The sequence below is a fragment of the Marinomonas transparens genome (genome assembly GCF_016463975.1).
GTDB classification, from domain to species: Bacteria; Pseudomonadota; Gammaproteobacteria; order Pseudomonadales; family Marinomonadaceae; genus Marinomonas; species Marinomonas transparens.
In genome coordinates this window covers 57,672-115,342 of the sequence record NZ_JAEMNX010000010.1, presented here as the reverse complement: position 1 = coordinate 115,342, position 57,671 = coordinate 57,672, and the positions used below count along the sequence as shown (strand labels likewise).

The following is a 57,671-nucleotide window of genomic DNA, read 5'->3' as shown; positions in this document are numbered from 1 at the left end:
TTCAGTTGGTGAGAGCTCACTTCGACCAACTGCCATGATGTATCGTAATATGGCAGCGATGGATGTAGAAGAAGCACTACGAGCCAATCCGCTTGATGGTGTGGTTTTACTGGCGGGTTGTGATAAAACCACTCCGGCTTTGATGATGGGCGCATGCAGTGTGGATATTCCCGCCATTGTGGTCTCAGGCGGCCCTATGTTGAATGGGCAGTTCCGTGGTGAGCGGGTGGGTTCTGGGACGGCGTTATGGCAAATGTCGGAAGACATAAAAGCCGGAAAAATGACCAAAGAAGATTTCCTTGAGGCTGAACAATCTATGTCTCGCTCGGCGGGCAGTTGTAACACCATGGGAACCGCAAGCACCATGGCGTCCATGGCGGAAGCCTTGGGTATGGCTTTGTCAGGGAATGCAGCGATTCCAGCGGTAGACAGCCGTCGTCGAGTGATGGCGCACCTTACTGGTCGTCGTATTGTGGACATGGTCAAAGACGATTTAAAACCGTCCGATATTCTGACCCGTCAAGCGTTTGAAAACGCGATCCGTGTGAACGGAGCCATTGGTGGTTCTACCAATGCGGTGATTCATTTACTCGCGATTGCGGGTCGAGTCGGCGTGGATTTGGATTTGGATGATTGGGATAAACTTGGCCAAAACATTGCGACCATAGTGAACCTGATGCCATCAGGTAAATATTTGATGGAAGAATTTTTCTATGCGGGTGGTTTGCCCGTTGTTATTAAGCATCTAGCCGAAGCGGGAAGGTTACATAAGAGTGCCATTACAGTATCGGGTCAATCTATTTGGGACGAAGTGAAAGACGTTCAAAATTGGAATGACGATGTTATTTTACCGGTTGAAAAAGCATTGACACAAAAAGGTGGTATTGTCGTTCTAAAAGGGAATATCGCTCCGAAAGGCGCGGTGCTGAAACCTTCTGCGGCGTCGCCTCATTTATTACAGCACCGAGGCCGTGCGGTGGTATTTGAAGACATTGATGACTACAAAGCCAAGATCAATGACGAAGCGTTAGATATCGATGAAAACTGCGTCATGGTGCTGAAAAACTGTGGACCAAAAGGCTATCCGGGGATGGCGGAGGTGGGCAACATGGGCTTGCCGCCAAAAGTACTACGCAAGGGCATTAAAGACATGGTACGGATTTCCGATGCACGAATGTCGGGTACAGCTTATGGTACTGTTGTGTTACATACCACGCCAGAAGCCGCAGCAGGTGGTCCGCTGGCGGTGATTCAAAATGGCGACATGATAGAACTTGATGTCGAAAATCGTCGCTTACATGTGGACATTTCCGACGAAGAAATGGCCTCACGTTTAGCCGCGTGGGAAAGCCATTTGCAACCGCCTAAGAGCGGTTACATAAAATTATTCCATGATCATGTGGAAGGGGCGGATACAGGAGCCGATTTTGATTTCTTAAAAGGCTGCCGTGGATCTGATGTACCAAAAGACAGTCATTAAATGGCTGTCAAACATTCATAATGCAAAGACGATGAGGAGAGATACACATGTTAACGGGACAGCACTTTATTGCAGGTAAATGGGTCTCAGGCGATAAGACATTTTCTTCAGAGCCGTCCACAGGGCCTTCCCATGAATTCGCAGTAGGGCGAGTGTCGGATGTAGAAGCCGCAGCTCAAGCAGCTGAAGCGGCATTTGACGTTTACGGTTATTCTTCTCGTGAAGATCGTGCGGCATTTTTGAATGCCATTGCCGATGAAATTGACGCAAGAGGCGATGCTATAACTGAAATTGGCGTGCAAGAAAGTGGTCTACCTGCGGCGCGTTTACAAGGTGAGCGTGGTCGTACCGTTGGTCAGCTTCGTTTGTTCGCGACGCATATTCTATCGGGTGAGTATTTAGATCGCCGTTTTGATGAAGCCTTGCCAGAGCGTGCGCCTTTACCTCGTCCAGAAATGCACATGGTGCAACGTCCTATTGGCCCTGTTGCTGTGTTTGGTGCCTCTAACTTCCCACTGGCGTTTTCTACAGCGGGTGGCGATACCGCAGCGGCATTAGCGGCAGGCTGCCCTGTCGTCGTTAAAGGACACTCTGCTCATCCTGGAACAGGTGAAATCGTTGCTCAAGCGATTGCTGCCGCAATCAAAACCTGCAACATGCCAGACGGTGTTTTTTCCCTTATTCAAGGTGGCAATCGCCAAGTGGGTCAAGCGATCGTGCAGCATCCTTTTATTAAAGCGGTAGGCTTTACTGGTAGCTTAGCGGGTGGTCGTGCTTTGTTTGACTTGTGTGCAGCGCGCCCGGAACCGATTCCTTTCTTTGGGGAATTAGGTTCAGTAAACCCCATGTTTGTGATGCCTGAAGCGCTGAAAAATCGTGGTGAGGAATTGGGCAAAGGCTGGGCGGCTTCTTTAACGATGGGTGCAGGTCAGTTCTGTACTAATCCGGGTATTGCCATCGTATTAGATAACGAAGACGCAAAGACCATGATGGCAGCAGCGAGTTCTGCGTTGGAAAATACACCAGCGCAAACCATGTTGACGGATGGCATTGCCGATGCTTATCGCTCTGGTATCGCCGCGTTTGCAGAATCACCAGCAACCAGCCTTGTTCATACCAAGAGTGAAGGCCGTACTGCATTAGCTAATTTGTTTACGGTGAGTGGTCAAGCTTGGCTTGATAACCCGTCATTGCATCAGGAAGTATTCGGTCCGATGGGGTTAGTTGTCTTAGCCCAGAGCACTGAGCAAATGGTTGAATTGGCTCGCCATTTGGAAGGTCAATTGACTTGTACTATTCAGCTAGATGATGGCGATCACGAGGCTTGTCAGAAATTATTGCCAGTGTTGGAACGTAAAGCGGGTCGCTTGTTGGCAAATGGTTTCCCAACAGGCGTAGAGGTAAACGACACCATGGTTCACGGTGGGCCTTACCCTGCTTCGACGAACTTTGGTGCCACTTCCGTTGGTACTTTGTCGATTCGTCGCTTCTTGAGACCAGTGTGTTATCAAAACATTCCAACGGCCTTGTTACCGAAAGACCTCGTTGGTTAGTTGATTATCCTCCTGGGCTTAGTGTCACCATGAGCCGTTGAGCGAGCTCTGCTTTAAAAAGTAGGGCTCGCTTTTTTTATATGTTTGGTCTGATGGGTTTTTGCTCTAACTCCGCCAGCACCAAACGCTTAAGTTGGTTGGCAATGGGGGATAACTGTCGACCACGCATCTGTAATAAATAATAAGGGCTCATGGTAATGGTGCGGTCCAGTTTTAAGGCTTTTAGATTGGCTTGAACTTTATTTCCAATGAGCAATTCGCTGACCTCACTGGCGATAGGGGCAATGGCGTTGGAAGAAACTAAAATAGCCAGCAATGCGAGTAGGGAGGTGCTGTTGGTGATACTGATAGGGAGCTCAGCGCATTCTTCCATGAAAGCCGCTTCTACGGCTTCGCGTATTGGCGCGCGGTGAGATTGCATAACCCATTCGAAGTGCATTAAATCATGAACGCTAACCTTATCAAGACTTGCCAGTGGATGGTCCTGACGCACCATTAGGGTGACAGATTCCGTGCGAGCAGGGCAGATTTCGAATTCATTGGCGTCATATTGTGTTGGGATACGAGCGAGTACAAAGTCGTTATGTCCCGCTATCAAGTCACGTACGAGAATATCACTGGTATCCACATTAATGTCGATTTCAGCTTTTGGCGAAATCGCACGTAATTGTTGTACTGCTGGAATCACGAACCCCACGGCCGCACCTGTTACTGCGCCGATGGCTGTGGTGCCACCACCACCCGCTTTGAGTTCGTCTACTTCGCGGGCAAGATCCCGTAGTTCTACTAAGAGGTTATGGGCTCGGCGTGCTACGGCTTGGCCAACTAAGGTAGGCTCCATGCCTTTGGCATGACGAACAAATAAACGGGTGCCAATGGTTTGTTCAATTTCGCTCAGCATGCGCGATGCAGCGGGTTGTGTCATCGCCATTTCATCGGCGGCAATACTCAGTTGGCCGTGCTCAGCAATCACCGAGATTAAGCGTAACTGATTGAGTTTTAAGTGTTTGGCTAGACCTATATCCATTGCTTTCTCATTTGTTATTCTTGTTAAGGGTTATAGTACCTGAAACGATTTTATACATTATAAGGATGTTGGTTTAGTGTCGATATTTAAAAAAGCCACCAGTGCTACAGACTATTTACCTGAAAAAGAATTTATCGCGCTATTTGCTTTAATGATGTCGTTAACGGCATTGAGTATGGACGCTATATTGCCGGCTTTTTCCCATATAGCTGCTGATCTGAATATTCAGGATTACCAGCAAACCCAGTGGATTATCTCGGCAATGGTGTTCGGCATGGTTTTTGGTGAAATTGTCTTTGGCCCTTTATCCGATACGTTGGGGCGTAAAAAAAGTATTTTTCTGGGTGTTGGGATCTTCATTATCGGTTCGTTTATTGCTTTGTTGGCGTCTTCCCTGACGATGTTATTAGTGGGACGTATGATCCAAGGGCTGGGAGTATCGGGCCCGAAAATCGTCTCTAGGGCGATGATTAGGGATATGTATAAGGGCGCTGCTATGGCGCGCATCATGTCCTATGTGATGATGATCTTTATTCTTGTGCCCTTGTTAGCGCCTTTTTTGGGACAGCTTGTTATGCTGCTGGGCAGTTGGCGTTGGGTTTTTGCTGTGCTGATTGCTCAGGCCCTGATTGCCAGCATTTGGATGTGGTTGCGTCAGCCTGAAACCCTGCCGAAAGAGAAGCGTGTGCCTTTCGTCTTCTCACAGATTGCTCAAAATACCTACCTAATTGTTTCTCGCCGTGATGTGATGGCCTTTACCCTATTGTTAGGTTGTGTTTTTGCTTGTGTGATGTTCTACATCAGTATAGCTCAGTCTATTTTTCAGGACATTTATCAAGTGGGGGAACGCTTTCCGCTGTATTTTGCTCTGTTAGCGATTGGCTCAAGTCTGGTGAATTTTTTTAATGCAAAGATTGTTATGCGTATCGGTATGAAGCGCTGTGTTTATGGCGCCTTGATGATCATGATCAGCCTGTCTTTTTTATTGCTAGTGGTGGTGTGGTCATTTGACGGTGTGCCGCCCTTTCACCTTTTTATGGGTATTTGCATGGTGTTGTTTTCTTGCCTTAGCATGGTGTTTGGTAATGTCAATGCCATGGCCATGGAACCACTGGGGCAGACGGCAGGATTAGGGGCTTCTATCATTTCGTCGCTATCGAGTTTTATTGCCATTATTTTGTCTGTCACTGTGGGCCTGTTTTATCACTTTACCCTGACACCATTAGCGGCTGGCTTCTTGGTTTTTTCTTGTATTGCGATTGCTTGCCTAGTGTTTGCAACGAGATCTTCTTCTGGAAATTTAGACAGATAGCACAAAGTTGTCACCTGATTAGCGTATAATGCTATCAATAATTTGCTGATGGTAGTCCACAACCTTATGTCTTCTTCAAGCCAACCTTCTCTCGCTCGCGACCTATTTAGCATGACCTGGCCCATGTTGTTCGGGATCTTGTCCTTGATGAGTTTTCAACTGGTTGACAGTGCCTTTATCGGTCAATTAGGTATCTTGCCCCTCGCGGCACAAGGTTTTACCCTGCCAGTGCAAATGATACAGATGGGCGTGCAGATTGGCCTAGGCATTGCCGCGACGGCAGTGATTGCCCGTGCACTGGGTGCTCAGAATGTGAATTATGCTAAGAAATTGGGTGGCTTGGTGATTGTGTCTGGCGGTGTTGCAATCGCTTTATTGGGCATGATTATTTGGTTATTGAGACACCCAATCTTAACCATGCTCAGTGCGCCATTAGATGTGTTTCCTGTGATAGACAGCTATTGGCCTTATTGGCTCATAAGCTCTTGGGTGGGGGCCATCCTCTATTTTTATTACAGTATTTGCCGAGCCAATGGCAACACCATGCTGCCCGGCATTCTAATGGTGGTGACGAGCATTCTTAACATGATACTCGACCCTATTTTTATCTTTACGTTAGACCTTGGCATTAGAGGGGCCGCCATCGCCACCATAGTATCCTTTGGTCTCGGTGTGTTGGTGGTCGCGCCAAAAGTGATGCAAAACAAATGGCTAAGCTTGGATTGGAAAGAGTTCAATGTGAAAGCAAGCCTGGCCGAGATAGGCAACATCATGGGGCCGGCCATGGTCAGCCAATTGCTGCCGTCTGTGTCTTCCATGTTGGCGACCAAACTGCTGGCTGGCTTCGGCGCGGCGGTGGTCGGGGCGTGGGCGTTGGGTTCTCGCTTTGAATTTTTTGTCATCGTGCCAGTATTGGCGCTAACCATGTCCATGCCGCCCATGATAGGGCGCATGTTAGGCGCCAAACAGCTACAAGATGTTCGTCAATTGGTACGCATTTCTGTGCTATTCATTATCGCCTCACAAGTTCTGATCGCCTTATTGACCTTTGTCTCATCGGGTTTTATTGCCAACTTAATGAGCAGCGAAAAAGAAGTAACCGACGTGCTGAGTTTACACCTTATGCTGGTGCCGATCAGTTTAGGAGGGTTAGGTGTTTGCATGTTAATGGTGTCCGTCTGCAACGCCTTGGGTAAATCCTACATCGCCTTGTTGATATCCGCCTTGCGCCTGTTTGCCTTCTTCTTGCCATGTTTATGGATAGGATCTGAACTAGCGGGGCTGAAAGGCATCTTCATCGGTGTGCTGGTGGGTAACCTACTGGCGGGTGTCACGGCTTGGTTTATCTACCGTAAAGCACTGGTACAGGTAGAGCAGAACTTAAGCCAAGATTCCTCATAGCCTTTAGAGCGGAATCCCCCTAAAATAATTGCCATTCAAAAGGGCATGGCTTTCCATGTCCTTGCATGCATTAGGAATGGCGCCACAATGACCGAAGACCAAAAAAAGAAACTCGAACAAAAACTCTGGAACATCGCCAACGAACTGCGCGGTAAAATGAACGCAGACGAATTCCGTGATTACTGCTTGGGCTTTATCTTCTACAAATACCTTTCCGAACGTTTAGTGAACGCCTGTAATGACATCCTAAAAGACGAAGACGGCAGTCCCACCTACCAAACTCTAGACGAAAATGACGATGCCACAAAAGACATTATTGAAGCGTTAAAAGATGAAGTTCTTGGCGGCCTCGGCTACTTTTTAAAACCCTCTGAACTGTTTAGTAACCTCGCTAAACGCGGCGCCCACACGGAAGAAACCGACAACAAAGAGCAAGATATCAAGGTGGATGACTTTATCCTTGGTGACCTACAAGAAGTACTGAACAACATAGAACGCTCTACAATGGGCACGGAAAGTGAAGACGACTTCGACCACCTGTTTGAAGAACTGGACCTCACTTCTAGCAAATTAGGTCGCGACCCAGATGCCCGTAATGCCCTGATCGCGAAAATCATGCTGCACCTAGACAGTATCGACTTTGCCATCAGCGACAGCGAAAGTGATGTACTGGGGGACGCTTACGAATACCTGATAGGCCAGTTCGCCGCCGGTGCTGGCAAAAAAGCCGGTGAATTTTATACACCACAAGCCGTGTCCACCGTATTGGCAAAACTGGTGACCCATCGCAAAAGCCGTTTAAAAAGCGTCTATGACCCAACCTGTGGGTCAGGCTCCTTGTTATTGCGGGTGGCCAAAGAAGTGGGCAAAGACAACATTGGTCATTTTTACGGCCAAGAAATGAACCGCACCACCTTTAACCTTGCCCGCATGAACATGATTCTTCACGGCGTGCATTATCGTAATTTTGATCTAAAACAAGAAGACACTTTAGAAAATCCACAGCACATAGACGAACGCTTTGACGCGATTGTCGCCAACCCGCCGTTTTCCGCCCAGTGGAGCGCGAAAAAGATCTTCGAAAGCGACGACCGCTTTGCCCAATACGGCAAACTGGCTCCCAGCTCGAAAGCCGATTTCGCCTTTGTACAACATATGTTGTATCAGCTCGACGACAACGGCACCCTCGCCGTGGTGTTACCCCACGGAGTGTTATTCCGTGGCGCTGCCGAAGGCCATATTCGTCGTTACCTGATCGAAGAACGCAACTGGTTAGATGCCGTGATCGGCTTGCCCGCCAACATCTTCTTTGGCACCAGCATTCCCACCTGCATCTTGGTGTTTAAAAAATGCCGCGAAAACCCAGACAATGTCTTGTTCATTGACGCCAGCCAAGGCTTTGACAAGGCGAAAAACCAAAACCTGCTCAAGCCTGAGCACATTGAAGACATTATCGCCGCCTACGACAACCGCCTAGAGATCGACAAATACGCCCACGTCGCACCGCTTTCAGAAATTGCTGACAACGACTACAACCTCAACATTCCCCGTTATGTGGATACCTTTGAAGAAGAAGCGCCCATCGACCTAGCTGCCGTCACCCAAGAGCTAAAACAGCTAGACAAGGACATGGCGGAACTGGACAAAACCATCCAAGGTTTTTGTGACGAACTGGGCATAGAGGCGCCGTTATGAAAACAGCGCAAAACACCGTGCCAGAACTGAGATTTCCAGAGTTTGGGGGGCGTTTTTGGGAAGGTAAAAGAATATTTTCTCTTGTCGAAAAAGTTAGCGATCCGGTTGCCGTAGATATTGATAGAGTTTATCGAGAGATTGGAATTCGGTCGCATGGAAAGGGGGTGTTCCATAAAGAGCCAATTCTAGGAAAAGCTTTAGGAGACAAAAGAGTATTTTGGGTAAATCCAAAAGCCTTTGTCATAAATATTGTTTTTGCATGGGAACAATCGGTAGCACTAACTTCTGAAGCTGAGCAAGGTTTTATTGCATCACATAGGTTTCTGATGCTTTTGCCTAAGAATGGGCAAACATGTCTAGAATTTATGCTGTATTTCTTTAAGCGAAAGCGAGGTAAATACCTCTTAGGGCTTGCTTCCCCAGGAGGTGCTGGGCGAAATAAAACGTTAGGTCAAAATGAGTTTCTTAATTTGACTGTCTTGTTTCCAGCTGTAGAAGAACAACAAAAAATCGCGTCTTTCCTTACCAGCATCGACGACAAGCTGACCAAGCTGTGCCGTAAACGCGAGTTGCTAAACGACTACAAGCGCGGCTTGATGCAACAACTCTTTTCTCAAACTCTTCGTTTTAAACAGGATGATGGTAGTGAATTTGCTGAGTGGGAGAGTGATGAATTTAGAGTAATAGCGAAGCGTGTGAGCGAATCCTATAATTCGTCTATTGAAACAGTTAAATATCCAGCTATTGAACTTGAGAGCCTAGATCAAGGTTCTGGTAAAATCCTTAATGTTTTTAATTCATTAGACCAAAAAAGCATCAAAACTTTATTTAAACAAGGGGATGTACTTTTTGGAAAACTACGTCCTTATCTAAATAAGTTTGCTAAGCCAAACTTTGATGGTGTGTGTTCATCTGAAATTTGGGTCTTGCGTGGTAAAAAGATCACGAATGATTTTTTATTTTTTGTGGTTCAAACAAGTCGTTTTCAAAAAATCGTTAATATTCAGTCTGGATCAAAGATGCCAAGAGCTGATTGGAATACAGTTGCAGATTCTGTGTTTCTATACCCTTGCCCAACCGAACAACAAAAAATCGCTGACTGCCTGTCGTCCTTTGATGCCAAGATAGACGCGGTGGCGCAGCAGATTAAGCAGCTAGAGACCTTCAAAAAAGGCCTGCTGCAAAAGATGTTTGTTTAACCCCCTCCCAGCCTCCCCCTTGGCAGGGGGAGGAGCAGGTTGGTTTGTTCCCTTCCACATTGGCAGGGGAGGAGCTGTCGGTTTGTTCCCTTCCACATTGGCAGGGAATGAGCAGCAGGTTGGTTTGTTCCCTCCCCTTGTGTCTTTGAAGGGGAGGGCTAGGGAGGGGGGGAATAGTTAATTAAGTAAACAAGAGGTAATGATGGAAAACGATATTCGGTGGATACAAAGATTTAATAACTTCCAGCGTTCCTTTAAGCAGTTGGAGATGGCGTTCACTATTATGGATGAACGTGAGTTGAACGAACTGGAAGAACAAGGCGTGATTCAGGCGTTTGAATACAACTATGAATTGGCTTGGAATGTGATTAAAGACTTTTATCAATACCAAGGTGTTACCGATATTCAAGGTAGCCGTGATGCATTCCGTTTGGCCGCTAAGCAAGGTTTAATAAACAACGGCGAAGTGTGGATGGACATGATCAAAAAACGTCAGTTAACGGTACACACTTACAACCGCGAAACCAGCCAAGAAATATTAGATGCCATTATTGATGATTACTACCACGCTTTCTCTACTTTAAAAGACGTGTTCACGGCTATCTTAAACAAGCAACAAGAAGAGACATAAAACACCATGATTAGGGAAGTATACGGGTTAAAATACGACGACTTTGAACGGATTCTTGCGGTGTTTTCCCGCTTCCCTGATATTGAGTCTGTGGTGCTTTATGGCTCCCGTGCGAAAGGCAATTATCGTGCAGGGTCTGACATAGACTTAACGATTTTTATCCAAGATGGCCGTGATGTGTTGTTTTCGGTTATGGAAGCATTAGATGATTTAGATCTTATCTATGGGTTTGATGTGTCGCTGTACAAACACATTGATAATGACAGCTTAAAAGACCACATCGAACGAGTCGGCATTGAAATCTACAACGCCGCTAAAAATGCGGTCATTGAACAAGAGGTTGAACAACAAACCCGCCAAGCAGAAACAGAAGAAGCCCACGGCCATGCGCCAATCGACAACTACGACCCCGCTCATACGCAATCCGAAGCGCAACTAGAAGAAAGCCTGATTTCTCGTTTAACTCATTTAGGTTATGAGCGAGTCAAGATTGGTAATGGTGATGAGTTACGCGCCAATTTAAAACGCCAGTTAGAAATTCACAACAATTTGGAATTAACCGACGCAGAATTTGCCTTTGTGCTAAATCATCTTGATAAGGGCAATGTGTTCCAGCGGGCAAAAACCTTGCGAGGTCGCTGTCTGGTTACTCGGGAAAATGGTCGTGATGTTTATGTGAAATTTTTAAACACGGATCATTGGTGCCAGAACGAATACCAAGTCACTAGCCAAATTACTCAACAGGGTAAGTATGAGAATCGCTACGATGTGACGTTATTGATTAATGGTTTGCCATTGGTGCAGATCGAATTAAAACGCCGTGGTGTGGAGCTGAAAGAAGCTTTTAATCAGATTAACCGTTACCAGCGTCATTCTTTTTGGTCGGAAAATGGTTTGTTCAATTACGCCCAGTTGTTTGTTATTTCCAATGGCGTGAACACCAAGTATTACGCAAATAACCGCGACCAAGATTTCAAGCAGACTTTCTTTTGGGCGGATAAAGATAATCATTTAGTCACTAAATTGGATGCGTTTGCCGATGCCTTTTTAGAAAAATGTCATGTCTCTAAAATGATCAGCAAATACATCGTTTTGCATGAGTCTGATAAGTTGTTGATGGTGCTGCGTCCTTATCAATATTACGCGGCGGAAGCGATTGTTGAGCGTGTCAAAGCGGGTCGTAAGAATGGCTATATTTGGCATACTACAGGCTCAGGGAAAACCTTAACCAGTTTTAAAGCCGCGCAATTGCTGTGTGATTTGCCTAAGGTCGATAAGGTCATGTTTGTGGTGGATCGGGCGGACTTGGATTATCAAACAACGCGGGAATTTAACCATTTTAGCGAAGGCTGTGTGGATGGAACCGACAATACCCGTGCGTTAGTCAAACAAATGGCAGGCTTGGGTAATAAGAGCAATAAGCTGATCGTTACCACCATTCAAAAACTCAATACTGCGATTACTCGTTCACGCCATGAAGTGGCAATGGAAGCGGTGAAAGATCAGCGAGTGATCTTTATTTTTGATGAGTGTCATCGTTCTCAGTTTGGTGATACCCATAAAAATATTAAGAAATTTTTCACCAAGGCGCAGATGTTTGGTTTTACAGGTACGCCGATTTTTGCAGAAAATGCCACAGCAAATGAAAACGGTAAACGTACCACTAAAGATTTGTTTGGTGAGCGTTTGCATCAATATGTGATTACTAATGCCATTGCCGATGAAAACGTACTTAAGTTTTCGATAGAGTACTGGGGAAAACTGAAGAAAAAAGACGGTTCTCTAGCCGATGAAAGCGTCACCAACATTAATACTAAAGCGTATTGGGAAGACGATAAGCGTGTGAATGATGTCGTGGATTGGGTGATCGCCAATCATGGACGTAAAACCCATAACAAACAGTTTTCTGCCATGATGTGCGTCAGCAGCAAAGAGGTGTTATTTAAGTATTACGATGCTTTTAAGCGTAAACGCCTTGCTGGTGAGCATGATTTGCGCGTGGTGACCATTTTTACCTATGGTGCGAATGAAGAAGATCAAGATGCTAATGGCTTAATTGGTGAGCCCGACTTTGATATTAAAACAGACAGCCCGAAAGCTCAGCACAGCCGTGAAAAGCTGGAATCTTATGTAGAAGATTATAATGCTCAATACCACACGAGCTTTTCGGTGAAAGACGGCCCGAGTTTTTATACCTATTACAAAGACATCGCCAAGCGCATGAAAGAGCGTGATAAGAAAAATTTTAAAGACGCAGATCGTGCCGATATTTTGCTGGTGGTAAACATGTTCCTGACAGGGTTTGACGCGAAAAAGCTTAATACCTTGTACGTGGATAAAAATCTTAAATATCACGGTTTGATTCAGGCGTTTTCTCGTACCAATCGCATTTTGGGGGATGTGAAGTCTCAGGGCAATATTGTTTGTTTCCGCAATTTAAAAGACAACACAGACGAAGCTATCAAATTGTTTTGTGATACCAATGCCAGTGAAGATGTGCTGATGGAGCCTTATGAGTTCTATGTGGAAGAATTTAATAAAGGCTTGGTTGATGTACTTAATTTGGCACAAACGCCAGAGGCTGTGAATGATTTGATTAGTGAAGATGCGCAATTGGCCTTTGTCCGTTCGTTCCGTCATATTGTGCGTCAGCTTAATAAATTGAACTCTTTTACCGATTTTGCATGGCAAGATTTAGCCATAGATAAGCAAACCTTTGAAGATTTTAAAAGTAAGTATTTGGACATTCATGATCGTACTCGTAAAGAAACCGATGAAGGCGCCTCCATTATTAACGAAGTGGATTTCGAGCTGGAACTGATTCAGCGGGACGAAGTGAATGTGGCGTATATCTTGATGCTACTTGGGGACATCCAAAGCAAGTATCAGCAGCAAGGCCGAAGTGTAGACATTGAAACGGCCACTCGAGATGTATTGAACATGCTAGGTAACGAGGTGCAGTTGCGCAGCAAACGGGAATTGATCGAAAAATTTGTCGCTGAATACATGCCCAACCTTGCGCCAGAACAAGATCTAACCGACACCTTTGGTGGGTTCTGGCAACAGCAAAAGCGCCAAGCGATCCATGCTTTGTGTGAAAAAGAGCAGATGGACAAAACGGCGTTTTACGGTCTGATAGACGAATACATTTTTACCGGCAAGCCGCCCTTGCGAGATCAGCTATTTTCCTTACTAGATTACAAACCTAAGCTGGCCGAACGTAAAAAAGTCTATGAGCGCATTATGGGGGAATTCAATGACATTATTGAAACCTATGAAGAAAATACTGGCTTAATCGAAGGGGTGGCGGAGCTGAACACAGACTACGACACGGCAACCTTGGCGAACCTTGCCCATTCCTTAGGCGACCGAGCACTGTTCTTTAGTGATCAGGTAGCGCGTGCTCGTTCTGTAGTGCCTGTTGCTGCTTTTACTCTGTACTTAGACACGCCCTATACCAAAGAATTGGCCACTTTGAACCAGTACCAACTGGGCAGCGATTTATTGGCTCATGGTGTTGTTAATGACGATATTTTAGCCCAATACTTGGGTGTTACTTTTCGTTTTCAATCCCTATTAGCTGAAGAGGGTGTGCCCTTTGTGGATGCGTCTTGTATCGCCGGAAATAATCCTGAATCGTCTGCGTTGTTTTGGTCGCTCAGTGAAGCACGGGAAGGCAGCACGGTTGTAGAATTTGTTCTGCAATATTGGGAAGCGGTAGCAAGCGTTGGTGTTGCCGGAGCAGGCGTATACAAGTTTATTTTAGATTACCCTAAATTGTCGGACGGCCTTAAGCGTATTAAAGCGGATATTAAGACCTTGTTACCGGAAGCCAAAGCGGAAAAGTCCTCGATGATCATCGTCGAGAATGTGGAGCAGGAGTTTAAGAAGTTGCTGGATGACAGAGAGTGATGTTGGCTTTGTCATTAGAATAAAAAAGGCTGCCGATACTACGACAGCCTTTTTTGTTGATCCGATCCACGCTTAGTCTTTATTCACCGCGCCTATTTTATGGATAGATAAGTCGGCACCGTTGAATTCTTCTTCTTGGCTTAGGCGTATTCCACTCATGGTTTTGACTGCGCCATAAACAATAAAGCCACTCCCTAATGCGATGACGATTCCGACAAAGGAGCCGATTAATTGTGATGTTAGGCTAACATTACCCAGCCCACCCAAAGACTCTAAACCAAAGATACCCGCTGCAATGCCACCCCATGTTCCGCAAATGCCATGCAATGGCCAGACGCCCAAAACGTCGTCCACGTTTTTGAACTTCTGTTGAATAAGAGTAAACAACCATGTGAATAAGGCGCCGGCGACTAGGCCTGTAGCTAAGGCGCCGATGGGATGCATGATGTCAGAGCCAGCACAAACCGCAACCAGACCCGCTAAAGGGCCGTTATGAATAAAGCCCGGGTCATTTTTTCCTAGGATCATGGCGGCAATAATACCGCCTACCATTGCCATTAATGAGTTGACGGCCACTAAGCCGCTGATGCCATCTAGCGTTTGTGCTGACATAACATTAAAGCCGAACCAACCAATGCAAAGTATCCATGCGCCTAATGCGAGGAAGGGAATGTTGGATGGCGCAAAAGCGACCAGTTTGCCGTTTCTGAAGCGACCATTACGAGTGCCTAATAAAAGAATAGCGGCAAGGGCAACCCAACCACCAAAACCATGTACCACGATAGAACCTGCGAAATCATGGAAAGGCGCACCATATTCTGCTTCTAGCCAAGCTTGGAAGCCATAGTTACCGTTCCAGATTAGGCCTTCTAGGAAAGGGTAAGCGACACCGACAATAACCGCTGCCGAAATCAGCATAGGGTAGAACTTAGCACGTTCTGCCACACCGCCAGAAATGATAGCAGGGATAGCGGCGGCAAAGGTCATCAGAAAGAAGAACTTAACTAATGAGTAACCGCTTTGCTCTGAAAGAACCGTAGCGCTTTCGAAGAAGTTAATGTCATAAGCAATTTGATAACCGACGAAAAAATACACCAGCGCTGAGATGGCAAAATCCGTCATGATTTTTACGAGGGCGTTAACTTGGTTTTTATTGCGTACGGTCCCCACTTCTAAAAACGCAAATCCCGCATGCATGGCAAATACCATGATGGCACCAAGAAGGATGAAAAAAGTATTTGAGCTGGAAACCAGCATTTCTACTGCACTGTTTGTGGCTGTCACGAAAAGCTCCTAGGTCATATGCACCGTATGGGTGCTCATTATTATTGTATTGCTCTTTTTTAGAACTGGATTAACGACAAATTAGTCGAAATATCTTGATCTTTATAAAAGAAAGCAATTTTTGTTCCATGTCTGCATTGTTTTGGTGCTTTATTTTTTGTTCGGGAATTGTTTCGCACCATGTTGGGGTATTCTTTCTGAGGTGTTGATGATCATTATTAAAGTGGAAGGTGAAAAGTAAGAAGGGGCTAATTAAGCACCTTAAACATTGAAAATGAAGTTGAGAATGAATACCATTGGCTTTAATGTATTTTATAAATTTGGAGCGTATTTTGGAGCATTCAGTGCAACAGCAAATAATTGAGTTTTTGCAGGTTGGTGGTCCCGTTGTTTGGATCCTGATGGTGTTCTCTGTGGTCGCTTTAACGATTGTCTTGTTAAAGTTATGGCAGCTGTCTTCTTTGCGTGCGGAAAGCCGTAAAACAGTAGATGAGGCTTTGTCTGCGTGGCGTTTGAACGATAGTGAAAAGGCGCTAGCCCTATTAGATGAAAAACGTCCTGTTGATTCTCTTGTGGGTTTTTCGATTCGTTCTTTATTATTAGCAAATGTTGCTTTGCCGTTAGTGCGCGAGGAAGTAGAGCGACTTGCGATGAATCGGTTGCATCAGCTTCGTGCCTATTTTCGCCCGCTGGAAATTATTGCTACCTTGAGTCCATTACTGGGCTTGCTCGGTACGGTATTGGGTATGATAACTGCCTTTCAGCAAATGGAAGGGGCCGGTAATCAGGTAGACCCTTCCGTATTATCTGGTGGTATTTGGCAGGCGCTCCTTACAACCGCGGTAGGGTTGGCTGTTGCTATTCCTGTGGTGAGCTTACATAGCTGGTTAGAGCGCAAGGTGGATCGTATTGCTCACAATATTAATGATGCGGTGACACAAGTTTTTACGAATCAACACTCTATTTCTAGATTTGAAACCACAACTAAAGTGTCTGAAGAAGCAAGCGAACAGGTCGAGAAATCGGCGGTGAAGACGCCAAAAACAAAAGAGGCTGTTCATGCCGCTTAATCTCAGTCAGCCAAAGCGTAAGCAGGGGATTAGCCTGACACCGCTGATTGACGTTGTGTTTATTCTGTTGCTTTTCTTTATGCTGACGTCCAGTTTTGTGCCTTGGCGAACGGTTGATACCCCTTTATCCGTTTCTTCTGAACCGATGTTGACGCCAGACGAAAATGATGTGGTGATGCTGACCTTGAAAGCAAATGATGGGCAAGTTTGGGTAACCGGCGAAGCTCATTCTTTATCCGATACGACTTGGTTTCAAGCTTTGATTGTTGATCATGCAAAAGGCACTTTCGCGGTACAAGCCGAAGAGGGTGTGAACCTACAAAGCTTGATGAGTCTGGCGGATCGTTTGAAGGAAAATGGCGCACAAACCGTGTCTATTGCGAATGCTTTCACGACAGAGAAGGCGAAATGAAAATAGATCAAAAGTTCGCTGCAAAAATCAAAAACGATGAAGACAACATGGTGCCACTCATTAATGTTGTTTTTTTAATGTTGGTATTTTTTATGGTGGCAGGCCAGATCCGCAAAGCCGATCCTATTCCTGTTATTCCTCCTACGTCTATTAATGAAAATCGTCCCGTGTCTGACCCTAATGTATTGATCGTTGTGGGCACTGATCGCAGTATTTATGTGGACGATAATCTGATTACTTTGAACGAAGTGAAACCCTATCTAGAGCAAGCCTTTGAAACAGCATTGGATAAAGACGCGTTTTGGGTGCAGATCAAGGGAGATGGCTTGTTACCTGTTGAAGAGCTACGACCGATTTTTAGTGAAATTCGTTTGTCTGGCCTGACGAAAGTCAGCCTTGCGACTCAGTTACAACGAGGGCAAGAATGATATCCAAACGACATTGGATTCTTGCTAGTACTTTAGCGGTTTCTGTTCATGCTGCGGCATTTTATGCTGTTTTTTATAGCCCATCAAAAGGTGGTCAAGCGGCGGGCCAACAAGGCATTGAGTTTGACCTTGGCATGATGGGCGACATGGGCGTTGCAGAGCAAACAACGTCATCTCAAGAAGAAATAAAAGAGGTAGAAGAGCCACTGGAAGAAGTGGTTGAAGAAACACCGCCAGAGCCAATCGTTGAGTCAGAGCCAATTGTTGAGCCTGAACCAATTATTGAACCAGAACCAATTGTTGAGCCTGAGCCAATCGTTGAACTAGAACCTATCGTTGAGCCAGAACCTATCGTTGAGCCAGAACCTATCGTTGAACCAGAGCCGGTCGTGGTGAAGCAAGAGTCTGCGATTGTCGTGCCGAAGAAAAAAGCGCCGAAGCCAATACCTAAAGAAAAGCCGAAGGAAAAACCTAAAAAGGAACCAGAGCCTAAGGTAGAAGAAAAAGCGCCTGAACCAAAGGTGGTCAAAGCGCCGGTTAAAAAAGTAGCTCCTCCTTCGGCTGCCAATCAAAAAGTGACGACGGGTACGGCCAATGCACAAAATAATGGTGGAAATGAAGGCGCCAAAGTCGATTATTTCAGTAAGTTAGCTGCTGTATTAGCGAGTAAAAAGCGTTATCCGAGAGCGTCACGTCGTCGTGGTGAAGAAGGCGTTGTAACGCTCTATTTTGTTGTTTATGCGAATGGCTCGGTTTCTGATGTCGCAATTCGTAAAACGTCAGGGTCAAAGCGTTTGGATCGGGCGGTGCTGGATATGATAAAAAAAGCGACGCCTTTACCTCGATTCTCTAAAGAGATGACGGAAAGTCAGCTGAGCGTTACTTTACCTGTGTCGTTTAAGCTTAGCGATTTATAAACGCAGTTATGAAAAGAGACAACGACGCAACTGGATTATTTGAACGTTGCGCCGTCTTTTATTCAGTTATTGCCTTCTATCGGGTGTTTCTTCCGCAGCCGCTCTTCAGATAACGCTTTTTCAGGTTGCTCTTCGTGAGACGCTTGCTTAGGTAAGAGTAGCCAAACCTTACCAAATTGCTTTAGTTGTCCGGCGTGAAAGCGTGCTTCTTCCCCAATACCTTGATACCAATCTATATGTCCGGGGCCTTTAATGGCGCCCCCCTTATCTTGGGCAAGCAGCAAACGAAACTCGTGGCCTATCAGGTTGCCCGTTTCATCTAGCTTGGGGACTTCCGTTAGCAGTATGGCGCCTAAAGGAATAATGCTGGGGTCGACCGCTGCGGAATACAAGGGGGTTAATGGTACGTTGGCTGCGCCGACGGGGTCGCTGAGCCCTTCACTAAAAAACAAATAACTAGGGTTAGTCGAGAGAATTTCTCGTACGCGGTCAGGGTGATCTTTCAGCCATTGCCGAATGCTTTGGGCGGATATATCAGCGCGGTCAATTTCCTCACGCTCTATCAGTTCTTTGCCGAGGCTGCGATAAGCATGTCCGTTGACCCCGCCCCAAGAGAGTAGCTCGCGCTGACCGTCTTCAAATTCCACCATGCCTGAGCCTTGAACATGTAGAAAGAAGTTGTCCACTAGGCTGGCAGAATAGGCAATCTCTAAACCTTGTCCATCTAATGCGCCTTCAAAGTCAATGGCTTCTCGGCTAGGGTATTGGCCCTTTTCATCGGGTTGTGAGGGTTTGCGGTATAAGGGGTATTTGTAGGTATCATCTGCGTTATGTCGAACGGATAACACAGGCACGTAGTAACCGGTTATCTGTACATTACCTCTGTTATCTTGTCCTGCGAGTTGATGGGCCACCAGCTCAGGTTGTTGAGAGGGATTATTTAGCCAGTCAGTTAGGTTTTCAATGGCAGATTTGAGCTCTGCTACGCTGACCTGAGTTTCTTCCAGCTGGTAACTTCTTTCGGTAGGTAGCCTATTTAAATATTTAATCTGTTCTTCTAACCCCGTTTTGAAACTGTCATCTGGGTAGGGCAGCCAAGGGATTAGGCTTTCTTTGAGATAGAGCGTATCTCGTTTGAAAGCACTGATATCACGGCCATTGTTGGTAAAATCGTTGGAATGATCAACTTCCATTTGGCTACACCCCACCAGTAATACAAAGGTGGTGATACTGAACGGTCGGAGTGCAGAGAGGCAGATATTTTTAGTGGGTAACAAACGGGGTAAGTGGAAAGTCATAAATTCTAATTCTATATAATGAGACAGCGTGGAAGGTTTCGACCACGTTTAATCAAGAGGGTTCATATTGAGTGTTAGGACTTTCTAAATCAACGCCTTAAAAAGATAGCCATACAAATGGTAAGAGAAAACAGTTAGAAAATTAGGTACTCGTAGGCCTGCCGTAATCCAATAAAGGTTTCCTTATCGCCACCCCGATCAGGGTGATGCTGTTGTGCTAGTTTACGATAATGTTGTTTGATTGCTGTTTTACTTGGACTTGGTTCTGCTATTTGTAGGGTTTTAAGGGCGGCTTCCCTGTCACCTTTTAAATCAATGCCTCGATAGAAGCTGTTTAACAGGCGGGAGACTTCCTCTTCATCGGTTTTTTCGTATTCAGTCCAATCTAGGTAGTAGGCGGCGAGTTTTGCGTCTACGCTATCATTGAGTTCTGTGCTCTCAGATAAATGGACCTGTTCTGTTAGGAGCAATTTAATATGCAGAGCACTAATAGAAAGCATGATGCTCTCTTCTTGCCACAGGCTGGCTTGTAGTTGGTAAAGAGCATTCATGATAAAAAAGTGCTGACGGAACAGTTGTAAGTTAGCGTCGTCAGCCAATTCATTTAGCTCAGGTAGTTGAACTTTTAACTTCTTAAGCATATCAAACTCGCTAATCCCACAGGGGTTGTCTTTTAAAATAGCGAGAATGGGGCTAATTAAAGGATTTCGCATGCCTAGCTCATTAGGGTGAAAAGTAAAGTAATTACAGTGTATGTTACGAAATCGAAAAGCGCCAAAATTGAGGTGGGAATCTTGTTGATGATGGATAACGTAAGGGTAAAAACATGTTGTGGGTTGCTTTAATTATTATTGCCCTTGGTCTGATTGTCGGCCCAAGTATGTGGGTGAAGTTTACCCTGAAACGCTATACCACAGAGCGTAAAGACTTACCCGGTTCTGGGGGTGAGCTTGCTAAACACTTGGTTAAGCGTTTTGAACTTGATGCCGTTAAAGTTGAAACTACGCAAGAAGGCCATGATCATTTTGATTTTGTACAGCATGCAGTGCGTTTAAGCCCGAGTGTGTTTAATGGTCGCTCGCTGACGGCGGTTGCTGTGGCGGCTCATGAAATAGGGCACGCGATTGCTCATGAAAAGCAGCAACCTATTTCGAAATTAAGCACGCGCTATTTGCCTTTTGCTCATGTTGCTCGACGTATTACCGCAGGCTTATTAGTAGGATGGCCGCTAATTTCTGTGATATTGCATTTGCCTTATGCAGTGGCATTACACGCGATGGTCGTGGGCTTATCTGGTTTGTTAGCTGTATTTGTTCAACTGGTCATGCTGCCAGAAGAGTGGGACGCCAGTTTCAACAAAGCGCTGCCTATTTTAGCGCAAGGGAATTACATACCTGAGCAGGATCTACCTAAAGTGAAACGCATTTTGACGGCCTGTGCGATGACCTATGTGTCGGCTGCACTGTTACAAGTACTTTTTGTTTGGCGTTGGTTTAAACGCTGACTTTTGAGTTTGGCTGACATTAAGCGGAAGCTAAAACACCCGTATGAATTGACTTCATGCGGGTGTTTTTTTATTGCTCGAGTGTGTCTTAAACTGTGTTTAGCGTTGCTTAGTTTCAAATTCAGGATGAATCCAAACGGGCGCTTCTAGGCTTGGTAATGCTTCTTTACCCAGAATCATGTCCGCTGCTTTTTCGGCGACCATGATGGTCGGTGCATTCAAGTTACCATTGGTGATAGTAGGGAAAATGGATGAATCTACCACTCGAAGGTTTTCTATGCCACGTACTTGGCAGGCTTCGTTCAATACAGCCATAGGGTCCTTGTCGTCGCCCATTTTGCAAGTACAAGACGGGTGGTAAGCGCTTTCTACATTTTCCTTTACCCATTGGTCGATTTCTTCATCGCTCTGAATATTCAGTCCGGGCTGAATTTCATCACCACGGTAAGCGTCCAATGGGGATTGTTGCAGTACTTCACGGGTCAGTCGAATGGTATCCCGCCAGTCTTGTTTATCTTGTTCTGTTGAAATGTAATTGAACAGGATACGAGGCTTGGCTGTTGGGTCAGCGGACTCGATCCATAACTTGCCACGGCTTTCTGGCTTGTTTGGTCCAACATGCACTTGGAAGCCATGTCCGTCTACGGCGGCTTGGCCATCATAACGCATGGCCGCTGGTAGGAAGTGGTATTGAATGTTTGGCCATTTCAAACCCGCACGGGAACGAATAAAGCCGCAGGATTCAAAGTGGTTGGTGGCACCTAAGCCATCTTTGAATAAGATCCAGCGAGTCCCTATTAGGCCCTTACTAATCAAGCCTAGCTTGCCATTAAGAGTGACTGGTTCCTTACAGTGGTACTGGAAATAGACTTCCAAATGATCCTGTAAGTTCTCACCAACACCTGGTAGCTCATGAACCAGTGGGACGCCAGCTTTCTCTAGGACGTCTTTCGGGCCAACCCCTGACAATTGCAATAATTGCGGAGAGCCAACGGAACCAGCGGAAAGAATAACTTCTTTACTGGCATTGGCTTGGCTAATTTGACCATTTTTACTGAATTCTATGCCAACGGCTTTTTTACCTTCTGTTTCTGAGTCCGCAAATATGACCTTATGACTCAGCACCCCGGTTTTTAGCGTCAGGTTAGGGCGTTGCATCGCACGACGTAGATAGGCATTAGACGTGGAAGCGCGCACACCATTTTTAACCGTCATATGCATGGGGCCAAAACCTTCTTGACGAAAGCCATTGTAGTCGTCGGTTTTTCCGTATCCTGCTTTGTTGCCTGCATCAATAAAGGCTTGATACAAGGGGTTATAGGTCATATCGTTGCCGTTATTGGTCGTTAATGGGCCATTTCCGCCACGATAGAGGTCTGCACCGCCTTTCCAAGATTCTGCTTTTTTGAAGTAAGGCAGGCAGCTTTGGTAGTTCCAACCTTTGGCGCCGTTTTCTTCCCATTGATCAAAATCACAGGCGTGGCCACGAACGTATACCATGCCGTTAATAGAAGAAGAGCCACCTAAAACTTTGCCGCGAGGGCAATGCATTTCACGATTATCCAGCGCAGGTTCTTTGTCGGTATGAAATTGCCAAGCGTATTTTTCTGTGTTCATTGGGTAAGACAGGGCGGTCGGCATTTGGATAAAAATACTTTTATCCGAACCGCCCATTTCTAATAGGAGAACGGTATTTTCGCCGCTTTGTGTGAGTCGATCTGCCAGTACACAGCCCGCAGAGCCCGCACCCACGATAATGTAATCGTATATTTGATTTGCCATGCTTGCCTCTTAATAAGGGTTTTGAACGTCGTTTAGATCGACAAAAACGCTCTTGTTTTGAGTGTAGTGGTATAAGGTATCTATGCCATTTTCACGACCAATACCAGACTCTTTATAACCACCCACTGGCATTTCCGCTGGAGAGGAGCCCCATGCGTTGATCCAGCAAATACCAGCCTGCATTTGGTTGATAACTCGGTGAGCACGGGCGAAGTCTTTGGTAAAGACGCCTGCGGCCAAGCCAAACTTGGTATCGTTAGCACGTTTGATGACTTCGTCTTCGTCGGTGAAGCTTAGAACAGACATCACAGGGCCGAAGATTTCTTCTTGTACCTGAGGCATATCGTCGGTGCAATTAGTGAAGACAGTTGGCGCGACGAATGCGCCTTTGTCTAAACCGTTTTCGGTGACTTGGTAACCGCCACAAAGTAAGGTGGCACCGGCGTCTTTTGCCGCTTGGATATAACCGAGTACTTTTTGCATGTGGTCTTTCGAAATGAGTGCGCCAACTTGTGTGTCCATGTCCATTGGATCGCCCACTATCATGGCTTCGGTGCGAGTTTTCAATTCTTTGGTGAAAGCGTCCATCATGTCGGCGTGTACGAAAACTCGTGTCCCGTTAGTGCAAACTTCTCCTTGAGTGTAGAAGTTCGCTAGCATGGCGCCAGAGACGGCTTGATCAACAGGCATGTCCGGGAAGATGATCATGGGTGATTTACCCCCCAACTCCATGGTGACTTCTTTTAAGGATTGTGCAGAAGCTGACATGACTTTTTTACCTGTACCGACTTCACCGGTGAAGGACACTTTATCAATTTCAGGGTGGTTGGTGATCATCTGTCCGGTACGCCCATCCCCTTGGATGACGTTGAACACGCCATCCGGTAAGCCCGCTTGAGTGTAGATTTCGGCCAATTTTAGTGCCGATAAGGGGGTTTCTTCCGATGGTTTAAAAATCATTGCGTTGCCAGCAGCAAGCGCTGGGCCTGATTTCCACATGGCGATTTGAATCGGGTAGTTCCATGCGCCAATACCTGCGCAAATACCGAGTGGCTCGCGGCGAGTGTAGAAAAAATTGCCATTGCCAAGGTCCTGGTATTCGCCTTGAATTTTGTCTGTTAGGCCTGCGTAATATTCGATCACGTCTGCGCCTGTTTCGATATCAACACAAATCGCTTCTTGAATCGGTTTGCCGCAGTCTTGTACTTCTAATTTTGCTAATTCTTCGTTGTGCTCACGAAGTAACTCAGCCGCTTTTTTTAGAATACGACCACGTTCAACAGGGCTCATTGCAGCCCACATTTTTTGGCCTTGTTTCGCTGATTCAACGGCGGCATCGAGTTCTGCTTGGCCTGCGTGTTCAACTGTGGCAATCACTTCCCCAGTGGCAGGATTAATGCTTTCAAAGTGTTCTCCGCTGGTAGATGCATGGTAGCGGCCGTGGATGTATTGCTGCTTATGTGCCATGGGTAAACCTCTCTTAATTGTATGTATGGTGAGCGTCGGCTGGATAGACGTTTGCAGTCTTCGTCATTTGTATTTTTTATTAAACGCTCGTTTAATAAAAATAATTGTACACTTTTTGGCTATACATTGCAGCCCGCTCTTATTTTCGTTACTAACAATAGTCGCTAAATGGCGTAATAAATTGTGTTTATAGGTTAATTGGAAATTATTTTAAATGGATCGGGAGACAAAAAAACGCTCCCTGTCTAGTCGATTAAACAGGGAGCGTTCTTGATAAGATAGGTTAAATACTGATGACGCAATTGGTTTCATGACTGATTGGGCTATGGACATAAGCATCTGCCATGTCGTCATTTAGCCATTGTTTACCATCGATGACATAACGAAATTGATAGCTGTTATCGACTTCTAAACTGAGCGTCGAGGCAAAAACACCTGATTTTTGTTTGCGCATTGGGTTAGCGGAAGCATCCCAATTGTTAAAGTCGCCAACGACTGCAATTTTATTCGCGCTACCAACGATGTCCGAAGATAAAGCGAATTTCACTTTGCATTCTGGTTTGGTTTTTAAATATTTTTTCTCAATCATTTCCAGCTCCTGTGTCCATTGTCGAGGTGAAAGGTTAGTGAATAATTGGTTGGTTTATTAGCGCATTATCCCAAAGGACAATTCCTTGCTTTGAAAGCAAGTCCTGCGCCATACATAGCAAGTGATTAATTTATTAGGTTTTTTTTCTATTGCCCTCAAAACTCTTCACAAGTGCTGCATTTTCTAAGAGCAAACCATCATGCTTTGCTCTTTTAGTGTAGAAAAGAACCCGATCTATGTCATGGTTTGGTGCAATTTAAGCAAAAATAAGCTCGTTTTATTCCTTGTCGTACTAAACTAAACATGTAGCAGAGAAAACAGGAGGTAAGGGTATGAGCATACAAATGGCTGTTCTTCTTATTTTGTTCTTAGCGCTGATTGGTAAGATTATCTATTTGATCACAGTTAAAAATAAGAAAAAAAAAGACCCATCTCATCATCCACATAATCATCATGGCTTACATTAGTGCCGTTGCTGAGTTGTTGCTAAGGATGCATGAAAATTCAAAAGGCATGGCGATGATTTCCATGCCTTTTTTCTATTTTCTTTTTCTGTTTAGGTCTGAGAGGCTACAGCGTATTGACCCTATTGTGTCCGCGATAGCGTTTGTTTTTCGCTTCTTTGATGGCGTTTAGATCCACTAATACTAGCCCATCGACACAATAACCAAAGTCGGCATCGACTCCAAAGTCTAAGAAACGAACGCCACCTTGTTCACACAGTTCACTGTACTGCTTGTACAGCGTCGGCACGCTAGCACCAAAATGGCTAAGTTGTTCTTTTAAAATCTTAAAGTCGTCTTCGTAATTATCCCCAGTAAATATGTTTGAGATAATGTCTCTATGTTCCGGGTTGACCTGATACGGTGTGAAAGAGCGAGCCAAATGTTCTTTGTCTGCAAAGTACAGCTGGTAGAAGGAGACAATAAAGTCTTTTGCTACCTGTGGGTAACTGTTACTCAAACTGACGGGGCCAAACATGTAGCGGATGTCTGGGTGTCTATCTAGGTAAGCGCCAATGCCATACCAGAGATAATCCAAGCTACGTTTACCCCAGTATTTAGGCTGTATAAAGCTGCGACCTAATTCGATACCTTGTTCAAAATAAGGTTCCATATCGCAGGAGTAGCGGAACAGTTCGGCACTGTAGATTTTATTCTTGCTGTCGTCACGCATATAGCGAGCAACTTCCCCAATCCGGTAGGAACCGACAATTTCTAGCTCTTCTTCATCCCACAATACTAGGTGGCGATAATGTTGATCGAACTTATCTAGATCAGAACGCTCTCCTGTCCCTTCGCCGACTTTTCGAAAAGCGATTTCGCGCAGGCGACCGATTTCTTTCATGGTGACAGAGCTTTGATCGTAATCGAATAAGTAAATCTGTTTGTTGTCTTTGGTGCTGCCAAGGTGTTCAGATTGCTTTAACTCATTACGAATTAACTGGCGATTCTGTGGGTGTTCAATGGTTTTTTCTGTTTTGAGCAAAGGCTTTTTCCCCTTTGCAATACGGTACAGATGACGCTTTACCAATTTGTTTTTTTCTTTGTCGCTCAATGGCAACTTGGCTAATTCTTGAATTGGAATAGCCTGACCAACTTGCATGGGGATTTTACGGTTTTTTTGGCGGAACATTTCGTTAGCAAGTTGAATGGTAGAAAGTGGGCGGTATACGATGGAGCTGGTGTAAAACAACATGGAATTGCGGCCGCCAATGTGCACTGGTAATAGTGGGCTATTAGTCTTTTGTGCCAATTTTAAATAGTTATGATTCCAGCGTTGGTCTTTTACACCGCTTGGCGACATACGAGACACTTCACCCGCAGGGAAAATAATCACCGCTTCTTCATTATGTAGGCAATTCATAATGGCTTTTAATTGTTGGCGTCCTGTCCTGCCCCCCATATTGTCTACGGGTAAAACCAAGTTTTTCAAGCCATCGAAGCCCATTAATAAATCGTTACCGACTATTTTTACATCGGGACGGATTTCACCCACTAAGCGCAGCAAAGCTAAGCCATCTAAAGCACCAAGAGGATGATTCGCAATGATCATCATACGACCACTGGCTGGAATATTACGACGGTCAACCTGACTCACCTGATAGCCAAAATTGAAATGGTCCAGTACTCGGTCAATAAATTCGAAGCCGACACAGTCGTCGTTCTTTTCCAGGAAGTGGTTAACCTCACTTTCGTGGAATAAGCGTTTTAACACGCTCAACGTAGGACGAGTTATTAGTGGGCTCTTGTCGAAAAATTGAGGCGATTTACTGGCAATCAATTGCTCTACTTGTATCACAGTGGTGCTCCGTTTGGGGTCATAATCTCTTTGCTTATAACACTCAGATTAGAACGGATATGTGACAACTAGGTGACGGTTGTATGGCGAAATGATGACCAATTGTCATAAATGAAAAAGATACACTGAGGATTATAGGGAAGGTAAAGGTAGTTTAGATGTATCGGCTAAACTCATTTTTGTGCTGTTGGCTTATTCGATTTTTAACAACCCGGCAGCAGTTGTCTTGAACCCACAGTCTTGATAGAAACTCTGCACATGTGGCTCATAATCTACATGAAACCAAGCAACAGAAAACAACAGGTTGAGTTCCACTATTTGTTACGGAGTGATTAGCGGAATACGAAATGTTGTTTTTATTCACGGTATTCATTAAACCTAGTCTTGTTAATGACTGACTATCCATGGTCTCACTATAAGTAAAAGTTTGTCTAGCAAGGCAGGCCCACCTTGCTATTCTGCGCCATTCTCTATTGGAACCAATAGAAATTTACTTGTAGAGCCTGCGTGCCGAGCTTTTTTGTAGGGTTCATATTCTTTAGAATGATAAAACCCTAGGGCAACTTCTTTTGATGGGAATTCTACGACGACTGAAAACTGAGGTTTTTCATCCCCTTCAAGCAATTCAATGTTGTCGGTTCTTGTTAGGTATCGCCCTCCGAGATCTAAGACCATAGGAGTCACTTCTTTTGTGTATGCTTCAATCCATGAGGGATCAGTAATGTTCGTTTCTATAATGGCTAATACTGTCATTTTATAACCCTGCAACATTATTTTTTATTTGATACTAGAGGAATTCTTAACTTTTCACTAGCGTAAGAAAACATCCGTGTAACGTTCCGGATAGGCGATTCAAATTAGGCTTTCTTTAACCGGCTTTCGTGGGCTCGGCACGGCAGGCACAGTAGGGTAGCCCATGCGAAACGCAAAGGTAGTTTGCCAAGCGGCCCCACCCGCGAGTAGAGACAAGTGTTGTTCTGCACTATTGGCTTGGCCTAACTGCTTTTGCCTATCTACCCATTCCACTGGTTGATTCATTGGGTGCATGGATAGGCCCGCAACGGTTGCCATGAGATGCAGGCGTTGCCATAGGCGACCGACGGTTAGGTTTTCCGCTTTGCTATAACGATGGCGGATTGAAATCAGTCCAATGGCAGCGGCGGTCGCTAAATGAGACTCCTTTGTGGCAGTGGCCCATATGCGGTGGCCTTCTAACGGTGTGGGATCGGGAAATATTTTTGCTAGCACTCGAATCATTGGGGAAAGCCCTGCGCCATCGAGCGTCGGGCCATCGCGATGGGTTTGAATGGCTTTGTCTGTGGTTCTCAACCAACGGGTGCTGTCCATCACCATTTCTTCATCTTGCACTATGGCTTGTGTTGCTTTGTTCATTAGGAGATCGATAGATTGCCGCGCTTTGCCATGCTCGAAAATATCCAGTCGGCAGGCGTGGGCTTGGCACTCAGTGGCAAACGCCTGAATCATGTCATCCGGAATACTTTTTGTGACATCGTAAGGGTTGCGATCAGTATGGCGGTGCGCAATGGCTTGATACAGCGAAGTATTCTCGGCAATGCCCTGGGTGAATGAGACGGTCGCAATTTTGTCTATGCCCTCTGTGATAGGGTGCTCTGCCAATGCTCCTTGGATCACCTCGACCTGAGAATCATAGCCATGGGCTTTGGCTGCTAACGTCATGTTTTCAATGGCGCAGCCAAGGCCTATTTGCATCTCCCGGCGAAATGGGTCAAAGCTGCCCAGATGTCTACGCCTGTCTGCAAATATTTCGATGGAATCCTGATGGACTTTAAATAGCCAAGGCTGAGTGTTGTGGGGATTTGCAGCTAATATCGCCATTTGCACCGTGACCAGAGGAAAACTCAGAGGGTCTGTTTTCCACGATTTCCATGGCTGGTAAGCAGGGCCATCAAAGGGAGAAAACATATCTTCTTCGACAGCGCGATAAACAAGGCCGCCCGATACCGCAACGGCTATGCCTCCAGTAACCTTAAGGCTGCTTTTGAGCAGCTTTCTACGAGTTAAATTTTTTGTCTGATTTTCCATGGTGTTTTCCTTTTGTGTTGGTATTCATTAATTTATTTGTCACTTATCGGTGACTTTTAGAGCAAAAAAAACCAAACGCTAAAGTAGCGAATGGCATATTTTTTTCATCATATTGGTTAGGCGTTGCCAGCCATCTTCTTCGCTAATATCAATGCCATTAAACACACGGATACTGGTACTTCTTGCTGCTAGGTAATTGGTACAGGCTGAAAACAGAGTCATGAGTGCTTCGATATCTATTTGGCTGTCGGCGGTGGCTTTATCGTCGTACCAAACCCACTCAAATAACTTGGCACCAGACTTTTCTCTGACCTTTTCCAAATGCATTGTTAGTTCGTTTCTTTCCACCATTTCCCAAGCCAAAATTTGCAAGGTAAGGGGCCGACGACGAATCCCTGCGGCGTAGTTATCGACGATCTGGCTAAGCTGGTCGCTCAAAGAGCGTTGTTTAAACTCGGCTAAATCCTCACCCAGCAATTCCTCGGTCGAAGGCCAAAAATCACCCTGACGTGCATAGGCATCAATTAACCCAGATAAGCCATCAAAATAGCGATAGATAAGTACTTTATCTAGGTTGGCTTCACGGGCAATGGCATTAACGCCAAGTTTCTTAAAGCCGTCTCTAGCTAACACACGCCCTGCGGCTTCCACTAAACGCTGTTCGGTTTCTTTTCTGTCTCTGGCCATTGCATCTAGACTCTGTATGTTTTTTTAAGGTCTTTGTCACTAAGTAGTGACAAATTAGTCACCAAATGGTGACTTGTCAACATAAATCTTTCCATAAAAATGTGCATCCTTTTGCAGGGAGTCACGTCTCTCTATGTGAACCAACAACATATAGGAAGGCTATACTATGAAAACTGATGAAAATAAAAACGCTACATGCTGTGCCGATGATCAGCATTGTTCATGTCGCTGTGACAATACTCATTGTTGTGCGGATAATGATTGCTGCCAGCGCTGTGAATGTGATTGTGGGCAAGAAAAATCGTCCTGCTGTTAACCCATTTGACTGGGGGTCTCATGGAGACCCCTAGTCATTCTAGGTGTCTATATGATTGAGATAATTTGGCAGGAGTTTCATCGAAAACTTCTCAACTTCATTACTACTAAAGTGAATGATAGGTCTATCGCTGAAGACATACTTCAAGAGGTCTTTGTTCAGGTGATTAAAAACATTGATACCTTGGAAGATCACACAAAACTGCAGCCATGGCTGTATCAGATATGTCGAAATAAAATTATTGATTACTATCGCAGCAGAAAATTACCGTTTGAGTATACAGACGTTGCTGAAACCTTAATCACGGATATTGAACCTGAGCAGCAAGCGTTTGAGCTGCATGTTTGCATTCGGGTGTTAATTTCTGATTTACCCACAAGCGTTAGCTCAATACTGTTAGCCAGTGAGCTAGATGCCATAAAACAGAAAGAGATTGCAGAACATGAAGGTTTGAGTTTATCAGCGGTAAAATCACGTTTGAGGCGAGGTCGAGTACTGTTAAAGAAAAAGCTTTTAGCCTGCTGCCGCATTGAGTTCATTGATGGCAGAGCCGATACCCAATGTAAGAGTGAGTGTGGCTGCCAAGTGGTGGGATAAGAAAACAACCTCATAGTGCTATCCGCTAACGTATGCTGGAGCAGAGGGCTTTATTTTGCTACCGATTAACCCCCTCCCAGTGAGTTAGGCGAGAGACTCTAGTGCTTTGTTCAAGGGATGAAAGAGGTGCTTGGGGTCGGCTTTGGTTAAAGACACTGTGTCACAGTTTTGGAAATGACAGAATGGGGTCATGGCCTCAACAAATGCGGCAATGATCAACTCTTGGTCAAAGTTGTGTTGTTCTAAATGCAGTGATTTGATTTCTAAATGACGGTCTTTCCTATGGGCTTTGCAATCCATGCGTCCAATGAATGCATCACGGTAAAGCAGCGGCAAGCTAAAGTAACCATACTGTCGTTTGGCGGCCGGCACATAACATTCTATTTGATAGTCGAATTGAAACAGATTTCTGAGTCGCTCCCGTTGGATAACACTGTTGTCGAATGGTGAAAGAATCAGCAGACGATTATTCGAACGGGGCATAGGGCGCTCAAGCGCACCTGTTTCTAGGAAGAATTGCTCGCCATTGGTTACTTGAACTTCTTCTAACATACCTTGTGTTAACCTTTCGTTGAGCAAGGTTTTCATGGTTTTTCGTAGCTCTGTATTGCGGCGCAAATAGGTTAGCCCTTTCAGTGAAACCAAGCCATGGCAGCGTAATTGTTGATCCAGCAGATGGGTGGCAAACTCTTCCACGCTGGGCATGGTTGAGTTGATTTGAGAGGGCAATACTCGCTCGGTGAGATCATACATTTTTTGGAAACCTTCGCGGCGGCTGACTATTAGGTCACCTTGCATGTACAACTGTTCGAGCGCCTTTTTGGCTGGTTTCCAATCCCACCAACCAGCACCTTTTATGGTTTTCGTTTCTATGTCTCGGGAGCGCAATGGTCCCTCTGTTTTGATGCGTGCTAAGAGTTCGGCCATGAGCTTGTGGTCAGGGTTTTTATACCAATGAATTTGACCGCTTTTAAGGGCGTGTTTGTAAGGTAAGGAAAAGCGAAAATCATCGATGGGCAAAAACGCCGCTGCGTGTGACCAGTACTCAAAAATATCGCCATCTAACAGCATTTTGTTCATCATCTCGGGTTTGAAATTCGGCACCCTAGAGTGAAGTGTATGATGGTGCGCTCGCTCGACCACAGAAATGGTATCGATCTGCACGTAACCTATATGATTAATGGCTTTTTTAGCCCCCAATAACCCCGCCCCAAAAGGTTGTACCTGTAATAGCCCTTGTGCTGCTAGGGCAAGACGACGTAAACGCATCAACTCTTTTGGGTGCTTCATTTTAATCATGATGATCCTTGTGCAACTAATTTAGCCGTTTTTATTTTTATCTCGAGACCTTTTCACGACTACTGTGCTCGTCAACACTTTGTTAAAAATAGACTCAAAATGCTCATTTATAACCCATAAACTCCGCTTTTTCGTCTATTTTTGCCTCGTTTTGGCTTCGCTCGTGACTTCGTGCAAAGGTCTTATCTCGATAGAATAAGAGGTGTTTTATTCCGCGACCTTATCAAGTGAGGTGAGCTTTAACGTTACTCTGATGGTCTTTATTCATTACAATGCATGCATAGATTAAATCGAAGAGCGACAAATGGACACCCTGCTAAATTTACTGAGCGAATACGGTCATCTTTCCTACCCTGTCATATTTATGTACTGCGCCATGAAAAGTGGTGCTCTCCCTTTGTTTGCAGGAATGGCGGCGCAGTATGGCTACTTGGATATCTCACTGGTTATTTTAGTGGTGTTTTGTGGCGGTTATTTGGGCGATGAGCTGCGTTTTCACTTGGTACGAAAATATGGCGATGACTTTGTGAACTCACGCCCCAGATTCGCTCGGTTAGCGGCGGCAGCTAAAAAACTCTTAGATCGCTATGGCTTAGCGTATATGTTTATTTACCGCTATCCCAAAGGCATGCGACTATTGGCGCTTTACCTGTCGCACTTACTGACATTAGATGGCGTAAATTCACCTTGCTTAATGCGTCATCAGCCGCATTGTGGGCAGCGCTATTAGTGGGGGTTGGCTATCTTTTTGGCCGCACATTAGAAAACCTCATTAACGAACAGTGGAGCAGGGTAAGCCTCGTTCTACTGTTTGTATTTTTAGCGGTTTCCTACATGGGATGGCGAACCGTGAGAGACCGCCCTAAGTCACTTTGAATCTGCTGGATATCATGCCCGTCGAGTGGGGGTTCTCTTTTTGTATTAGATGGCGTCGTGTTATTGTCGTTAACAATGGTTCGGAACGTTAAGTTAATTCTTGGCTCTGTTACTTTTTTGGTTGGCGGTAAACGATGTTGCCAATAGGTTTGCGTGGTGCCTTGCATAACCAAAAGGCTACCGTGTTCCAATACCAGAGCAAGGGTTTCTTTACTGGCTTTGTGTTTAAAAGCAAACTTTCTTTCTGCCCCAAAACTCAATGAGGCAATTGCACCATTTCTTTTCAAGTCTTTCTCTCCATCGCTGTGCCATGCCATACCTTCGCTGCCATCGTGGTACAGATTTAACAGGCAAGCGTTAAAGTGTTCGCCGGTTTTTTGTTCAACGAGTGTTTTAAGTTCTAATAACTCGCTCGTCCATGGAAGAGCGCGCTTAGTGATGTTTGAGTAGGTGTATTCAAACGCGTGATCAGCGTACCAAGCGACTTTTCTTTTGGTAATGATGCGTTTTCCGTAAATAACCGCTTCATCATTTTTCCATTCGATGGCAGTGAGTAAACGATTAAAATAATCGTCAGCAGATGCCAGCGAAACGAGTTCACCGTAGTATTTTACGACCCCATCTTTCGGAAGGAGGTTGTCTGGTTGTTCAATAGACTGACGGAATAGATCCATTTTTTATATTCACTTTTGGTATGACTGCACTGGCAATTTTCAGATAATGTATCTGGTTTATCGTATCAATGACATCTTGTACGAGACTGTTTTGCTAACTCTAATGCTTCTCAAGCAATAATGGCTGACTTTTGATTGCTTAAGAAGACCTTTCACTTTTTGCTAGTACAAAGCTAAATGAGTTGAGGCAGTGCGGTGTTTCAATGAGGTAGGCGGTCGTACCTAGTTTAAAGAGTCGAAGAGAAACGCCGCACTGCTGAATTGATACATCGGACTGTTTCTGAGTAACCGCAAAAAAAATGCCCACCTAATTAGGTGGGCAAATGTCGCTGCTGAGTCAGGAGGCTAACTACTAAAACCAGTGCGACAGAGTCATTCTTTCTAAGCGTTTTTTACTTCATCGTTGGCATAGAGAATTCTGCACCAGCGCGTAGGCCTGTAGGCCAGCGAGCGGTGATGGTTTTCATGCGAGTGTAAAAACGCACACCATCTGGCCCATGCATGTGCAGAGGGCCGAACAAGGAGCGTTTCCAGCCACCAAAGCTGTGGAACGCCATAGGCACAGGAATCGGCACGTTAACACCGACCATGCCTACTTGAACGTCTTCACAGAATTGACGAGCAGTATCGCCATCACGGGTGAAGATAGAAGTACCGTTACCGTATTCATGGGCGTTGATCATATCCAGCGCTTGTTGGTAGCTTTCGGCACGAACCACACACAATACTGGGCCAAAAATTTCTTCGTTATGAATGCGCATGCCTTCTTTAACATGGTCAAACAGGGTTGGCCCAACGAAGTAGCCGTTTTCGTTGCCCGGATAAACAAAGTCGCGACCATCACGAATGAGTGTGGCGCCTTCTTCTACGCCAATGGTGATGTAGTCTTTGATTTTTGCGCAATGTTCTTTGGAAATGACCGGTCCCATGTGAGCTTCTTCTGGTAGTCCAACGCCTGGTCCAACACGCATGCCGTCGATTTCTTTGCTGATTTTTTCTACTAGGTTGTCGGCCACTTCATCGCCCACACAAACTGCAACGGAAATTGCCATGCAGCGTTCGCCAGCAGAACCGTAAGCCGCACCCATTAGGGAGCCAACCACTTGGTTTGGGTCCGCATCTGGCATCACAATCATGTGGTTTTTCGCGCCACCTAGGGCTTGTACACGTTTGCCATGGGCAGACGCTGTGGCGTAAATGTATTCCGCGATGGGTGTTGAACCAACAAAGCTTACCGCTTGAATACGTTCGTCTGTTAGCAGTACGTCTACCGCTTCTTTGTCACCGTTGACTATGTTGAAGACGCCATCAGGAAGGCCGGCTTCGCTAAGCAATTCCGCCAAACGTAACGGTACAGAAGGGTCTTTTTCTGATGGCTTCATGACGAAGCTGTTACCGCAAGCGATGGCGACAGGGAACATCCACATTGGTACCATGGCTGGGAAGTTGAAAGGGGAAATACCAGCGCACACACCCAGTGGTTGCATCAAGGACATGCTGTCTACGCCACGACCGACGTTTAGGCTGTGTTCACCTTTTTGTAGATGTGGAATACCACAGGCAAATTCCACTACTTCGAGACCACGGGTGAGTTCGCCTTTGGCATCTGAGAAGACTTTACCGTGTTCGTTGGTGATCATTTCGGCGATTTCGTCGGCGTGTTGCTCCAGTAGTGCTTTAAACTTGAACATAACGCGGGCTCGGTTAAGCGGTGTGACCTTGCTCCAGGTTTTAAACGCTTCTTCGGCCGAAGCAATGGCGGTGCGGGTTTCGTCAGCACTGGAAAGCGCGACGCTTATGCTTTGTGCGCCCGTTGCTGGGTTGTAAACAGGACCGAGACGACCACTTTTACTTGGAGTTTGTTGACCATTGATATAATTGCCTAACGTTTTCATGTGCTTACCTTTTATCTTGTCGCTTGGGGAAGCGAGTGTAAGGGAGAATTTAGTTGATCAGATCGAGTTGTGTTTCTGCACAAAGTGCTTTGAGATTGTCGGCGCCTAATGTGGCATACGTCAGCGGATGGGCGACGGCAGGGTCTTGCTCTGCCTCGACTACTAACCAACCTGAATAGTTGCTGGCCTTAAGTTGTTTGAACAAACTTGTGTAGTCGATAAAGCCATCACCGGGGACGGTGAACACGCCGTTGAGCATGGCGTCTAGGAAACTTAGATCGCGGTTTTTTGCGTCTTTTAAGATTTCAGGGCGTAGGTCTTTGCAATGCACATGGACCACGCGATCTGCGTATTTGGCTTGAACTTCTAATGGGTTGCCACCAGCGAAGGTCAGGTGACCTGTATCGATCAACAGCCCGACAGATGGCCCGGTGTGTTTCATTAATAACTCGACTTCTTCTTGGCTTTCTATCACTGTGCCCATGTGATGGTGGTAGGCGATTTGTACCCCTTGAGCCAAGCAGTAATCTGCCACTTGGGTGAGTTTTTTACCCATTTCGGCGATTTGCATTTCGCTTATTCTTGGTCGGTGGGAAAGCGGTGTGTCCTGTTTGCCATGAATGCAGTCGGTGACTTCGCAGTACACCATGACTTTGGCACCAAGGGTTTTTAACAGGTGAAGATGTGGCTGAATGGCCTTGATTTCTTCCTCTACACTGCGTGTAAGCAGTTCGCCGCTGAACCAACCCGATACCAAGTCTAGATTGTGGGCTTCTAAAATAGGGCCAAGGACTTCCGGTGTACGGGGGAATTTCTGTCCTAATTCAAAACCACTAAAGCCAGCTTGTTTGCCTTCTGTTAGGCAGACTTCCAAAGGCGTGTCTGCTCCTAGTGCTGGCATGTCATCATTGGTCCAAGTGAGAGGGTTGATGCCGATTCTGATGCTCATTGTTATTCTTCTCCAATCGATGAGGTTGTCCAAAGTGATGGCGTTTGTGCCTGTTGGAACCGCCTCAACAGCAAAATAAATGTTATAGGTTGTTAAATTGACGCGCTTTGTGTTGTTCGTATGCTTTACGGGCATCGCGTACTTGTTCGCGTTCTGATACTTCCGCTAGGGCTACATCCCACCAATGGCCGCCTTCTTGCGTGGTGGCAAGCGGGTCGGTGTCTAAGGTGATTAGGTAACTTATCGGTGACGATTTAGCGCGAATGAGAGCCTGTTCTAACTCGGCGATGTTGGCGACTTTTTCAGCATTTGCCCCCAATGCTTTGGCATGGGCGGCGAAGTCGGTTTTTGGTGCGCCTTCTGGCACGGTTAAGCAATCTTCCAATAGGTTATTGAAGCCTGCGCCACCACCTGCTTGCTGTAGACGGTTTATGCAACCAAAGCCACGGTTGTCTAACACGACCATGATGACCTTGTGGCCGAGCATCACGGAAGTGGCGATTTCGGAATTCATCATTAGGTAAGAACCGTCGCCGACCATGACGTAGACGTCGCCCTCTGGGTGGGCCATTTTGGCACCTAAACCACCCGCTAATTCGTAGCCCATACAGGAATAGCCATATTCCATGTGGTAACCACGGGGATGACTGGTGCGCCAAAGTTTATGCAATTCACCCGGTAAACCACCCGCGGCACACAGTACCATGTCGTTTTTGCCAGCAGCACGATTGACAGCGCCAATCACTTGGGCGTCTGTGGGTAAGTCCAGCCCTTTATCTGCCATGGCGTTATCGACAATCGCGTTCCAGCTTAGGCGCTCGTTTTGTGCCTGTGCATTCCACTCATCCGCCACTTTCCAGCCTTTTAATGCATGGCTTAATAGTGGAAGTGTGAGTTTGGCATCGCCGACGAGAGCTTGGGCTTTGTGCTTGATAGCATCAAATGAGGCCACATTGAGGCTGAGAATCTTAGCGTCTGGGCGAATCATGGCACGGGACCCCGTGGTGAAGTCCCCCAAACGTGTACCTACGGCGATGACAAGATCCGCTTGGCTGAATAATGTGTTGGCCGCCGCTGCGCCGGTCACGCCGACGGAGCCCATATTTTGTGGGTGATCCCAAACCAAAGCGCCTTTGCCTGCTTGGGTTTCACCTACTGGCAAGTGTAGGTCGCTGACAAACTGATCGAATTCGTTTAACGCCGCTGAATAGTGAAGCCCGCCTCCAGCAATCACAACCGGCTTTTTCGCTTGGCGAATCAGTTCAATGGCGGCTTCGAGTTCGTGCTGATCCGGCCCTTGACGACGTAAACGGTGAATTTTTTCTTGGAAGAAATCTACCGGATAATCAAATGCCATGGTTTGCACATCTTGTGGTAAGGCCAAGGTGGCTGGGCCGCATTCGATGGGGTCCAGCAAAACGCGAATCGCCTGTGGCAATGAAGCGAGCAATTGTTCTGGTCGGGTAATGCGATCAAAGAATCGGCTGACTGGACGGAAGCAATCGTTGGAAGTGAGCGTCATGTCGTGGAAATTTTCTACCTGTTGCAGCACAGGGTCAGGGACACGGGTGGCAAAGGTGTCACCCGGTAGGAACAGCACGGGAATACGATTCACATGGGCCACTGCCGCCGCGGTGACCATATTTAATGATCCGGGGCCTGCCGAGGCAGTACAGGCCATCATTTGCTGACGGTTTTTGGTTTTCGCATAGGCAATGGCTGCATGGGCCATGCCTTGTTCGTTGTGGGCACGGTAAGTTGGTAATTGCTCTTTGACTTGGTAAAGGGCTTCACCCAGCCCGGCGACGTTGCCGTGACCAAAGATGCCCCAAACGCCCGCGAACATGGGTTGAACGCCGCTGTCGGTCGCAATTTTTTGCGCCATCATGTAACGCACAACGGCTTGTGCCATGGTAAGTCTAATGGTGTTCATGTATTTTCCCTTTAAGCCTGTTCTTGGGCGAGTTGTGATGAATCGCTTAGCGATGAATGGTCATAGCGTTGTTTCCAATACGCCACCAATTCTAGGTAGTTGGCAACAATGCCATCAATGAATTGCTGATCTGTATAGCGATTGGCTAACCATTCGCGACTTGGGCCACTGAAAATAGAACGGCCAACGGCGAACCCTTTGCAAATATCAAAGCCTGCGCTGTTGGCAAAGCCTTCTTTGAGTTCTTCCATTGGGGCATCTAGGCCTAGCATCACCACACCGCGACAATGCTTATCGTACTTGTTTACTATGTCGGTAATGGCCTGCCAGTTAGATTTAGATTGTGGTGGCAGTTTCCACCAATCTGGCCGTACATTGAGATGATAGAAGCGCTGTATGGTGTCGGTGAAGACGCTGTCATCATGTTCTTTGTCCCGTGGTGGGATGATTTCTAATAAAAATTCATGACCAGACATACAGCAAGCTTTATAGAGTTCGATGACTTGGCGCTCTTGGGCTACGCGTAGCTCGACTTCATCCTGAGAGTGGTAGAACACCAAACATTTTACAATGTGCTCTTTGGGCCAGCTCTTTAGACGTGAACCAATGCTGCGGCCACCTTCTAGTTCGATGGGGCGCGAGCTCGGCAGTTCAACAGGGCGGCCAATCCAAAGCCCTTTACCTGTGACATCGTTAAGGGCATCTTGACCATAGGTGTCGTCGATTAAGACCCCGTATTGGCTGCTGCCTAGTTGTTTGGAACCCACTTCTAGGGCCTCTACCATGAGGCGTTTTAAGGTTTTTATACGACCAAGATCGGCACCCGCTTGTTTGGCCATATCAAACAATTGTTTGCGATGGTCAAAAGCGAGAATACACAGGTCTTGCCAGTCATAAGGTAAGCGTTCTGTGGTGACCCTGTGTAGATGATTCAATTCTTGGTCAAGATCAGGGCGTTCAATGCTTTCTGCACGGGCGATGTAGTTGTCTAATTCTTCGGCGCTTGGAATCGCAGGCGCGCAACCATGGCGAGAGACCACGAGCGCACCGCAAGCATTGGCGTAGACACAACATTTAGTAGGGGACTCGTTACGAATCCAGCCGCGTAGGTAGCCACTTATAAAAGCATCGCCAGCGCCTAGAACGTTCATTACGTCAACACGCACACCAGTGTGTAACTCAAAGTCGTTTTCACTGTCTGGTATGTCGCCTTCTAGCACGGTACAGCCTTGGGAGCCCAGCTTAAGCACAATGGTCGCTGTGCTGAGTTCACGAATCTTTTTCAGTGCGGTAATAGTGTTTGTGCTGCCGCCTGCTATGTGCACTTCTTCTTCGGTACCGACGATCAGGTCGAAATCCCCTAAAATGCTTTGTAAATGAGCCGATACTTTTTCGTTCGAAATAAAACGTGTCTCACCGTCACCAGGATTAGTCAGTCCCCAAAGGACGGGGCGGTAATCTATGTCTAGTGCGCATTTCGTGCCAGCTTGTTTTGCATAGGCAATGGCTTGTTTGCTGGTTTCGTAGGTGCTTTCAGTGGAGAAGTGTGTCCCTGAGATGACTAGGGCTTTTGCTGAACCTATGAAGTCGGCATCAAAGTCATCTTTGCTGACTGCCATGTCGGCACAATCGTTGCGGTAGAAGATCAGTGGAAAGGTGTCTTGATCTTTAATACCGAGTATTACTAGAGCGGTAAGCCGTTGTGGGTCTGTAATGACATGGCTGGTGTCGACGCCAGCGCGTTCGAGCTCTTCACGCACAAAACGCCCCATGTGCTCATTACCGACACGGGTCAGCATGGCGCTTTTAAGGCCAAGGCGTGCGGTACCAAAGGCCATGTTGCCTGAAGAACCACCAAGGTATTTTGCGAAACTGCTGACATCTTCTAAACGGCTGCCTATTTGTTCAGAATAAAGATCGACGGCAGCACGGCCAAGGCAGATCAAATCTAGTTTTTTGTGATTGTGCATCTTATTTCCTTTCCCGTACCAGCTTTAAATATGACGATTCTTGAGGCTGAATCCACCATCTCTGGCTGTTGCTTATTATTGTTGGTAACCATAAGCCCTAGATTAGAATATATATTCCATTTGTTCAACACTTTAGAATAAAAATATCCATGGTGGTTTTTTCAAAAAAATTCCTTATAAATCAATTTGAAATGGTTGTTTATGGATTCTAGTATGATTTTTTTAAGGCTTTTCTAGCAAAGTGTTTTTGAAATTTGGAAGATATATTTCAAAAAAAACGGGGGAGAAGTTTTCCTCCCCGTTTTTTATTTTAATCAACGATACAGTTCAGGGCGCTCTGGTAGGTTGATTTTTTCTATCTGACCGCTTTGTTGGGCAGTGACGCAGGCATCACTGGCAATGGCGGCTGCCAAGCCGTTCCATGAAGAGGGTCCGGTTAGTTTGTTGGCACTGATGCCATCAAAAAAGTCTTGTAACTCCACATCGTAAGAGTCAATGAAGCGGTCTTTCCAATCCGTCAATAGGGCGTTACCTAGTTGGGCGTTTTTGCGCATGGTGATGGCTTGGGGTTCTGGTAGGTTAGCAATGCCTTGTTCGCCAACAACAGCACATTGAATGTCGTAACCGTATTGGCAGTTAACAAAGACTTCGACATCGATGCGCACGCCTTTTTTGGTTTCAAGCAAGACAATTTGTGGGTCAGCTAATTGATCGTGGGCAAAGGTTGTTTTGCGCGGGAATACTACTTGTGTGCTGACGTATTCATCGTCTAGTAACCATCGGAACACGTCTAATTCATGAATCAGTGTGTCGTGAATGGCCATAGGCGTGTTGTAGTTTTTGCCAACCGATTGGTTGCGGTGAGCGGCATGAATCATGAGTGGTGTGCCTATCTCTCCTGAATCGATGGCTTGTTTGAGCATTTTGTAACCAGAGTCATAGGGGCGCATGAAACCGACTTGGACAAGGCGTTTGCCCGCCGCCATTTCGGCATCCACTATGTTTTGGCAGCCCTGCGCTGTGGTGGCAAGAGGTTTCTCACAGAATACGTATTTGCCTGCTTTGATGGCGGCTAGCACGTATTCTTCGTGGGTTGCGCCCCAGGAGGTGACCAGTACCGCATCAACGCCGCTATTAGCGATTAGCTCATGACCATCGGCGTAAACGGTGGCGTTGAGTTTTAGGGTGTTTTTTACGGTTTCTGCTTGCTCAAGGTTCACATCAGTGAGGGCGATGACCTCTGCACCTGTTAGTGTCTGGGTGATACGACGCGCGTGATCGGCACCAATGGCGCCTGTACCTATTACTCCGACTGTGATGGCCATTTATCGTTTTCCTTTTACTTATTTTTTGTTGATGTGTTTGTGTCATGCGCCAGCATTCGTATCGCAAGCGTATCTTTTTTAAGCAACTTTACCTGAGATTGCATTTGATAAAGTTGTGTTAATAACATTTTGTTAAAAATGATCTTTCAATGTACTTGACAAAATTGCCTTAAGAGCTCAAATTGGAACGTATATTCCATTGCAAGTCAACAATGGAATATATATGTTCCATTAGGTTTATAGTTCAAATAATTGCGATGAAAGCGATGTCTTGAACGCGCTTTACCGAAATAATAAAAACAAGAGAGAGCTTAAGCTCTCACATTCGAGGAAAACGCCCAATGAAAAAACTAGTATTGACCGCTATTGCTTCAACTCTATTAGCCACTTCTGTGTCTGCTGCTGATTTAAAAATCGGTGTTTCTATGGCTCTGTTTGACGATAACTTCTTAACTTCTTTGCGCACCGGTATTCAGGAAGCAGCTAAAGAACAAGATGTTGATGTGCAAATAGAAGATGCTAAGAATGGTGTTGGTAATCAGCTAAACCAAGTTCAAAACTTCATCGCCTCTGGTGTTGATGCCATTATTGTTAACCCTGTTGATACGGATGCTACTCTGTCTATTTCAGACGATGCGCAGGCGGCAGGTATCCCTCTAATTTACGTTAACCGTCAACCAATTAACGTTGATTTACTTCCAGACAACCAAGCTTTTGTTGCTTCTAATGAGGTGGTTTCTGGTACTTTGCAGACGCAAGAAGTGTGTCGTTTGCTAGGTGGTAAAGGTAACTTGGTGGTTATGATGGGTGAGTTAACCAACCAAGCGGCATTGCAACGTACACAAGATATTCATGATGTTATTGCCACGCCTGAATGTTCAGGGTTAAAAATTGTTCAGCAGCAAACTGCAGATTGGTCTCGTACCAAGGGTAACGACTTGATGACGAACTGGATTGCCGCTGGTATTCAATTTGATGCTGTGGTTTCTAATAACGATGAAATGGCGATTGGTGCCATTCAAGCATTGAAAGCATCAGGTCGTTCTATGGATTCTGTTGTGATTGCGGGCATTGATGCGACGACGGACGCGTTAGCGGCAATGAAAGCGGGTGATCTAGACGTTACTGTTTTCCAAAGTGCGAATGGTCAAGGTCGTGGTGCTGTTGATGCTGCCGTTAAATTGGCAAAAGGCAGCGATGTAGATCAGAAGGTTTGGGTACCATTTGAATTGGTTACTCCAGCAAATCTTAGTAATTACATGAAGTAATCCACTGAGACCTTTTCTCGATGTTAATGTGTCTTTTTTTCCTATGATGTCGTGGAAAGGTCTCCCACTGACCTAATTGAAATTTGGAGGGATTGCGTTATGAGTAACGCAGCAGTTATGGAAACCTTACCTGTGAGTGATGCAGTTCCTCAGGATCATGCGTACAAGTATGTGCTTGAAGTGGCCAACGTACGAAAAGAGTTTCCTGGGGTTTTGGCGCTGGATAATGTTTCCTTAAAAGTACGTCCTGGAACGGTTCATGCCCTAATGGGAGAGAACGGTGCTGGGAAATCCACTCTTATGAAAGTCATCGCGGGTATTTATCAGCCTGACAGCGGTGAGGTTCGTTTGCGGGGTGACGTTATAACGCTAGAAAACCCGTTAAAAGCACAAGAATCCGGCATTGCCATGATTCATCAGGAATTATTACTGATGAATTCCATGACGGTAGCAGAAAACATTTGGATTCGACGAGAGCCGATGAATCAGTTTGGTCTGATTGATCATAATCAGATGAAAGCACAGACTCTCGATTTGTTTGAGCGCTTAAATATTCAACTTGATCCTGACGCTGAGATTAGTAACTTGTCGGTTGCTAATCGTCAGATGGTAGAGATAGCTAAGGCGGTTTCTTTCAACTCTGATGTGCTGATTATGGATGAGCCTACTTCGGCTATTACCGAAACCGAAGTAGCACATCTTTTTGAGATCATTCGCAGCCTGCGTGAGCGAGGCATTGGTATTGTTTATATCACCCATAAAATGAACGAGCTGTTTGAAATTGCCGATGAGTTTTCGGTCTTTCGTGATGGCAAATATATAGCGACGCATGCTTCTGCGGATGTGACTCGTGATGAAATCATCCACATGATGGTGGGCCGTGACGTATCACAAATGTTCCCGAAAGAAGAGGTAGAGATAGGCGAGGTTTTATTATCGGTTAAAAACCTTTCTTTAGATGGGGTATTTCATGATGTTTCTTTCGATGTTCGAGCGGGGGAAATTTTAGGCTTTGCGGGTTTAGTAGGCTCTGGACGTTCTAATGTGGCAGAAGCTATTTTTGGTGTCACACCAGCGACTTCTGGTAGCGTGTTTATTGATGGTGAAGAAGTGCATATCAAGACGCCCAATGACGCTATTTTGAAAGGCATGGCTTTCTTGACAGAAGACCGTAAAGAAACCGGCTGTTTCTTATCGTTAGATATTCAAGAAAATATCCAGTCCGCTGTGCTACACGAAAACTTTGTTAACGGTGGCGGCTTTGTTGATCAACAGGCATTGGATGTTGAATCGGAAGAAATGTGCCGTAAATTGCGGGTAAAAACCCCGGATATGGAAGAGAGCATTGAAAACCTTTCCGGAGGTAATCAACAAAAAGTTTTGATCGGCCGTTGGTTGCTGACGAATCCACGCATTTTGATTCTCGATGAGCCCACCCGCGGCATTGATGTAGGGGCGAAAGCCGAAATTCACTCCTTAGTGACGAAATTAGCGCATAAGGGGGTAGCTGTGGTGATGATCTCTTCTGAATTACCGGAGGTACTTGGCATGAGTGACCGAGTTTTGGTAATGCATGAAGGGCGAGTGACTGGAATTTTAGATCGCTCAGAGGCGGATCAGGTTTCTGTGATGAGTTTAGCTGCTCAATAATGATTTAGGGCCTTGGCATTCCGAATGGATGAGTGCACAGGCTTTAGTACTTACTATAAGAATAAGAGGTTGATATGACGACATTGGATAGTTCTACAACGGTGGCGGCCGACGCTCAGGATGTTCCTAAGAAAAAACGCATACCGGCTGAAGTCAGTATTTTGCTGGTTTTGGTTGGTATTTCTATCATGTTTGAGATTCTAGGCTGGCTTTTTGTTGGGCAAAGTTTCTTGATGAACATGAGCCGCTTGCAGATCATCGTCTTGCAGGTATCGGTAATCGGTATTATTTCTATTGGTGTGACCATGGTTATTATTACCGGGGGTATAGATTTATCTTCCGGTTCCGTGGTGGCCATGTCTGCCATGATAGCAGCGACTTTTGCACAGACCAGTGTTTGGCCTAAGGTACTGTTTCCAGCGTTAACGGATTTGCCTTTTGTAGTGCCATTAATTGTCGGTTTGTCAGTTGGTGCATTAGCAGGGTTTGTAAATGGTTGGTTGATTACTAAGACAAAAATACCGCCTTTTATTGCCACCTTGGGGATGATGGTGTCAGCCCGTGGTGTGGCACGTTGGTACACAGATGGTAGCCCAGTTTCTGGTTTCACTAAAGATTTTGCCATGCTAGGTAACGGTTTAGATCGTTGGATGCCTGTGGTGATCTTTATCATAGTAGCGATTATTTTTCATGTGGTGATGCGTTACACGCGCTTTGGTAAGTTTACCTATGCTATCGGCTCCAATGCTCAAGCAGCACGGGTGTCTGGTATTAACATCGATAATCATCTCATTAAGGTTTATGCGATTGCTGGTTTGCTAACCGGTTTAGCGGCGATGGTTGCCATTGCACGAATCCAAACTGCGCAAGCCGGTATGGGCTTGATGTATGAGCTGGATGCGATTGCCGCAGCGGTTATTGGTGGTGTGTCTTTGTCAGGTGGACGTGGGCGCATTGCAGGGACGGTCATTGGTGCATTGATATTAGGTGTGATGTTGTCTGGTTTCACCTTTTTGCGTATCGACGCCTACTATCAAGATATTATCAAAGGCATCATCATTGTGGTGGCTGTGGTGATTGACCAGCAGCGTCAGAATAAGCGTAAGAAGACCACATAAACTATTATTCTCGACAATGATGTATAAAAATGGCCCGCTAAGGGCCATTTTTTTGAATGGTTTTTGCTAGAAAGAGAGATCATTTTTCTTCATCTAAGGTGCTTTTTTCGTCGGTATTATTGGACTCAACGAAACGGTAGAAGAAGTTCCATAAACAATAAAAAGTCATGCCAGTGGCAATGATTGCCCAAAAAGGCTCATTGGATACCCATTCTAGAATAGACCAAGCAGCGCATAGCACAGTGGCGGTTACTCGACGCCATTTAGGGCGAAAAAAATTGCGATCAGATTCGGTAAGCATAATTTTCCTGTTTTTATAATGAGTGAAAATGTGACGTGTCTATGATTGTACCCGTGACATAGTGTAGGGGGTTATTAAGTGTTTTCCTAACTATATAAGACTAGACAGGTTAGTGACCACTAAGTTAGAATTTTTATTCTATAATTGCAATGATTTCTTCTTTCTAGGTAGGGTTTACTGAATAGTCTGCCTATGTCTTGTTTCAAATCAGAAGAATAATCGACACAGTGAGTAACCATGATTGATACCCCAGCAGATTCCCTGAGCGAGTTGAAAGAAACTATTAAGCAGCAACACCCTACTTTGAGTAAGCGTTTACAGCAGGTTGCTGAATTTGTCTTGGATGCCCCGAGAGAAGTGGCATTTGGTACCGTGGCGGTATTGTCTAAGGACGCTGGGGTTCACCCTTCTACCTGGGTTCGCTTTGCTAATGCCTTTGGTTTTAGTGGCTTTAGTGAGATGCAGAAGTTGTTTCAGCAGAGTTTAATGGAAGAGTCGCCAAGTTATCAAGATCGTATTCGTATGGCGCGTGATGCTTATGGCGAAGATAAAAATGAGCACTCCCCTTATCAACTGTTGAATCGTTTTTCCCATGCTAATGCCATGGCTTTGGAGCATTTGGGAGAAACCACACAGGCTGCTGATTTAGATAGGGCAATTAAGATTTTATCGAATGCTCAAGCCGCGCATATTGTTGGAGTGCGACGTGCTTTTGTTGTGGCGAGTTATTTTGCCTATGCATTACGTCATATTGACCGTAAAGCGTATTTGGTGGATGGCGTGGGTGGCATGTACAAGGAGCAAGCGAGTTCACTTGATATGGATGATGTATTGATCGCTGTAAGTTTCCATCCCTATGCGACAGAAACTCAAGATGTTGCCAAAAGTGCAGCAGAGAAAGGGGTGCCTTTAATTGTCATCACTGATAATCAGGTGAGTCCTCTGGCGTCGATAGCTTCCGTGTGCTTTGTTGTCAAAGAAGCCGAAATCGATTCTTTCCGATCTTTATCTTCATCTCTTTGCTTGGCTCAGGCTTTGTCTATCGGACTGGCGTACGAGTTAGAAAATCAGAACGCCTGATTTGATGTAGTCTTTAAGACACAAAGAAAGCGAAAAGCTTGTTAGCTCTTCGCTTTATTATTTCCTAGAGAAATATGGCGTGATCCAGTCAGCTGCGATTGGCCGCTAACGCCCGAGTCAATTTTGTCTATTTGACCACCACGAGCAAGAAATTCTTGCATTTGCTTTTCAATGGATTCCGAGGTTTCCGAAGCGGCTGGCTGTTTCTTCTTAGTTGCCATGGTAAAAGTCCTTGTCTTTATTATGCTGATAGAGAGTAAATAAGTAGATTGAGCAAGGACTATACCATATTTAGATAAACTATGCTTGTTATAAGGGAACGTCTGCAAACGCGCTACTATCCTAGTCACTTCTTGTCTTAAGTTTTTATGGTGAGTGAGGATGGTAGCGACGTAAAATCGGGTTAAATAAACGGGCAAACCAGCCTGTGAATTCAATCGGTGCATCTAATACGGTTAAACAGATACATTCTGCATCCTTGGTGACGATAGGTTTGTGCTTATGGCTGGCGTCACGATTAATAAAGTCCCCCCGGCGGTAAACACCTTGTTCATCAGAAAATGCTCCTTCTAATACTAATGTAATTTCATCGCCTGTATGGGTGTGAGTGGGCATGTGGGCGCCAGCTTTGACTCGAGTAAGAGACACTTGGGGGCCGCCTTCTTCATTATGAAGTATGGCGATTTTGAAGGAAGGTGATAGTCGCATCCAAGTGAGCTCATCATAGCTTTTGGTGATGAACTGTCTTAGGCTGTAAGGCACCTTATACTTGTCCCATAGGGTAGAGTTCTCCGCATGGTCAGCAAGGGGGGTGTTTTTTTGTATTGTTGGCTGTTTTTCGAGCCGTTCGAAAAAGGTATCTTTTAATTTATCCAAACGACTACTTTCCTGTGGTACCTGATCAAAAAAATGGGCACCAAGTATTTCTAGTTTTTGCACTTGCTGTTGACACTCTGGGCAATGTTCCAAATGCGCAGCGATGCATAAGGAGTGTGACAGGGCTAATGAGCCGGCAGCGTAGTCGGTTAGCATTTCAATCGATGGGTGATGGTTAAGCATCGATTCTACCTCTTAATGTAAATGGTTAATTTATGCATGGCTAGGCGAACCCTAGATTTTATCGTCCCTAATGGTAAAGACAGTTCTGCTGCTGCTTCCTTATGCGTTTTCCCTTCTAGATAGACCTTAGATAATACTTGTTTTTGATCGGGTGGAAGTTTATCTAAGCCCTGCTGGATGCGTTCTTGATCTCGTTTTTGTTGTGCGTCTTTAAATGGATCGGCGTTTTCATCGACGACATTTCGCCACAGGTATTCTGGATCTATGCTTGATTGATGGCGGCTATTTTTACGTAAGTAATCAATGCGAGCGTTTCTCGCTAAGGTGAACACCCAAGTATTTAAGGAGGCGGCTTCTGGTTTGTATGTGTGAGCTTTATTCCAGATGCGGATCATGACCTCTTGCGCTATGTCATCTGCCATTATGTTAGAGCCTGGTTGTGCTGCAAGGCAAAAGGCTCTGACTTTAGGAACATAGTGGTCAAATAAGCGAGTCAAGGCGAGCTGATCCCTGCGTTGGGCAATGGCTAGCATGTCCTCGACTAGGTGATCATTGGGTTGTGTCTGTGTGGCACGCTCCATTTATGACTCCATAGATAATGAATGTTTAATCCCGTTGTGCAATGTGCATACGGGTGCTTTGTATAAGTGGATCACTAAATGACAGGTTAGTTGTAAAAAAATAAATTTTATTTTTTATCGGGTGATCCAAAAGAGGGTTTGATGCGTTTATCTAGCATATGTAATTGATAGGGTAAGTAATGGCGATGGCGAATACTCAAATGGATACCGGTCTTGCGCTGGTGGAGCGTTTTAAAGCCTTCTATGTGGATGTTAAGCATCCTCCGCTGGATCAGATTGGAGAAATATACACAGAAAATGTGTTTTTCAAAGACCCTGTGCATGAGCTACGTGGTGTAGAAGAGCTCCATGCTTACTTATCAGAAATGTGTATTAATGTTGATAGTGGTCGATTTGAGTATTTAGATCAAATGGTGTCTGAGGGGAAGGCTTATATCAAATGGAATATGCATTTTAAGCATCCTAAATTAGGCCGTAAGACGATTACGGTACGTGGTATTACTCAGATTGAATTCAACGAGCGCATTTATTTTCATGAGGATGTGTATGACCTGGGTCAGTTGATCTATGAGCATATACCTTTACTTGGTTCTGTGGTGAAAGGTTTGAAGAATCGTTTGGCGTATTGAAGGAAGCATTCGATGAGTTCGGCAGAAAAAAAAGTGGTATGGATTACGGGAGCAAGTTCTGGCATTGGGTTGGCACTGACTAAAAAGTATTTAGATGAGGGCTGCCGAGTGTTTGCTAGTGCAAGGCGTGAGGGTGAATTGGCGCCTTTGTTGGCATCTCATGATGCTTTGGTTTTTGTGCCTTTTGATATTACTGATGATTCACAGGTTCATGATGTCAGAGCAACACTGTTAGCTCATACAAAGCATGTGGATTGTGCAATTTTGAACGCAGGCACTTGTGAATATTTGGATCTAACCGAAACGGATCCTGATTGGAAAATGATGAATCGTATTATGTCGGTGAACTTTTCTGGATTAGTCAACAGTGTTGAGGTTTGTTTGCCCCTGCTGAAATATTCATTCCGCCCTCATTTAGTCGGTGTGAGCTCTCAGGCGGTACAGGCCGCTTTTCCTCAGGCTGAAGCGTATGGCGCTAGCAAAGCGGCCATTAGGTACTTTTTATCGTCATTACGTATGGATCTAAAGCCTTTTAGTATTGACGTAACCTGCATTTTACCCGGTTTTGTGGACACGCCATTAACCAGAAAAAACACCTTTCCTATGCCCTTTCTTATGTCGTCAGATGAGGCCGCGAAAAGAATGCATCGCGCCATAGAGTCACGGCCTTATGAATTTTCCTTCCCGAAACGTTTGTCTACTTTACTTTGGTTTGGACGGCATTTCCCTAAGTTATGGATGACTATGTTGACGTCTAAAAATGAGTCCAACTGATGAATGAAACGCAAAACTTATGTTTGTTCGCTACATTGAATACCACTGTTAAGGAGAAAGAGTGAAGATTGCCATTATTGGGTCGGGTATTTCAGGATTAACCTGTGCCTATCTTTTACACAAGCAACATGATGTCACCGTATTTGAATCTGCTGATCGCATTGGTGGTCATACGGCAACGGTGGAAGTGCCTGAAGGGAATGGTCTGAGGGCAATTGATACGGGTTTTATTGTTTTTAATGATTGGACTTACCCAAATTTCATTCGCCTGATGGATGAATTGGGCGTTGCCTCTAAAGCCACAGAGATGAGCTTTAGTGTGAGTTGTCAGCGTACTGGTCTAGAGTACGGTGGTAACAACCTAAATACGCTGTTTGCTCAACGTCGTAATCTGTTTAATGTTCCTTTTCTTGGTATGTTGAAAGACATTGTTCGTTTTAATAAAGAGGCGATTCAAGACTTAGAAGGTGGTGAATTAAAAGAAGGTGTGACACTGGGGGAATATCTACAAGAAAAAGGGTACGGCAAACGCTTCGCAAGTCATTATTTGATCCCTATGGGAAGTGCTATTTGGTCTTCTACGTTGGATGAAATGTTGACCTTCCCCTTAGTGTTTTTTGTTCGATTTTTCAAAAATCATGGTTTGTTGAGTGTTAATAACCGCCCCCAGTGGCGAGTGATTGAAGGTGGTTCTTCAGCTTATTTACAGCCACTCGTTATGCATTTTCAAGACCGCATAAAGCTGGCTGCTAAGATTCAAAAAGTGGAACGACTGGCTGATGGTGTGAGCATCCATTTTGAAGACAGTGTTACGCAAAATTTTGATCAGGTGGTGTTTGCCTGTCACAGTGATCAAGCGTTGGCGCTGTTGGCAGATCCAAGCCAAGCAGAGCAAGAAATTCTAGCCGCCATACCCTATCGCAATAATGAAGTGGTGCTGCATACGGATACACGACTTCTCCCTAAAACGAAACTTGCTTGGTCGAGCTGGAATTATCATTTGGGGCAAGATCAAACGAAACCAGCAACATTAAGCTATAACATGAATATCTTGCAGAGTTTCTCCAGTGATCAAACCTATGTTGTCACGCTGAATCAAACGCAGGAGATTGATGACGACAAGGTACTTGGTCGCTTTAACTACGCCCACCCAACATTCACGCTGGAAGGGGTTAAAGCGCAAGGGCGTTGGCATGATATTAATGGCGTGAACAATACTTGGTTCTGTGGAGCCTATTGGCGTAATGGTTTCCATGAAGATGGTTGCTGGAGTGGCGTCCGTGTCGCGAATGTACTCGGTGTGGAATGGTGATGGCAAGACAGGAATATGGTTCGGTTAAACACAGTGCGATTTACTCTGGCATAGTGCGACACCGTCGCTTTATGCCTCGTTCCCATGTGTTTAGCTATCGTGTTTTTATGATGTACTTTGACTTAGATGAGCTAGATGATACGTTGGCTTTAAGCTCTTGGTGGTCAAAGGCTGGCTGGTCTTTAGCTCGATTTAAGCGGGCAGATTATTTTGGTGACAATGATTTGCCGATAAAAGAGGCGGTTTTGAACCATGTGAACAAAGCGCTGAATAATGACATTGAGAGCAAGTTAGACGGGCCAGTGCGAATGCTAACCAACTGTCGTTATTTTGGCTTTATTATTAATCCCATCACTATTTACTACTGCTTTGATAACAATGAAAAGCTGCAAGCCATGTTGCTTGAAGTGACCAATACCCCTTGGGGAGAGACGGTCGCCTATGTCTTGAAATGTGATCCGCTTTGTCAAAAACAACGTATGCGATTTAATAAGGCTATGCATGTTTCGCCGTTCCATCCGATGAATCATTTTTATGATTGGCGTAGTAATCAACCCGCAAAGCGATTAGTGGTGCATATGCAAAATAAGGTGTTAGCGGATGAAGCTTGCGTATTTGATGCAACCTTATCACTAACTCGATCTAGATTGACGGCATCGAGTATGGCGAACGTGTTGTTCACCTACCCAGTGATGACCATGAAAGTCGCCTTCGGTATTTATTGGCAGGCTTTAAAGCTGTGGCTGAAGAAGGTGCCATTTTACGCCCACCCAAACGACTCTTCGTCGATGACTAAAAATTAAAAGGAGCCTTGATGAATTTGGCTGGTATGGACAATCAGAAAGAGAGCACAAAGCGTATCATGACATGGTTTGATAAGTTCACTCAGAAAATGGTGTTCGCTATGTTGCAAAAGCTAGAAGTAGGTCATCTTACTTTAGACGTAAATGGCACTACATATGAGTTTGGTCAGACACAAGAGGATGCCAACTATATCGCGCATATTTATGTTCATGACAGCCGAGCTTATCGGGATGTTTTCTTAAACAGTAGTATTGGTTCTGGTGAAGCCTATATGAAGGGCTGGTGGTCGTCCTCCGATCTTGTCGCCGTGATCCGCTTGATGGTTGCGAACTTGAACTTGATCAATAAAATGGATGCGAAGCGCCCAATCTGGAGTCGAATCGGGGCTAAAATCGCCCATCGATTGAATGCGAATACCAAAGATGGCTCTAAGGATAATATTTCAGCCCATTATGATTTAGGCAACGATTTTTTTTCGCTTTTCCTCGACCCCACCATGATGTATTCCGCTGCGGTTTATCCTCAAAAAGAGGCGTCATTAGAAGAAGCCGCGGTCAATAAACTGGATCGAATTTGTCATAAATTACAGCTAAGCACAGAGGACCATTTGCTTGAGATCGGCACTGGGTGGGGCGGTATGGCAATTCATGCGGCTAAGCATTATGGCTGTAAAGTGACAACTACAACTATTTCTAAAGAGCAGTACGAATTTGCTAAAGCACGAGTGGCAAAAGAAGGCTTAAGTGATCAGATTACCTTGCTGTTAAAAGATTATCGCGACCTTGTTGGTCAATACGATAAGTTAGTGTCGATTGAGATGATTGAAGCCGTAGGTCATGAGTTTTACGACAGTTACTTTTCGAAATGCAGCGACCTATTACACCCCCATGGAGTGATGGTGATTCAAGCCATTACCATTGCCGATCAGCGCTATGATTACGCGCGTCGTTCGGTAGACTTTATACAGCGTTATATTTTCCCCGGCGGCTGCTTACCTTCAAATCAAGTGATTGCCCACAAAATCGCGTCTAAAACCGACATGCAAATTATCGGCTTGGAAGATATCACCGAGCATTATGCGAAAACACTGGCGGATTGGCGTGTGCGTTTTCATGCCGCTCGCCGTGATGTTATAGAAATGGGGTTTGATGATGTCTTTTGCCGTATGTGGGACTTCTATCTGGCTTATTGTGAAGGCGGTTTCAAAGAGCGAGCGATCAGCACCGGGCAGTTTGTTTTTGCTAAGCCGAAACATCGTTTATCCATCGTATAAAATAGGGCGCATGAGATGAAACGTCTTATTAATGCCGTGTTGTTTCAAGTGGTTTGGTTTGCCTGTTTGTTGGGGGGGAATGTATGGGCACTGGTGGCGACAGCGGCTTATCTTGCCATACATCGTCATTATTTTATGAAGAGTCCAAGAGAATGGCGGTTATTAGCGGTATTCGTATTACTGGGGGTCATGGTAGATGGTGCCTTGTTTGAGTTTGGTGTTTTTTCAGCAGAAAAGAGCATGTTTTGGGTCCATGGTCTTCCTCCTATCTGGTTGTTATGTCTATGGTTGTCTGTGGCAACCTTATTCCCCCACAGTCTTGTTTTTCTTCGCTCGCGCTATTGGTTGAGTGCTGGGGTCGGTATGGTAGGACCAACCTTGAGTTATTATGCCGGCGCTAAAATGACGGGCATTATGTTAGCTGAACCTACTTGGCTGTCTTTAGTGATCGTAGCCTTTTTATGGGCTTTGATATTACCTTTGGGTCTTTATCTATCTGAAAAGTGGGGACTGTTTGAAATGCAGGGTACAAAAACGTGATGTTGTTTTTACTTTCAAGACGTTACCGAGTGGCTGTTTTCTTGAGCGCTTTGGTTATGTTTTCGGTGAGTCAATTCAGTATGGCTGCCCTTGATTTTAGCAAGGTAGTGGGCAGTGCTTATAGTGTAAAAACAGGTGAGTTGCTCTATCGAGAAACGCATCAGAGTCTTAGTCCAATGGAACACACCGTAGAGTACTCGGAGCCGGATGGGCAAGTGTTTGGCCATAAAAAGATAGATTGGTCTCGTTCCTTAATTACCCCTGATTTTTCTCAAATCAATGGACGAAATGGAGAACAAATAGTCGTGGAGCAGGTAGGTGACCAGTTTAAGATTGAATATCAAGAAAATCTAAAGTCAAAGTGGGTTACGGGGACTGAGGATTTAGTGCCAGGTATGGTCGTAGACGCGGGTTTTGATGGCTTTATTAAGAAGTATTGGGCGGCGTTGGACTCGAATACTCAAATGGATATTGAATATTTGGTTCCAACTCAGCAAGCGACGTTTTCCTTTTATGTTAAGAAAACAGTTTGTCTTGATGGAACCGTGCAAGGGGCTACTTGTTTTGCTTTGATACCAGCTTCTTGGGTTGTTAGGTTGGCGGTTGATCCCATTACTGTTGCTTATGACTCGAACACTCATCAGCTGCTACGCTTTACAGGTAGGGCGAACATCTGTGATATCAAGGGTAAATATCAAAACGTTGATATTCTGTACCACTATCTTTAATTGGGAGGTTGTAATGAAGCACATTAGAAAAATGGTGATGAGGCAAATGGCGATCTTAATAGGTTTGCTGTTTTTGGTCGGCTGCTCAAGCACGGATGTGTCTCTGTATGCTGACAATAAGCCCAAGTTTGAATTGCAGGAATTCTTTTCAGGTTCCTTAACTGCCCATGGTATTTTGAAAAATCGCAGTGGAGAAGTGACACGTTATTTCAATGCGACCTTAGAAGGTCATTGGGAGGATGGCATAGGAACTTTAGATGAAGTGTTTTTATTTGATGATGGTGAAAGACAGAATCGTACTTGGACAATGACCCCTGATCTGAATGGCCACTATACGGCGACGGCTAATGATGTGGTGGGGGCAGGGAATATAAAAATAGCCGGTAATGCTTTGTTTATGAATTATGTCTTACAGGTGCCTTATGATGGCGACCTGCTTGAAGTCAATGTTGATGATCGCATGTACATGGTGAAAGAAGGTGTGGTGATTAATGAATCTGTTATGCGTAAGTTTGGCGTTGAGGTTGGGTATTTATCCATTGTCATTGAGAAGGTCAGATAGCAGTCCTTAAACCATCGTTAGAAAATCTATTTTTTCGTTATTTTATGTAATTAATAGCAAAATACCACCTTATAAAAGCCTTTTACTATTGGCTAGTTTATATCTCTTCTGTAATATCTCTTTTCTGAAAAAACGTTTCTTTACAAAAAAGAAGACTAAATGCGTGCCCTGATTACAAATAATGTGTGGACTTTGTGATAAAAGATCTGTATGCATCCATCCCGTCAAATAATAAATGGTTGCTTATTTACGGTTCTCTGTCTTTTTGTGTCTGTGTGTTTATTTTTCCTATCGGTCTTTATTTTTATCTACACGCGCAATTAGATCAGCGTGCGGATGAAGCTGATTCTGTACTGACTCAGAAAATGACTAACATCTTTGCTGAGTTGCAATACGTTACTAGTGAGGCAACGGCGTCTTGTGAAGACGCAGACTTGAAAAGTCTCAGGCGGGCGGCTTTTTACTCTTCCACCTTTAAAGAAGTGGGCTTGTTTAATGCCGATTTTCGGGTGTATTGTACAAGCCTTGGTGCTAAGGATTTTTCAATATTTAAATCCATTACACAGCGTATCGAGCAGAGTTCAGATCGTAAAACTGTCTCTTTAGCCCCCTCTAATACTCTTGGTGAAGAAACTTTTTTTGCCTTTTATCAAGGTGAAAACGGCATTGGTGCTAATGGCTTAGCTGCCCCGAATGACCTAATTGAAGATGTATTTTGGTTGTTATCTCCCGATTACCCTTATGAGTTGCAAATTGGCTCCCAAAAGCTGTCTTCTTATGGACAAGTATGGGATATGGCGGTGCTTGCTAAGCGCCAGAGTCATATCGAAAATCTGTCCATGACGTTGACGGTGTTTTTGCCCAATAAGGTCTACTGGGAGAGTTTGAGATCCTTGTTACCTTGGGCTGTTGCTGCATGGATTGTGCTCTATGCTGTCTTGTATTTTGGCCATTTTAGCCTGATACACTATCGATATTCAGTACAGCATGATATTAAAAAAGCGATTTTAAATGATGCAATGGAGGTATATTTCCAGCCGATTGTTTCTCTTCACCCTGGAAGCTTCCATGAAATGGAGGCCCTTATACGTTGGTCTTCTCCTCGCCATGGGCAGGTGTCTCCTTTGTATATTGTAGAAATTGCGAATCGTTTAGGCTTGATTGATACACTTACCTGGATGGTGATTCGTAAGGTAGGCGCTTTTTATCGAGAATACCCTAAGCAACTAAATAATATTAAGACGGCAGTAAATGTCGACAGGCATAGTTTAGTGAAGGAATCTTTTGCTCCTCAGTTGGCTGGAATTCTTGAAGAATACCCAGAACTGAAAGGCCGGCTAGGTTTAGAGGTAACCGAGACGAGTGCTTTAACCACAGCGGAATTGCCCTTGATGGTTAGTCGTTTTGAACAGATTAAAGTCTTGGGTATTTGTCTGTCTGTCGATGATTTTGGTACAGGTTACTCAGGTTTGGATTTTCTGCGTCGTTTTCCCTATGACACCTTAAAGCTTGATCAAGTGTTTATTGCCAATTTGAGAGACGACCAATTTACTCGTCAGGTATTGGCTTCAGTGACCAAGCTGGCTAAGGAGCTGAATATGAGGCTGGTGGCAGAAGGTGTGGAGCGTAAAGACCAATTGGATGCGGTGACAGAGCTAGGGGTTGATCGAGTTCAAGGTTACTATTTTTGTCGTCCATTGCCACAGAAAAAAGTGATCCAATGGTTTGAAGACAATCCACCTAAATAGAGAGGGATGCTCTTCGTATCTAAGAGTATTGTGTTTAAGAGAGCCTTCTCTTATTCTTGCTGCGATTTTACCCATTCACTGCTTGCAAGGTACCCCATGGCAACTCTGGTTTTTCGGCTCAAATATGTTCCAGATGAAGAAGCGAATGATATTCGTCAGTTGCTCATGGATAACGATATCCCTTTTTATGAGACCAGTGCAGGTCGCTGGCAAGTTTCTATGGCTGGCTTGTGGGTGAAAGACAAAGAACAAGCGATGAAGGCATTGGAACTTATTCGAGCAGATCAAATCGTGCGAGCAAAAGACATGCGACCTGTGTCGTTTGGGCAGTGGGTTTTAGGCTATCTGCAGCATGCTCGCCAAAACCCAGCTGAAGCATTTTTTACACTATTGGCTA

Annotated in this window: 53 protein-coding genes (2 of these 53 cut by a window edge); 31 read left to right on the top strand and 22 right to left on the bottom strand. The window is 45.2% G+C overall.

Annotated features, from left to right (window positions below; genetic code table 11):
* Both araD and I8J31_RS10295 read left to right on the top strand, forming a co-directional pair.
* Nucleotides 1–1,480, top strand: the 3' portion of a protein-coding gene (araD, locus tag I8J31_RS10300) for an L-arabinonate dehydratase (protein WP_199468443.1). It extends 281 nt beyond the left edge of the window; 1,480 of the gene's 1,761 nt are visible here — the last part of the coding sequence; its start codon lies off the left edge, out of view; it ends in the stop codon at nt 1,478–1,480.
* Nucleotides 1,481–1,527: 47 nt separating this feature from the next.
* Complete coding sequence (locus tag I8J31_RS10295; RefSeq protein ID WP_199468442.1) at nt 1,528–3,033, top strand: aldehyde dehydrogenase (NADP(+)); 1,506 nt, start codon at nt 1,528–1,530, stop codon at nt 3,031–3,033.
* Nucleotides 3,034–3,109: 76 nt separating this feature from the next.
* Here I8J31_RS10295 and I8J31_RS10290 read toward each other — a convergent pair whose 3' ends face one another.
* Nucleotides 3,110–4,060, bottom strand: a complete 951-nt coding sequence (locus tag I8J31_RS10290; protein ID WP_199468440.1) for a LysR family transcriptional regulator — start codon at nt 4,058–4,060, stop codon at nt 3,110–3,112.
* A 76-nt stretch (nt 4,061–4,136) separates the two neighbouring features.
* Between I8J31_RS10290 and I8J31_RS10285 the strand changes: the two genes are divergently transcribed.
* From I8J31_RS10285 to I8J31_RS10260, 6 genes are all read left to right on the top strand, one after another.
* Nucleotides 4,137–5,372, top strand: a complete 1,236-nt coding sequence (locus I8J31_RS10285; RefSeq protein WP_325101195.1) for a multidrug effflux MFS transporter — start codon at nt 4,137–4,139, stop codon at nt 5,370–5,372.
* 48 nt (nt 5,373–5,420) lie between these two features.
* Nucleotides 5,421–6,773, top strand: coding sequence for an MATE family efflux transporter (locus tag I8J31_RS10280; protein ID WP_199468438.1), 1,353 nt, complete (start codon nt 5,421–5,423; stop codon nt 6,771–6,773).
* Nucleotides 6,774–6,860: 87 nt separating this feature from the next.
* Entirely contained in the window at nt 6,861–8,468 is a 1,608-nt protein-coding gene (locus I8J31_RS10275) for a type I restriction-modification system subunit M (protein WP_199468437.1), read from the top strand.
* Nucleotides 8,465–9,667 (top strand): restriction endonuclease subunit S, encoded by a 1,203-nt coding sequence (locus I8J31_RS10270; protein WP_199468435.1) that lies wholly within the window; start codon nt 8,465–8,467, stop codon nt 9,665–9,667. Before I8J31_RS10275 ends, I8J31_RS10270 begins: the two co-directional genes overlap by 4 nt.
* Nucleotides 9,668–9,869: 202 nt before the next feature.
* The gene (locus I8J31_RS10265; RefSeq protein WP_199468433.1) at nt 9,870–10,298 is read left to right on the top strand and encodes a nucleotidyltransferase substrate binding protein; all 429 of its coding nucleotides are present in this window, start codon (nt 9,870–9,872) and stop codon (nt 10,296–10,298) included.
* Between the two features lie 6 nt (nt 10,299–10,304).
* Nucleotides 10,305–14,210, top strand: a complete 3,906-nt coding sequence (locus I8J31_RS10260) for a type I restriction endonuclease subunit R, EcoR124 family (RefSeq protein WP_199468431.1) — start codon at nt 10,305–10,307, stop codon at nt 14,208–14,210.
* Between the two features lie 72 nt (nt 14,211–14,282).
* On the opposite strand, the gene I8J31_RS10255 is transcribed toward I8J31_RS10260, so the two are convergent.
* The gene (locus I8J31_RS10255; RefSeq protein ID WP_199468430.1) at nt 14,283–15,494 is read right to left on the bottom strand and encodes an ammonium transporter; all 1,212 of its coding nucleotides are present in this window, start codon (nt 15,492–15,494) and stop codon (nt 14,283–14,285) included.
* A gap of 344 nt (nt 15,495–15,838) precedes the next feature.
* On the opposite strand from I8J31_RS10255, the gene I8J31_RS10250 reads away from it, so the two are divergent.
* The 4 genes from I8J31_RS10250 to I8J31_RS21275 are packed head-to-tail and all read left to right on the top strand — an operon-like array spanning nt 15,839 to nt 18,321.
* Entirely contained in the window at nt 15,839–16,564 is a 726-nt protein-coding gene (locus I8J31_RS10250) for a MotA/TolQ/ExbB proton channel family protein (RefSeq protein WP_325101194.1), read from the top strand.
* Nucleotides 16,554–16,976, top strand: coding sequence for an ExbD/TolR family protein (locus I8J31_RS10245; protein ID WP_199468428.1), 423 nt, complete (start codon nt 16,554–16,556; stop codon nt 16,974–16,976). Before I8J31_RS10250 ends, I8J31_RS10245 begins: the two co-directional genes overlap by 11 nt.
* Nucleotides 16,973–17,404, top strand: a complete 432-nt coding sequence (locus tag I8J31_RS10240; RefSeq protein WP_199468427.1) for an ExbD/TolR family protein — start codon at nt 16,973–16,975, stop codon at nt 17,402–17,404. Before I8J31_RS10245 ends, I8J31_RS10240 begins: the two co-directional genes overlap by 4 nt.
* On the top strand, nt 17,401–18,321 hold the full coding sequence (locus tag I8J31_RS21275) for an energy transducer TonB (protein ID WP_199468426.1): 921 nt from the start codon (nt 17,401–17,403) through the stop codon (nt 18,319–18,321). Before I8J31_RS10240 ends, I8J31_RS21275 begins: the two co-directional genes overlap by 4 nt.
* A 62-nt stretch (nt 18,322–18,383) precedes the next feature.
* Here the strand turns inward: I8J31_RS21275 and mltA are convergent, their stop codons facing one another.
* On the bottom strand, nt 18,384–19,514 hold the full coding sequence (gene mltA, locus I8J31_RS10230; RefSeq protein ID WP_233402694.1) for a murein transglycosylase A: 1,131 nt from the start codon (nt 19,512–19,514) through the stop codon (nt 18,384–18,386).
* Nucleotides 19,515–19,753: 239 nt separating this feature from the next.
* Entirely contained in the window at nt 19,754–20,332 is a 579-nt protein-coding gene (locus I8J31_RS10225) for a DNA-J related domain-containing protein (protein ID WP_199468423.1), read from the bottom strand.
* Nucleotides 20,333–20,445: 113 nt separating this feature from the next.
* On the opposite strand from I8J31_RS10225, the gene I8J31_RS10220 reads away from it, so the two are divergent.
* Nucleotides 20,446–21,123 (top strand): zinc metallopeptidase, encoded by a 678-nt coding sequence (locus I8J31_RS10220; protein WP_199468422.1) that lies wholly within the window; start codon nt 20,446–20,448, stop codon nt 21,121–21,123.
* 99 nt (nt 21,124–21,222) lie between these two features.
* On the opposite strand, the gene betA is transcribed toward I8J31_RS10220, so the two are convergent.
* From betA to I8J31_RS10205, 3 genes are all read right to left on the bottom strand, one after another.
* Nucleotides 21,223–22,905 (bottom strand): choline dehydrogenase, encoded by a 1,683-nt coding sequence (gene betA, locus I8J31_RS10215; RefSeq protein ID WP_199468420.1) that lies wholly within the window; start codon nt 22,903–22,905, stop codon nt 21,223–21,225.
* Between the two features lie 9 nt (nt 22,906–22,914).
* Nucleotides 22,915–24,372 (bottom strand): betaine-aldehyde dehydrogenase, encoded by a 1,458-nt coding sequence (betB, locus tag I8J31_RS10210; protein ID WP_199468417.1) that lies wholly within the window; start codon nt 24,370–24,372, stop codon nt 22,915–22,917.
* Between the two features lie 283 nt (nt 24,373–24,655).
* A complete protein-coding gene (locus I8J31_RS10205; protein ID WP_199468416.1) occupies nt 24,656–24,961 on the bottom strand; it encodes an isoamylase early set domain-containing protein in 306 nt (101 codons plus the stop codon).
* A 332-nt stretch (nt 24,962–25,293) separates the two neighbouring features.
* Here I8J31_RS10205 and I8J31_RS21010 point away from each other — a divergent pair, with 332 nt between their 5' ends.
* On the top strand, nt 25,294–25,428 hold the full coding sequence (locus I8J31_RS21010; RefSeq protein ID WP_267905889.1) for a hypothetical protein: 135 nt from the start codon (nt 25,294–25,296) through the stop codon (nt 25,426–25,428).
* A gap of 103 nt (nt 25,429–25,531) precedes the next feature.
* Here the strand turns inward: I8J31_RS21010 and olsF are convergent, their stop codons facing one another.
* The 4 genes from olsF to I8J31_RS10185 form a co-directional block, all read right to left on the bottom strand.
* A complete protein-coding gene (olsF, locus tag I8J31_RS10200; protein ID WP_199468414.1) occupies nt 25,532–27,262 on the bottom strand; it encodes a bifunctional ornithine lipid synthase OlsF in 1,731 nt (576 codons plus the stop codon).
* Between the two features lie 453 nt (nt 27,263–27,715).
* Nucleotides 27,716–28,015 carry a DUF1330 domain-containing protein gene (locus tag I8J31_RS10195; RefSeq protein ID WP_199468413.1) on the bottom strand — a complete coding sequence of 100 codons (300 nt, stop codon included), beginning with the start codon at nt 28,013–28,015 and terminating at the stop codon, nt 27,716–27,718.
* Nucleotides 28,016–28,114: 99 nt separating this feature from the next.
* Nucleotides 28,115–29,326, bottom strand: coding sequence for an Acg family FMN-binding oxidoreductase (locus tag I8J31_RS10190; protein WP_199468412.1), 1,212 nt, complete (start codon nt 29,324–29,326; stop codon nt 28,115–28,117).
* Between the two features lie 78 nt (nt 29,327–29,404).
* Nucleotides 29,405–30,013 carry a TetR/AcrR family transcriptional regulator gene (locus I8J31_RS10185; protein ID WP_199468411.1) on the bottom strand — a complete coding sequence of 203 codons (609 nt, stop codon included), beginning with the start codon at nt 30,011–30,013 and terminating at the stop codon, nt 29,405–29,407.
* A gap of 176 nt (nt 30,014–30,189) precedes the next feature.
* On the opposite strand from I8J31_RS10185, the gene I8J31_RS10180 reads away from it, so the two are divergent.
* Nucleotides 30,190–30,363, top strand: a complete 174-nt coding sequence (locus tag I8J31_RS10180) for a hypothetical protein (RefSeq protein ID WP_199468410.1) — start codon at nt 30,190–30,192, stop codon at nt 30,361–30,363.
* A 17-nt stretch (nt 30,364–30,380) separates the two neighbouring features.
* Nucleotides 30,381–30,926 carry a sigma-70 family RNA polymerase sigma factor gene (locus I8J31_RS10175; RefSeq protein ID WP_199468409.1) on the top strand — a complete coding sequence of 182 codons (546 nt, stop codon included), beginning with the start codon at nt 30,381–30,383 and terminating at the stop codon, nt 30,924–30,926.
* Between the two features lie 84 nt (nt 30,927–31,010).
* Here the strand turns inward: I8J31_RS10175 and I8J31_RS10170 are convergent, their stop codons facing one another.
* On the bottom strand, nt 31,011–32,225 hold the full coding sequence (locus tag I8J31_RS10170) for a winged helix-turn-helix domain-containing protein (RefSeq protein WP_199468408.1): 1,215 nt from the start codon (nt 32,223–32,225) through the stop codon (nt 31,011–31,013).
* Between the two features lie 304 nt (nt 32,226–32,529).
* On the opposite strand from I8J31_RS10170, the gene I8J31_RS10165 reads away from it, so the two are divergent.
* Nucleotides 32,530–32,955, top strand: coding sequence for a DedA family protein (locus I8J31_RS10165; protein WP_199468406.1), 426 nt, complete (start codon nt 32,530–32,532; stop codon nt 32,953–32,955).
* Between the two features lie 100 nt (nt 32,956–33,055).
* Here I8J31_RS10165 and I8J31_RS10160 read toward each other — a convergent pair whose 3' ends face one another.
* From I8J31_RS10160 to iolG, 6 genes are all read right to left on the bottom strand, one after another.
* The gene (locus I8J31_RS10160; RefSeq protein ID WP_199468404.1) at nt 33,056–33,775 is read right to left on the bottom strand and encodes an alpha-ketoglutarate-dependent dioxygenase AlkB family protein; all 720 of its coding nucleotides are present in this window, start codon (nt 33,773–33,775) and stop codon (nt 33,056–33,058) included.
* A 392-nt stretch (nt 33,776–34,167) separates the two neighbouring features.
* On the bottom strand, nt 34,168–35,670 hold the full coding sequence (locus I8J31_RS10155) for a CoA-acylating methylmalonate-semialdehyde dehydrogenase (protein ID WP_199468402.1): 1,503 nt from the start codon (nt 35,668–35,670) through the stop codon (nt 34,168–34,170).
* 49 nt (nt 35,671–35,719) lie between these two features.
* Nucleotides 35,720–36,619, bottom strand: a complete 900-nt coding sequence (iolE, locus tag I8J31_RS10150) for a myo-inosose-2 dehydratase (RefSeq protein WP_199468400.1) — start codon at nt 36,617–36,619, stop codon at nt 35,720–35,722.
* 82 nt (nt 36,620–36,701) lie between these two features.
* Entirely contained in the window at nt 36,702–38,552 is a 1,851-nt protein-coding gene (iolD, locus tag I8J31_RS10145) for a 3D-(3,5/4)-trihydroxycyclohexane-1,2-dione acylhydrolase (decyclizing) (RefSeq protein ID WP_199468398.1), read from the bottom strand.
* An 11-nt stretch (nt 38,553–38,563) separates the two neighbouring features.
* The gene (locus I8J31_RS10140; protein WP_199468397.1) at nt 38,564–40,522 is read right to left on the bottom strand and encodes a bifunctional 5-dehydro-2-deoxygluconokinase/5-dehydro-2-deoxyphosphogluconate aldolase; all 1,959 of its coding nucleotides are present in this window, start codon (nt 40,520–40,522) and stop codon (nt 38,564–38,566) included.
* 314 nt (nt 40,523–40,836) lie between these two features.
* Nucleotides 40,837–41,847: a bifunctional inositol 2-dehydrogenase/D-chiro-inositol 1-dehydrogenase gene (iolG, locus tag I8J31_RS10135; protein ID WP_199468396.1), complete on the bottom strand. Its 1,011-nt coding sequence runs from the start codon at nt 41,845–41,847 to the stop codon at nt 40,837–40,839.
* Between the two features lie 341 nt (nt 41,848–42,188).
* Here iolG and I8J31_RS10130 point away from each other — a divergent pair, with 341 nt between their 5' ends.
* The 3 genes from I8J31_RS10130 (at nt 42,189) to I8J31_RS10120 (ending at nt 45,883) form a co-directional block, all read left to right on the top strand.
* On the top strand, nt 42,189–43,115 hold the full coding sequence (locus I8J31_RS10130) for a sugar ABC transporter substrate-binding protein (protein ID WP_199468395.1): 927 nt from the start codon (nt 42,189–42,191) through the stop codon (nt 43,113–43,115).
* A gap of 99 nt (nt 43,116–43,214) precedes the next feature.
* Complete coding sequence (locus I8J31_RS10125) at nt 43,215–44,765, top strand: sugar ABC transporter ATP-binding protein (protein ID WP_199468394.1); 1,551 nt, start codon at nt 43,215–43,217, stop codon at nt 44,763–44,765.
* A gap of 74 nt (nt 44,766–44,839) precedes the next feature.
* Complete coding sequence (locus tag I8J31_RS10120; RefSeq protein ID WP_199468393.1) at nt 44,840–45,883, top strand: ABC transporter permease; 1,044 nt, start codon at nt 44,840–44,842, stop codon at nt 45,881–45,883.
* Between the two features lie 79 nt (nt 45,884–45,962).
* On the opposite strand, the gene I8J31_RS10115 is transcribed toward I8J31_RS10120, so the two are convergent.
* Nucleotides 45,963–46,184, bottom strand: a complete 222-nt coding sequence (locus I8J31_RS10115; RefSeq protein ID WP_199468392.1) for a hypothetical protein — start codon at nt 46,182–46,184, stop codon at nt 45,963–45,965.
* A 237-nt stretch (nt 46,185–46,421) separates the two neighbouring features.
* Between I8J31_RS10115 and I8J31_RS10110 the strand changes: the two genes are divergently transcribed.
* Complete coding sequence (locus I8J31_RS10110) at nt 46,422–47,264, top strand: MurR/RpiR family transcriptional regulator (protein ID WP_199468390.1); 843 nt, start codon at nt 46,422–46,424, stop codon at nt 47,262–47,264.
* A 41-nt stretch (nt 47,265–47,305) separates the two neighbouring features.
* Here the strand turns inward: I8J31_RS10110 and I8J31_RS10105 are convergent, their stop codons facing one another.
* From I8J31_RS10105 to I8J31_RS10095, 3 genes are all read right to left on the bottom strand, one after another.
* Nucleotides 47,306–47,485, bottom strand: coding sequence for a PFL_1563 family small protein (locus I8J31_RS10105; RefSeq protein WP_199468388.1), 180 nt, complete (start codon nt 47,483–47,485; stop codon nt 47,306–47,308).
* Nucleotides 47,486–47,630: 145 nt separating this feature from the next.
* The gene (locus I8J31_RS10100) at nt 47,631–48,323 is read right to left on the bottom strand and encodes a ChrR family anti-sigma-E factor (RefSeq protein WP_199468386.1); all 693 of its coding nucleotides are present in this window, start codon (nt 48,321–48,323) and stop codon (nt 47,631–47,633) included.
* A 5-nt stretch (nt 48,324–48,328) separates the two neighbouring features.
* Nucleotides 48,329–48,904: an RNA polymerase sigma factor gene (locus tag I8J31_RS10095; RefSeq protein ID WP_199468384.1), complete on the bottom strand. Its 576-nt coding sequence runs from the start codon at nt 48,902–48,904 to the stop codon at nt 48,329–48,331.
* A gap of 179 nt (nt 48,905–49,083) precedes the next feature.
* Here I8J31_RS10095 and I8J31_RS10090 point away from each other — a divergent pair, with 179 nt between their 5' ends.
* The 10 genes from I8J31_RS10090 to I8J31_RS10045 all read left to right on the top strand — a co-directional run.
* Nucleotides 49,084–49,533 carry a nuclear transport factor 2 family protein gene (locus I8J31_RS10090; protein ID WP_199468382.1) on the top strand — a complete coding sequence of 150 codons (450 nt, stop codon included), beginning with the start codon at nt 49,084–49,086 and terminating at the stop codon, nt 49,531–49,533.
* 12 nt (nt 49,534–49,545) lie between these two features.
* Nucleotides 49,546–50,307, top strand: coding sequence for an SDR family NAD(P)-dependent oxidoreductase (locus I8J31_RS10085; protein ID WP_199468381.1), 762 nt, complete (start codon nt 49,546–49,548; stop codon nt 50,305–50,307).
* Nucleotides 50,308–50,368: 61 nt separating this feature from the next.
* On the top strand, nt 50,369–51,619 hold the full coding sequence (locus I8J31_RS10080; protein WP_199468380.1) for an NAD(P)/FAD-dependent oxidoreductase: 1,251 nt from the start codon (nt 50,369–50,371) through the stop codon (nt 51,617–51,619).
* Complete coding sequence (locus tag I8J31_RS10075; protein ID WP_199468379.1) at nt 51,619–52,422, top strand: DUF1365 domain-containing protein; 804 nt, start codon at nt 51,619–51,621, stop codon at nt 52,420–52,422. The genes I8J31_RS10080 and I8J31_RS10075 overlap by 1 nt, the downstream gene beginning before the upstream one ends.
* Nucleotides 52,423–52,433: 11 nt before the next feature.
* Nucleotides 52,434–53,696, top strand: a complete 1,263-nt coding sequence (locus I8J31_RS10070) for an SAM-dependent methyltransferase (protein WP_199468378.1) — start codon at nt 52,434–52,436, stop codon at nt 53,694–53,696.
* Between the two features lie 15 nt (nt 53,697–53,711).
* The gene (locus I8J31_RS10065; RefSeq protein ID WP_199468377.1) at nt 53,712–54,236 is read left to right on the top strand and encodes a DUF2878 domain-containing protein; all 525 of its coding nucleotides are present in this window, start codon (nt 53,712–53,714) and stop codon (nt 54,234–54,236) included.
* Nucleotides 54,236–54,964 carry a hypothetical protein gene (locus I8J31_RS10060; RefSeq protein ID WP_199468510.1) on the top strand — a complete coding sequence of 243 codons (729 nt, stop codon included), beginning with the start codon at nt 54,236–54,238 and terminating at the stop codon, nt 54,962–54,964. The genes I8J31_RS10065 and I8J31_RS10060 overlap by 1 nt, the downstream gene beginning before the upstream one ends.
* Nucleotides 54,965–54,977: 13 nt before the next feature.
* A complete protein-coding gene (locus tag I8J31_RS10055) occupies nt 54,978–55,526 on the top strand; it encodes a DUF3833 domain-containing protein (protein ID WP_199468376.1) in 549 nt (182 codons plus the stop codon).
* 194 nt (nt 55,527–55,720) lie between these two features.
* The gene (locus tag I8J31_RS10050) at nt 55,721–57,274 is read left to right on the top strand and encodes an EAL domain-containing protein (RefSeq protein ID WP_199468374.1); all 1,554 of its coding nucleotides are present in this window, start codon (nt 55,721–55,723) and stop codon (nt 57,272–57,274) included.
* A 96-nt stretch (nt 57,275–57,370) separates the two neighbouring features.
* Nucleotides 57,371–57,671, top strand: the 5' portion of a protein-coding gene (locus I8J31_RS10045; RefSeq protein ID WP_199468373.1) for a DUF6164 family protein. Its footprint extends 50 nt past the window's final position; the window shows 301 of its 351 coding nt (coding positions 1–301); it begins with the start codon at nt 57,371–57,373; its stop codon lies beyond the right edge, outside the window.

Coding starts and splice junctions, on each gene's coding strand:
- I8J31_RS10270 (WP_199468435.1), top strand. CDS start 8,465: ATGAAAACAGCGCAAAACACCGTGCCAGAACTGAGATTTCCAGAGTTT.
- I8J31_RS10065 (WP_199468377.1), top strand. CDS start 53,712: ATGAAACGTCTTATTAATGCCGTGTTGTTTCAAGTGGTTTGGTTTGCC.
- I8J31_RS10185 (WP_199468411.1), bottom strand. CDS start 30,013: ATGGCCAGAGACAGAAAAGAAACCGAACAGCGTTTAGTGGAAGCCGCA.
- I8J31_RS10180 (WP_199468410.1), top strand. CDS start 30,190: ATGAAAATAAAAACGCTACATGCTGTGCCGATGATCAGCATTGTTCAT.
- I8J31_RS10095 (WP_199468384.1), bottom strand. CDS start 48,904: ATGGAGCGTGCCACACAGACACAACCCAATGATCACCTAGTCGAGGAC.
- I8J31_RS10070 (WP_199468378.1), top strand. CDS start 52,434: ATGAATTTGGCTGGTATGGACAATCAGAAAGAGAGCACAAAGCGTATC.
- betA (WP_199468420.1), bottom strand. CDS start 22,905: ATGGCAAATCAAATATACGATTACATTATCGTGGGTGCGGGCTCTGCG.
- I8J31_RS10265 (WP_199468433.1), top strand. CDS start 9,870: ATGGAAAACGATATTCGGTGGATACAAAGATTTAATAACTTCCAGCGT.
- I8J31_RS10280 (WP_199468438.1), top strand. CDS start 5,421: ATGGTAGTCCACAACCTTATGTCTTCTTCAAGCCAACCTTCTCTCGCT.
- I8J31_RS10110 (WP_199468390.1), top strand. CDS start 46,422: ATGATTGATACCCCAGCAGATTCCCTGAGCGAGTTGAAAGAAACTATT.
- I8J31_RS10100 (WP_199468386.1), bottom strand. CDS start 48,323: ATGCTTAACCATCACCCATCGATTGAAATGCTAACCGACTACGCTGCC.
- iolE (WP_199468400.1), bottom strand. CDS start 36,619: ATGAGCATCAGAATCGGCATCAACCCTCTCACTTGGACCAATGATGAC.
- I8J31_RS10085 (WP_199468381.1), top strand. CDS start 49,546: ATGAGTTCGGCAGAAAAAAAAGTGGTATGGATTACGGGAGCAAGTTCT.
- I8J31_RS10130 (WP_199468395.1), top strand. CDS start 42,189: ATGAAAAAACTAGTATTGACCGCTATTGCTTCAACTCTATTAGCCACT.
- mltA (WP_233402694.1), bottom strand. CDS start 19,514: ATGGAAGTTGATCATTCCAACGATTTTACCAACAATGGCCGTGATATC.
- I8J31_RS10115 (WP_199468392.1), bottom strand. CDS start 46,184: ATGCTTACCGAATCTGATCGCAATTTTTTTCGCCCTAAATGGCGTCGA.
- I8J31_RS21010 (WP_267905889.1), top strand. CDS start 25,294: ATGAGCATACAAATGGCTGTTCTTCTTATTTTGTTCTTAGCGCTGATT.
- I8J31_RS10220 (WP_199468422.1), top strand. CDS start 20,446: ATGTTGTGGGTTGCTTTAATTATTATTGCCCTTGGTCTGATTGTCGGC.
- I8J31_RS10160 (WP_199468404.1), bottom strand. CDS start 33,775: ATGGATCTATTCCGTCAGTCTATTGAACAACCAGACAACCTCCTTCCG.
- I8J31_RS10165 (WP_199468406.1), top strand. CDS start 32,530: ATGGACACCCTGCTAAATTTACTGAGCGAATACGGTCATCTTTCCTAC.
- I8J31_RS10295 (WP_199468442.1), top strand. CDS start 1,528: ATGTTAACGGGACAGCACTTTATTGCAGGTAAATGGGTCTCAGGCGAT.
- I8J31_RS10245 (WP_199468428.1), top strand. CDS start 16,554: ATGCCGCTTAATCTCAGTCAGCCAAAGCGTAAGCAGGGGATTAGCCTG.
- I8J31_RS10125 (WP_199468394.1), top strand. CDS start 43,215: ATGAGTAACGCAGCAGTTATGGAAACCTTACCTGTGAGTGATGCAGTT.
- iolD (WP_199468398.1), bottom strand. CDS start 38,552: ATGAACACCATTAGACTTACCATGGCACAAGCCGTTGTGCGTTACATG.
- I8J31_RS10260 (WP_199468431.1), top strand. CDS start 10,305: ATGATTAGGGAAGTATACGGGTTAAAATACGACGACTTTGAACGGATT.
- I8J31_RS10195 (WP_199468413.1), bottom strand. CDS start 28,015: ATGACAGTATTAGCCATTATAGAAACGAACATTACTGATCCCTCATGG.
- I8J31_RS10275 (WP_199468437.1), top strand. CDS start 6,861: ATGACCGAAGACCAAAAAAAGAAACTCGAACAAAAACTCTGGAACATC.
- I8J31_RS10205 (WP_199468416.1), bottom strand. CDS start 24,961: ATGATTGAGAAAAAATATTTAAAAACCAAACCAGAATGCAAAGTGAAA.
- I8J31_RS10140 (WP_199468397.1), bottom strand. CDS start 40,522: ATGCACAATCACAAAAAACTAGATTTGATCTGCCTTGGCCGTGCTGCC.
- I8J31_RS10055 (WP_199468376.1), top strand. CDS start 54,978: ATGAAGCACATTAGAAAAATGGTGATGAGGCAAATGGCGATCTTAATA.
- I8J31_RS10060 (WP_199468510.1), top strand. CDS start 54,236: ATGTTGTTTTTACTTTCAAGACGTTACCGAGTGGCTGTTTTCTTGAGC.
- I8J31_RS10155 (WP_199468402.1), bottom strand. CDS start 35,670: ATGAAAACGTTAGGCAATTATATCAATGGTCAACAAACTCCAAGTAAA.
- iolG (WP_199468396.1), bottom strand. CDS start 41,847: ATGGCCATCACAGTCGGAGTAATAGGTACAGGCGCCATTGGTGCCGAT.
- I8J31_RS21275 (WP_199468426.1), top strand. CDS start 17,401: ATGATATCCAAACGACATTGGATTCTTGCTAGTACTTTAGCGGTTTCT.
- I8J31_RS10075 (WP_199468379.1), top strand. CDS start 51,619: ATGGCAAGACAGGAATATGGTTCGGTTAAACACAGTGCGATTTACTCT.
- I8J31_RS10290 (WP_199468440.1), bottom strand. CDS start 4,060: ATGGATATAGGTCTAGCCAAACACTTAAAACTCAATCAGTTACGCTTA.
- I8J31_RS10120 (WP_199468393.1), top strand. CDS start 44,840: ATGACGACATTGGATAGTTCTACAACGGTGGCGGCCGACGCTCAGGAT.
- I8J31_RS10175 (WP_199468409.1), top strand. CDS start 30,381: ATGATTGAGATAATTTGGCAGGAGTTTCATCGAAAACTTCTCAACTTC.
- betB (WP_199468417.1), bottom strand. CDS start 24,372: ATGGCACATAAGCAGCAATACATCCACGGCCGCTACCATGCATCTACC.
- I8J31_RS10240 (WP_199468427.1), top strand. CDS start 16,973: ATGAAAATAGATCAAAAGTTCGCTGCAAAAATCAAAAACGATGAAGAC.
- I8J31_RS10190 (WP_199468412.1), bottom strand. CDS start 29,326: ATGGAAAATCAGACAAAAAATTTAACTCGTAGAAAGCTGCTCAAAAGC.
- I8J31_RS10090 (WP_199468382.1), top strand. CDS start 49,084: ATGGCGATGGCGAATACTCAAATGGATACCGGTCTTGCGCTGGTGGAG.
- I8J31_RS10105 (WP_199468388.1), bottom strand. CDS start 47,485: ATGGCAACTAAGAAGAAACAGCCAGCCGCTTCGGAAACCTCGGAATCC.
- I8J31_RS10170 (WP_199468408.1), bottom strand. CDS start 32,225: ATGATTAAAATGAAGCACCCAAAAGAGTTGATGCGTTTACGTCGTCTT.
- I8J31_RS10225 (WP_199468423.1), bottom strand. CDS start 20,332: ATGCGAAATCCTTTAATTAGCCCCATTCTCGCTATTTTAAAAGACAAC.